Source organism: Aquabacterium sp. A7-Y, assembly GCF_026153205.1.
Lineage (GTDB): Bacteria > Pseudomonadota > Gammaproteobacteria > Burkholderiales > Burkholderiaceae_C > Caldimonas.
Map to the genome: position 1 here is coordinate 1 of NZ_JAPFBW010000026.1, position 56,863 is coordinate 56,863.

49 protein-coding genes and 6 tRNA genes (1 of these 55 cut by a window edge) are annotated in these 56,863 nt (G+C 67.5%); 37 read left to right on the forward strand and 18 right to left on the reverse strand.

The window, feature by feature from the left end:
• The coding region (locus OOT46_RS21385) for a hypothetical protein (RefSeq protein ID WP_265405661.1) at nt 1-200 on the reverse strand (200 nt) is incomplete at its 3' end.
• A gap of 156 nt (nt 201-356) precedes the next feature.
• Between OOT46_RS21385 and OOT46_RS21390 the strand changes: the two genes are divergently transcribed.
• The 5 genes from OOT46_RS21390 to OOT46_RS21410 all read left to right on the forward strand — a co-directional run bounded on the left by OOT46_RS21390 (nt 357) and on the right by OOT46_RS21410 (nt 6,517).
• Nucleotides 357-2,540, forward strand: a complete 2,184-nt coding sequence (locus OOT46_RS21390) for a patatin-like phospholipase family protein (protein WP_265405752.1) — start codon at nt 357-359, stop codon at nt 2,538-2,540.
• 660 nt (nt 2,541-3,200) lie between these two features.
• The gene (locus OOT46_RS21395; RefSeq protein WP_265405662.1) at nt 3,201-4,934 is read left to right on the forward strand and encodes a peroxidase family protein; all 1,734 of its coding nucleotides are present in this window, start codon (nt 3,201-3,203) and stop codon (nt 4,932-4,934) included.
• A gap of 258 nt (nt 4,935-5,192) precedes the next feature.
• Nucleotides 5,193-5,750 carry a Uma2 family endonuclease gene (locus OOT46_RS21400; protein ID WP_265405663.1) on the forward strand — a complete coding sequence of 186 codons (558 nt, stop codon included), beginning with the start codon at nt 5,193-5,195 and terminating at the stop codon, nt 5,748-5,750.
• On the forward strand, nt 5,747-5,980 hold the full coding sequence (locus tag OOT46_RS21405; RefSeq protein ID WP_265405664.1) for a hypothetical protein: 234 nt from the start codon (nt 5,747-5,749) through the stop codon (nt 5,978-5,980). Before OOT46_RS21400 ends, OOT46_RS21405 begins: the two co-directional genes overlap by 4 nt.
• 183 nt (nt 5,981-6,163) lie before the next feature.
• Nucleotides 6,164-6,517 (forward strand): DUF4180 domain-containing protein, encoded by a 354-nt coding sequence (locus OOT46_RS21410; protein WP_265405665.1) that lies wholly within the window; start codon nt 6,164-6,166, stop codon nt 6,515-6,517.
• Nucleotides 6,518-6,951: 434 nt separating this feature from the next.
• Here the strand turns inward: OOT46_RS21410 and OOT46_RS21415 are convergent, their stop codons facing one another.
• The 3 genes from OOT46_RS21415 to OOT46_RS21425 all read right to left on the reverse strand — a co-directional run bounded on the left by OOT46_RS21415 (nt 6,952) and on the right by OOT46_RS21425 (nt 9,404).
• A complete protein-coding gene (locus OOT46_RS21415; RefSeq protein WP_265405666.1) occupies nt 6,952-7,764 on the reverse strand; it encodes a hypothetical protein in 813 nt (270 codons plus the stop codon).
• A 284-nt stretch (nt 7,765-8,048) separates the two neighbouring features.
• The gene (locus OOT46_RS21420) at nt 8,049-8,687 is read right to left on the reverse strand and encodes an FMN-binding negative transcriptional regulator (RefSeq protein ID WP_265405667.1); all 639 of its coding nucleotides are present in this window, start codon (nt 8,685-8,687) and stop codon (nt 8,049-8,051) included.
• A gap of 78 nt (nt 8,688-8,765) precedes the next feature.
• A complete protein-coding gene (locus OOT46_RS21425) occupies nt 8,766-9,404 on the reverse strand; it encodes a helix-turn-helix domain-containing protein (protein WP_265405668.1) in 639 nt (212 codons plus the stop codon).
• Nucleotides 9,405-9,937: 533 nt separating this feature from the next.
• Here OOT46_RS21425 and OOT46_RS21430 point away from each other — a divergent pair.
• Nucleotides 9,938-10,288 carry a DUF1294 domain-containing protein gene (locus OOT46_RS21430; protein ID WP_265405669.1) on the forward strand — a complete coding sequence of 117 codons (351 nt, stop codon included), beginning with the start codon at nt 9,938-9,940 and terminating at the stop codon, nt 10,286-10,288.
• A 43-nt stretch (nt 10,289-10,331) separates the two neighbouring features.
• On the opposite strand, the gene OOT46_RS21435 is transcribed toward OOT46_RS21430, so the two are convergent.
• The 6 genes from OOT46_RS21435 to nosZ are packed head-to-tail and all read right to left on the reverse strand — an operon-like array spanning nt 10,332 to nt 18,496.
• On the reverse strand, nt 10,332-10,853 hold the full coding sequence (locus OOT46_RS21435; RefSeq protein WP_265405670.1) for a nitrous oxide reductase accessory protein NosL: 522 nt from the start codon (nt 10,851-10,853) through the stop codon (nt 10,332-10,334).
• On the reverse strand, nt 10,850-11,665 hold the full coding sequence (locus tag OOT46_RS21440; RefSeq protein ID WP_265405671.1) for an ABC transporter permease: 816 nt from the start codon (nt 11,663-11,665) through the stop codon (nt 10,850-10,852). Before OOT46_RS21440 ends, OOT46_RS21435 begins: the two co-directional genes overlap by 4 nt.
• Nucleotides 11,666-11,676: 11 nt before the next feature.
• Nucleotides 11,677-12,624: an ABC transporter ATP-binding protein gene (locus OOT46_RS21445; protein ID WP_265405672.1), complete on the reverse strand. Its 948-nt coding sequence runs from the start codon at nt 12,622-12,624 to the stop codon at nt 11,677-11,679.
• Nucleotides 12,608-13,885 carry a nitrous oxide reductase family maturation protein NosD gene (locus tag OOT46_RS21450; RefSeq protein WP_265405673.1) on the reverse strand — a complete coding sequence of 426 codons (1,278 nt, stop codon included), beginning with the start codon at nt 13,883-13,885 and terminating at the stop codon, nt 12,608-12,610. Before OOT46_RS21450 ends, OOT46_RS21445 begins: the two co-directional genes overlap by 17 nt.
• A gap of 10 nt (nt 13,886-13,895) precedes the next feature.
• Nucleotides 13,896-16,514 carry a NosR/NirI family protein gene (locus OOT46_RS21455; RefSeq protein ID WP_265405674.1) on the reverse strand — a complete coding sequence of 873 codons (2,619 nt, stop codon included), beginning with the start codon at nt 16,512-16,514 and terminating at the stop codon, nt 13,896-13,898.
• Nucleotides 16,515-16,573: 59 nt separating this feature from the next.
• Entirely contained in the window at nt 16,574-18,496 is a 1,923-nt protein-coding gene (nosZ, locus tag OOT46_RS21460) for a TAT-dependent nitrous-oxide reductase (protein WP_265405675.1), read from the reverse strand.
• Nucleotides 18,497-18,717: 221 nt separating this feature from the next.
• On the opposite strand from nosZ, the gene OOT46_RS21465 reads away from it, so the two are divergent.
• Nucleotides 18,718-19,113: a c-type cytochrome gene (locus OOT46_RS21465; protein WP_265405676.1), complete on the forward strand. Its 396-nt coding sequence runs from the start codon at nt 18,718-18,720 to the stop codon at nt 19,111-19,113.
• Nucleotides 19,114-19,131: 18 nt separating this feature from the next.
• Nucleotides 19,132-20,169 carry an FAD:protein FMN transferase gene (locus OOT46_RS21470; RefSeq protein WP_265405677.1) on the forward strand — a complete coding sequence of 346 codons (1,038 nt, stop codon included), beginning with the start codon at nt 19,132-19,134 and terminating at the stop codon, nt 20,167-20,169.
• Between the two features lie 26 nt (nt 20,170-20,195).
• Here OOT46_RS21470 and OOT46_RS21475 read toward each other — a convergent pair whose 3' ends face one another.
• The 4 genes from OOT46_RS21475 to OOT46_RS21490 all read right to left on the reverse strand — a co-directional run bounded on the left by OOT46_RS21475 (nt 20,196) and on the right by OOT46_RS21490 (nt 23,959).
• Nucleotides 20,196-21,158 carry a GlxA family transcriptional regulator gene (locus tag OOT46_RS21475; protein WP_265405678.1) on the reverse strand — a complete coding sequence of 321 codons (963 nt, stop codon included), beginning with the start codon at nt 21,156-21,158 and terminating at the stop codon, nt 20,196-20,198.
• Nucleotides 21,159-21,727: 569 nt separating this feature from the next.
• Entirely contained in the window at nt 21,728-22,258 is a 531-nt protein-coding gene (locus OOT46_RS21480; protein WP_416136238.1) for a GNAT family N-acetyltransferase, read from the reverse strand.
• Nucleotides 22,258-22,848 carry a helix-turn-helix domain-containing protein gene (locus OOT46_RS21485; protein ID WP_265405680.1) on the reverse strand — a complete coding sequence of 197 codons (591 nt, stop codon included), beginning with the start codon at nt 22,846-22,848 and terminating at the stop codon, nt 22,258-22,260. Before OOT46_RS21485 ends, OOT46_RS21480 begins: the two co-directional genes overlap by 1 nt.
• Before the next feature lie 97 nt (nt 22,849-22,945).
• Nucleotides 22,946-23,959: an NAD(P)H-binding protein gene (locus OOT46_RS21490; RefSeq protein WP_265405681.1), complete on the reverse strand. Its 1,014-nt coding sequence runs from the start codon at nt 23,957-23,959 to the stop codon at nt 22,946-22,948.
• A gap of 95 nt (nt 23,960-24,054) precedes the next feature.
• On the opposite strand from OOT46_RS21490, the gene OOT46_RS21495 reads away from it, so the two are divergent.
• The 22 genes from OOT46_RS21495 (at nt 24,055) to OOT46_RS21600 (ending at nt 43,877) form a co-directional block, all read left to right on the forward strand.
• The gene (locus OOT46_RS21495; RefSeq protein WP_265405682.1) at nt 24,055-24,930 is read left to right on the forward strand and encodes a LysR family transcriptional regulator; all 876 of its coding nucleotides are present in this window, start codon (nt 24,055-24,057) and stop codon (nt 24,928-24,930) included.
• Between the two features lie 440 nt (nt 24,931-25,370).
• The gene (locus tag OOT46_RS21500; protein WP_265405683.1) at nt 25,371-27,572 is read left to right on the forward strand and encodes a TonB-dependent receptor; all 2,202 of its coding nucleotides are present in this window, start codon (nt 25,371-25,373) and stop codon (nt 27,570-27,572) included.
• Nucleotides 27,573-27,770: 198 nt separating this feature from the next.
• A complete protein-coding gene (locus OOT46_RS21505; RefSeq protein WP_265405684.1) occupies nt 27,771-27,965 on the forward strand; it encodes a hypothetical protein in 195 nt (64 codons plus the stop codon).
• A gap of 231 nt (nt 27,966-28,196) precedes the next feature.
• Nucleotides 28,197-28,269 (forward strand) — tRNA-Gly (locus OOT46_RS21510).
• Between the two features lie 183 nt (nt 28,270-28,452).
• Nucleotides 28,453-28,528 (forward strand) — tRNA-Asp (locus OOT46_RS21515).
• 42 nt (nt 28,529-28,570) lie between these two features.
• Nucleotides 28,571-28,646 (forward strand) — tRNA-Pro (locus OOT46_RS21520).
• 51 nt (nt 28,647-28,697) lie between these two features.
• Nucleotides 28,698-28,768: transfer RNA gene (locus OOT46_RS21525), tRNA-His, on the forward strand.
• Between the two features lie 27 nt (nt 28,769-28,795).
• Nucleotides 28,796-28,880: transfer RNA gene (locus OOT46_RS21530), tRNA-Leu, on the forward strand.
• A gap of 22 nt (nt 28,881-28,902) precedes the next feature.
• Nucleotides 28,903-28,992, forward strand: a tRNA-Ser gene (locus tag OOT46_RS21535).
• A gap of 218 nt (nt 28,993-29,210) precedes the next feature.
• Nucleotides 29,211-30,353, forward strand: a complete 1,143-nt coding sequence (locus tag OOT46_RS21540) for an SDR family oxidoreductase (protein WP_265405685.1) — start codon at nt 29,211-29,213, stop codon at nt 30,351-30,353.
• A gap of 117 nt (nt 30,354-30,470) precedes the next feature.
• Nucleotides 30,471-30,788: a phosphopantetheine-binding protein gene (locus OOT46_RS21545; protein ID WP_265405686.1), complete on the forward strand. Its 318-nt coding sequence runs from the start codon at nt 30,471-30,473 to the stop codon at nt 30,786-30,788.
• The gene (locus OOT46_RS21550; protein ID WP_265405687.1) at nt 30,785-31,267 is read left to right on the forward strand and encodes a 3-hydroxyacyl-ACP dehydratase FabZ family protein; all 483 of its coding nucleotides are present in this window, start codon (nt 30,785-30,787) and stop codon (nt 31,265-31,267) included. Before OOT46_RS21545 ends, OOT46_RS21550 begins: the two co-directional genes overlap by 4 nt.
• Before the next feature lie 64 nt (nt 31,268-31,331).
• Entirely contained in the window at nt 31,332-32,573 is a 1,242-nt protein-coding gene (locus OOT46_RS21555) for a beta-ketoacyl-[acyl-carrier-protein] synthase family protein (protein ID WP_265405688.1), read from the forward strand.
• Between the two features lies 1 nt (nt 32,574).
• Entirely contained in the window at nt 32,575-33,771 is a 1,197-nt protein-coding gene (locus OOT46_RS21560) for a beta-ketoacyl synthase N-terminal-like domain-containing protein (RefSeq protein WP_265405689.1), read from the forward strand.
• 4 nt (nt 33,772-33,775) lie between these two features.
• Entirely contained in the window at nt 33,776-34,561 is a 786-nt protein-coding gene (gene fabG / locus OOT46_RS21565; protein ID WP_265405690.1) for a 3-oxoacyl-ACP reductase FabG, read from the forward strand.
• Nucleotides 34,554-36,632 (forward strand): FAD-dependent oxidoreductase, encoded by a 2,079-nt coding sequence (locus OOT46_RS21570; protein WP_265405691.1) that lies wholly within the window; start codon nt 34,554-34,556, stop codon nt 36,630-36,632. The genes fabG and OOT46_RS21570 overlap by 8 nt, the downstream gene beginning before the upstream one ends.
• Complete coding sequence (locus OOT46_RS21575) at nt 36,625-37,545, forward strand: acyl-CoA desaturase (RefSeq protein ID WP_265405692.1); 921 nt, start codon at nt 36,625-36,627, stop codon at nt 37,543-37,545. Before OOT46_RS21570 ends, OOT46_RS21575 begins: the two co-directional genes overlap by 8 nt.
• A gap of 11 nt (nt 37,546-37,556) precedes the next feature.
• Nucleotides 37,557-38,405, forward strand: coding sequence for a metal-dependent hydrolase (locus tag OOT46_RS21580; RefSeq protein ID WP_265405693.1), 849 nt, complete (start codon nt 37,557-37,559; stop codon nt 38,403-38,405).
• Entirely contained in the window at nt 38,383-39,009 is a 627-nt protein-coding gene (locus OOT46_RS21585; RefSeq protein WP_265405694.1) for a 4'-phosphopantetheinyl transferase family protein, read from the forward strand. Before OOT46_RS21580 ends, OOT46_RS21585 begins: the two co-directional genes overlap by 23 nt.
• 83 nt (nt 39,010-39,092) lie before the next feature.
• Nucleotides 39,093-40,181 (forward strand): alkane 1-monooxygenase, encoded by a 1,089-nt coding sequence (locus OOT46_RS21590; protein WP_265405695.1) that lies wholly within the window; start codon nt 39,093-39,095, stop codon nt 40,179-40,181.
• A 247-nt stretch (nt 40,182-40,428) separates the two neighbouring features.
• The gene (locus OOT46_RS21595) at nt 40,429-42,555 is read left to right on the forward strand and encodes a metal-dependent hydrolase (RefSeq protein WP_265405696.1); all 2,127 of its coding nucleotides are present in this window, start codon (nt 40,429-40,431) and stop codon (nt 42,553-42,555) included.
• Nucleotides 42,552-43,877: a WS/DGAT domain-containing protein gene (locus tag OOT46_RS21600; RefSeq protein WP_265405697.1), complete on the forward strand. Its 1,326-nt coding sequence runs from the start codon at nt 42,552-42,554 to the stop codon at nt 43,875-43,877. The genes OOT46_RS21595 and OOT46_RS21600 overlap by 4 nt, the downstream gene beginning before the upstream one ends.
• Nucleotides 43,878-44,069: 192 nt before the next feature.
• On the opposite strand, the gene OOT46_RS21605 is transcribed toward OOT46_RS21600, so the two are convergent.
• The gene (locus tag OOT46_RS21605) at nt 44,070-44,660 is read right to left on the reverse strand and encodes an FxDxF family PEP-CTERM protein (protein WP_265405698.1); all 591 of its coding nucleotides are present in this window, start codon (nt 44,658-44,660) and stop codon (nt 44,070-44,072) included.
• 282 nt (nt 44,661-44,942) lie between these two features.
• Here OOT46_RS21605 and OOT46_RS21610 point away from each other — a divergent pair, with 282 nt between their 5' ends.
• On the forward strand, nt 44,943-46,115 hold the full coding sequence (locus OOT46_RS21610; RefSeq protein ID WP_265405699.1) for an SDR family oxidoreductase: 1,173 nt from the start codon (nt 44,943-44,945) through the stop codon (nt 46,113-46,115).
• A gap of 45 nt (nt 46,116-46,160) precedes the next feature.
• Here OOT46_RS21610 and OOT46_RS21615 read toward each other — a convergent pair whose 3' ends face one another.
• Nucleotides 46,161-47,441: a tetratricopeptide repeat protein gene (locus OOT46_RS21615; protein ID WP_265405700.1), complete on the reverse strand. Its 1,281-nt coding sequence runs from the start codon at nt 47,439-47,441 to the stop codon at nt 46,161-46,163.
• A 111-nt stretch (nt 47,442-47,552) separates the two neighbouring features.
• Here OOT46_RS21615 and OOT46_RS21620 point away from each other — a divergent pair, with 111 nt between their 5' ends.
• Nucleotides 47,553-48,620 (forward strand): GlxA family transcriptional regulator, encoded by a 1,068-nt coding sequence (locus tag OOT46_RS21620; RefSeq protein ID WP_265405701.1) that lies wholly within the window; start codon nt 47,553-47,555, stop codon nt 48,618-48,620.
• 105 nt (nt 48,621-48,725) lie between these two features.
• The gene (locus OOT46_RS21625) at nt 48,726-49,061 is read left to right on the forward strand and encodes a hypothetical protein (protein WP_265405702.1); all 336 of its coding nucleotides are present in this window, start codon (nt 48,726-48,728) and stop codon (nt 49,059-49,061) included.
• A 42-nt stretch (nt 49,062-49,103) separates the two neighbouring features.
• Here OOT46_RS21625 and OOT46_RS21630 read toward each other — a convergent pair whose 3' ends face one another.
• The gene (locus OOT46_RS21630) at nt 49,104-50,891 is read right to left on the reverse strand and encodes a bifunctional protein-serine/threonine kinase/phosphatase (RefSeq protein WP_265405703.1); all 1,788 of its coding nucleotides are present in this window, start codon (nt 50,889-50,891) and stop codon (nt 49,104-49,106) included.
• Nucleotides 50,892-51,192: 301 nt separating this feature from the next.
• Here OOT46_RS21630 and OOT46_RS21635 point away from each other — a divergent pair, with 301 nt between their 5' ends.
• The 3 genes from OOT46_RS21635 (at nt 51,193) to OOT46_RS21645 (ending at nt 54,671) form a co-directional block, all read left to right on the forward strand.
• Nucleotides 51,193-51,456, forward strand: a complete 264-nt coding sequence (locus OOT46_RS21635; protein WP_265405704.1) for a hypothetical protein — start codon at nt 51,193-51,195, stop codon at nt 51,454-51,456.
• Nucleotides 51,453-52,232: a zeta toxin family protein gene (locus tag OOT46_RS21640; protein ID WP_265405705.1), complete on the forward strand. Its 780-nt coding sequence runs from the start codon at nt 51,453-51,455 to the stop codon at nt 52,230-52,232. The genes OOT46_RS21635 and OOT46_RS21640 overlap by 4 nt, the downstream gene beginning before the upstream one ends.
• A gap of 300 nt (nt 52,233-52,532) precedes the next feature.
• Nucleotides 52,533-54,671, forward strand: coding sequence for a PEP-CTERM sorting domain-containing protein (locus tag OOT46_RS21645; protein ID WP_265405706.1), 2,139 nt, complete (start codon nt 52,533-52,535; stop codon nt 54,669-54,671).
• Here OOT46_RS21645 and OOT46_RS21650 read toward each other — a convergent pair.
• Nucleotides 54,554-55,828: a hypothetical protein gene (locus OOT46_RS21650; protein ID WP_265405707.1), complete on the reverse strand. Its 1,275-nt coding sequence runs from the start codon at nt 55,826-55,828 to the stop codon at nt 54,554-54,556. The genes OOT46_RS21645 and OOT46_RS21650 overlap by 118 nt on opposite strands.
• A gap of 403 nt (nt 55,829-56,231) precedes the next feature.
• Between OOT46_RS21650 and OOT46_RS21655 the strand changes: the two genes are divergently transcribed.
• Nucleotides 56,232-56,863, forward strand: partial view of a hypothetical protein gene (locus OOT46_RS21655; protein ID WP_265405708.1) — the 5' portion only. It continues 277 nt past the right edge of the window; the window shows 632 of its 909 coding nt (coding positions 1-632); it begins with the start codon at nt 56,232-56,234; the stop codon falls past the right edge of the window.

Below are 56,863 nucleotides of genomic sequence, written 5' to 3' on the forward strand. Positions count from 1 at the left end.
ACGAGCTGACGGTCAGCCAGCGCGTAGATGAAGCGACTGACGGTCGGCAGTTTCAGCGCGGCATAGCCGGCTTCGGTGATTGCGTCGCTGCCGCGGCAGACGGCGTCAGCCCTTGAGGCAACGCGAAGCGCATCGACCAAGCCGGCAGGTGTGATCGCAAGGAAGACAAAGTTCGAACGATTCCGGTCGATCGGTCGCATTCGGTTCTCCGCCAGCGCATCCCGCCTCCGCGCAGTGCAGGTACATTCCCATGCGTGCCTGCGGACCACGATTTACAACTTCAAATGCCACCGCCGACGCTGACGCAACCCATTCCCAAAACAACGATCCTCCGCGCTGTCACACTGGCTGTTGCCATGTGGATCTCCTTCGTCCCGCTGCTATCGCAAGCCCAGCAGAGGCCGACCGTACCGGAGCGACACAGGCCTCGCATCGGCCTGGCACTGTCGGGCGGCGGCGCACGTGGGGCGGCCCACATCGGGGTCCTGAAGGTGCTCGAGGAACTGCGGGTCCCCGTGCACTGCGTGGCAGGAACCAGCATGGGCGCGGTCGTCGGTGGAGCGTATGCCGCGGGCAACACGGCGAAGGAGATGCAGCGGCTGATCCGGGAGACGGACTGGAGTGAGGTCTTCACCGACAGGCCGCCCCGGGGCGAGTTGTCGGCGCGACGCAAGGCCGATGACTACAAGGGCCTGTTCGCTCCCGAGTTCGGCCTGCGCGACCGCGAGATCCTGCTGCCGCGCGGGGTGGTGGCAGGCGTGAGCATCGAGAACTTTCTTCGCCATCTCGCCGCGCCCGCCGCGGGCATCGACGACTTCGATCGCCTCCCCATTCCGTACCGCGCCGTCGCTGCCGATATCGAATCCGGTCAGGAGGTGGTGCTCGGCAGCGGCAGCTTGCGACAGGCCATGCGCGCGAGCATGGCGATCCCAGGCGCCGTCTCGCCGGTCGAAATCGACGGCCGCCTGCTGGTCGATGGGGGCATCGCGAACAACCTGCCCATCGATCTGGTGCGGTCGACTTGTGCCGACGTGGTCATCGCGGTGAACATCTCCACGCCGCCGATGAAGCGCGAAGAGATCACCTCGGCGCTGAGTGTCGTCGGTCAGCTCGTGAACCTGCTCGGTAAAGAAAAGGTGGACCGCCAATTGGCCCAGCTCGGGGCAGGTGACGTGCTCGTGAAGCCCGAACTCGGCGACATCACGGCGGCCAGCTTCGAGCGGCAGCTCGAGGCCATCGCGATTGGCGAGCGCGCCGCGCGCGCCGTCGCCGGAGCCCTGGGACGCTACAGTCTGCCGGCCTCTGAATACGCAGCGCTGCGTGCCGCACAAGTGGCCCATCCGGAACCTCTGGGCAAAGTCGACGAGATCCAATTCGAAGGCATCGAACGCAGCAACCCCGAGGTGTTGTACGGCTTGATCCAGTCCCGCCCGGGGGAAGCGCTGGATGAAACGCAGCTGGCATCCGATCTGCGTCGCATCTATGGTCGCGGGGACTTCGAAGCGGTGGACTACCGCATCGACCAGCAGCCAGGGCGCCGCACGCTGGTGATTCCGGTGCGGGAGAAGTCCATCGGCCCCACTTACCTCCGTTTCGGCCTCGGGCTGGCCTCCGACTTGCACGACGGTGCGTCCTACAACGCACTCATCAGTTATCGCCGTACCTGGATGAATCGGGCCGGTGGCGAGTGGCTGGCCGAAGCGCAGATCGGCCGGGACAACTTTCTCTTCACCGAGTTCTACCAGCCGCTGGAGCGGCCTGGGCGGTACTTCATCGCGCCCTATACCAAGATTGGACAATCCATCTTCGGTGCCTTTGAAGGCGATCACCGCGTCGCCGAGTACCGAGTGCGGGACGCGCGTGTCGGCCTCGACCTGGGGCTCGTGCTCGGTACCTGGGGCGAGTTGCGCGCGGGACCCTTGTTGCGACAGGTGGACGCCAAGGTGTCTACCGGCAGCACGATCCTCCCCCGCATCGACGCACGCGTGCAGGGCTTCAGCGTTCAGTTGTTCGGCGACCGGCAAGACACTGCATGGATTCCGAGAACCGGACACCGGACGGCCGCGTCGCTATTCGTCGGGACCGAAATGGACGGCAGCCAGCACAGCTACCGTCGATTTGAAGGACTTTGGACAGGTGCCTACAGCCTGCAGCAGCACACGCTCGCAGCGACGCTCTCGGCAGGCGGTGCAGCAGGGGGCCGACTGCCGATCTACGAGGGCTTCACGCTGGGTGGCCCGCTGCGGCTGTCGGGCTACCGGATCGGCCAGTTTTTTGGCGAGCGTTTCGCCTTTGCCTCGCTGCGCTACTACAACCGGCTGGTGCAACTGCCGACACTGCTCGCGTCCGGTGTCTACATCGGCGGCTCGGCCGAGGCCGGGCGGGTCGACCGGCTCTACGCCAGCTCCGGGTCGACCGGCACGCTGTGGTCGGCCTCGGTCTATGCTGCGGCCGAAACCTTCCTCGGACCCGTCTACCTCGGGCTCGGCACGGGAGGTCGCGACCACTTTTCGCTGTACTTCCTGCTGGGACGGCCTTAATGGTCGGTTCGATCTCGGGCGCTGCAGGCAGATCGCGTCACGCGACGCCCGTGTTCAGGCGAAACAGCATGCCGTCGAGCACCCTGCGGTGATCCTGCCAGTGCCGCCCCGCCGTCTTCCGCGGCGACAACCGCGGGTCCAGCACCGTCCACGCCGCATCCGAACGTCATGCCGATGATCGGTCATCTCTCCCCTCCTCCGCTTCGTCGTCCATCCCCTGCTGCAGGGTAGACGCAGATGGCAGGTCTATCAAACGGACACTAGCGTTCGGCACGGTCCCGCTCGGCTCGGCAATCGAGTACGGGCCGAGGGTGCGGCGTTTTGCCGGGGCCCATGGCGCCTGCCCTCTTCCAATGCGAACGCCCTCCGCGAATACCGTGCCCGCTCGCCACAGTTTTGTGACACCGGGTGTCTGCCGGGCAGGTCTTCATTCCCTTCCCGAAGCTGCTGCCCTGCGTGGGCACATTGCGCATGTTCCGCACCGCATGACGGCCATGTGAAAGTCGGTCGATCAAGGACTCCAAAACCGTTGCATGCAGTTCCACAAGTCGCATTCGACGTCATTAACGAAGCGCCGATCCGAAATGCCGTTTCTACATTGCCTCGGGATGGAGTCGCTGTTGGGGAGGCTCCACAACACCCATGGAGGAGGAACCGTACATGGATTGGAAACACTCGTCCCTGCTTTCCATCGCGCTGGCGGCGATGGCCTGTCACTCGGCATTCGGCGAAACCGTCAATGCCCGCTTTCCGCGCCAGGCGGCGGATAGCAACAATCAGTTCATGCGCATGTTTCCCGATCTGCCACCTTTCGCGCGGCGAACCGACCGGGTGCGAGCCGCAGTGCAAGCCCTCGGCGCGAAGAATGGCCTGCTCGATGCGCAGGACAACCTGTCAGATCCGGTCCAGTCGATCACCAATCAACCGGTATTCAGCCCGCTGAACTTGGACAACCCGACGATGACGGCCGGCGTGACCTTTTTCGGACAGTTTCTGGACCACGACCTGACGCTGGACCTGCGATCCGAGTTGACGGAAAGGTCCGCTCCTCGCCGTACGGTGAACTTCCGCAGCCCCGCCTTCGATCTCGACTCGCTCTACGGCGAGGGCCCGGAGCGATCCTCCCACCTGTATGTGCAGTCCGACGTCGACATCAAGTTCAAGATCGACGCGATTCCCGGATCGGAATCGGTTTCGCGCAAGGGTGTGCAGCGCTTCGACCTGCCGCGTGACTCGCGTGGCGACGCCCTCATCGGCGACAGCCGCAACGACGAGAACGTCATCATCTCCCAGTTCCATGTGGCGATGCTGCGGTTTCACAATGCCGTCACCGACCACTTGCGAGCTCAGGAGTCGAACCAGGGCCTGTCGCCGCGGAAGTTGTTTTCTCGGGCACGCCGGATGGTCAGGTGGCACTACCAGTGGTGCATCCTGCACGAGTTCCTACCAGCCACGATAGGTCAGGAGCGCGTGGACCGGATCATGCGCGAGGGGCTCAGGTTCTATGACATCAACCGGGCGCGCCACCGGGACGACCGGGACGACAAGGACGACAAGGACGGAAGGGACGGAAGGGACGGCAGGGATGACAGAGACGACGAGGACGACGAGGTCACCCGGGACGACAGAGACCAGAGGAACCACAGGAACCACAGAAACCGCGGGAAGCACAGAGACCGCGACCCGCTGATCCCGATCGAGTTTTCCGTTGCGGCATACCGCTTCGGCCATTCCCAGATTCGGCCGAGCTATCGGGCGAACTTCGGGCGCGACGACACTCAGCAGTTCTTCGCGTTCATCTTCGACGAGAGGCTGGATCCGAACTCGGCCGATCCCCCCGATCTGCGCGGCGGCAAGCGTGCGGCCAGAAAATTCATCGACTGGCAAACCTTCTTCGATTTCGGCGACGGCAATTCGCGCAAGAACAAGCGCATCGACACGAAGATCTCGAGCGTGGTGATGGAACTGCCGGGCGCGCGTGCACCGGTTCCCGGCCTGCCTTCCGACGGCGTGCAGTCGCTGCCCTCTCGCAACATGATGCGCCACGTCAACTTCGGTCTGCCCTCGGGCCAGGCGATCGCACGCCACATGAATGTACCTGTGCTGTCGCCCGAGCAGCTGAAGGACCTCGCGCCGTATGACATGACCGAAAGCACGCCGCTGTGGTTCTACATCCTCAGGGAAGCGGACGTGATGGAAGATGGCCAACGCCTCGGTCCGGTCGGGGGGCTCATCGTGGGTGAAGTGTTCATCGGGCTGCTGAAGGCGGACGAGTCTTCGTTCCTGGCCAAGTCCCCCGATTGGAAACCAAACCTGCCATCGGCGGGCGGGCCGGGCACGTTCAAGATCACCGATCTGCTCAAGTTCGCCGGGGTGGTGCCGCCCTTGCAGTAATGGGTCTCGCTGTACCTGCAGGCCTCCGCCAGTGTGCCGAATCGGGAGTTCGTTGGAGCGGCATCGGCGGAGGCTGCAGTGCAGGTGAATCGTGCCGAGAACGGCCGCAGCCTGGGCGTGGCGCTCAGCCGGGTCGTGCGACCCGGCGAGCACCGCAACGACGGCGGCGGCCTTGAGCCATCCTGCGAACCGCAAGGAGACAGGACCATGCGCGCCATGCATGGTACTCAATGAGTCCATCATCAATGAGGGAGTCCCATGGGCATGCCGCTGGCAAGGAAGACCCTGGCTGAGTTCTTGGCCTGCGAAGAGCATCAGACTGAGAGACACGAATTCTTCCGAGGTGAAATCTTCGCCATAGTGGGCGGCACCGCCCGCCACAACCGCGTGGTCATGAACCTCGGCAGTCGCATCGCTGATCACCTGGACGGCAGCGGGTGCCAAGCGTTCACCGAGAGCATGAAGGTGCAAATCGCCGAGGGCATCCTCTATCCCGACGTGGTGGTGACGTGTGGCAAGGCTCTGGCTGGCGACGAGCAAATCATCGCCGACCCGAAGCTCATCATCGAGGTGCTGTCGCCGTCCACCAAGGGCTACGACAAGCGCGACAAGTTCATCCTCTACCGCTCGCTTCCATCGTTGCGCGAGTACGTTCTGATCGACCCTGCGGAGCAGCGTGTCGAGGTGTTCACCTTGGCCGATGCCGATGCGTGGACGCTGGTGGACCAGACCAAGGCCAACGATCTGACCCTGAGCAGCATCGACCTCAAGCTACCGATGGCATCGGCGTTCAAAGGCGTGGAGCAAGCGGCGTGACGACCAAGCCGGAGCAGAGCCAGCAGGCGTTCTTGCACGAGGCGAAGGCCACGTTGGGGCTGACCTGGGATGAGTTGGCCGAGCAGGCCGGCATTGCGCCGCGTGCGCTGAAGAACTACCGCATGCCCGATCGCTCCCAGAACCATCGGGGCATGCCCAGCCTGGCGCGACGTGCCGTTCAGCAGTTGCTCGATGCACACGCTCAGAAGAATCGCAGAAAGGCCGCTTGAAATGCGCGAGCGGCCGATCCTTGCATCGAAGACGAAACCGCGTCCCTAACGCTGAACCGGCGCCCTCCTGCCTGACACAGCTCGCTCGACCCAGCCGGAGAAAACAAGGCTCAGCGCACAGTTACACCGAGGCCGCGCCGGTATCCGAGAATTTCGCTTCAAACCATACAACAGGGATCCCCTATGGAATACTGGGTCGTGCCACACACCTCCCCCCCGGTGGTCGAGTGCCGCACCGGCGTGAACGAGCCTGCGAACGCGCTGGATCTGATCGCCGCCTGCGCTCAGCACGACACCGACCGTCTGCTCCTGCTGTCGACCGCCCTCCCGCCCGCCTTCTTCGAGCTTCGCACACGCTTCGCGGGCGACTTCATCCAGAAACTGATCAACTATCGTTTGCGGGTTGGCGGTGTTTTCGAATCGGACGATGCCTATCCCGAGAGGTTTCGGGAGTACCTTCTGGAGGCCCGTCACGGCCCGCAGTTCCGCGCGTTCTCCTCGCGGGAGGACGCACTGCAGTGGCTCTGTGCGAGGTGAGAGTCCGGTCTGCGGCCTGTCATCCCGGGACAACAGGCGCACGCTCTTCACGTCCTGCGCCCGCGCACAGCGCACGACCGCACTGAGCGCGGGCCCGGTTCTTCGCGCTCCACGGAGCCGCTGGTGTCGATGCTGACGCCGCAGGTTCGGCTCCGTGCTTGAATTGGCGGGCAAGACCGGTATGCCGGCCAGCGGCGATACGAATAGGCGGGCCCATCGGCCGGCCTCCCACACACGATGGGCTTGCCCACCTTGTATGTCGGCACGGCAGGCGTGTCTTTAAATGAGGGAAAACACCCGAGGGCCTGGGTTCGGGCCTGAGGCAGCATGGGCCCATGCCATCACGCTGGGCCCGGGTGGTCTTCAAGGAGGCGCCCCCTGACCGACGCACCCTAGGAAGATCGCCTGAATAAGCGCCTCCTCGCCGGCCCGGCTCAACCTTTATCGCCGAGCAGGTTCAGAACGACGATGGGCACGCGGGGCTGGGGCGGACGCTGCTCCAACGCGCCCCGCCGCCCCTGGGATTCATCACTTGTATAAAGCGGGCGGTGCTCCCGCAGGCGCAGCCCGAGGTGCTCGTCGAAACTGCCAGACGGACTGAGGTCGAGTAGTGATGAGCCTGGAGGCAGCAGATGCCTCCCAAGGTGCGCGAAGTGGTCTCTGTGCCCGATCGTCATGGCGCCCTCCACCACCAGACCGACGTTGTGAATGGAGCCGAGCGAGACAACATGACAGATCCAGCATTGACGGATATCGGGCTGCATGGAGCAGTAGCGGTGAACCTCGGTGCAGAAAGCTCGTATGTCCGGCAGCCCGATGCGCTGGTCCGCTGTGTTTGCCCTGGCATTCTGCGACGCCAGCAGCAAGGAGCTTCGTATCAGGTGAAGGGTCTCATACGAGAGCGCCGTGCCGTGACGGCCGTCCGTCACCGATAAGTCGAACTTTCGACAACGAGTCAAACCGAGCAAGACGGCTCCCGCGCAAGAAACAAATGAGTTTGCCGCGGTGGCGGACGCGTTTTCGGCGGCCTCTGCGGTGACATAGACCCGGAGCTTCGGAAAACCGTCCGGCTGGGTCTCGGCGTGCAGACTCAGGGTGTCCGTTCCGCGAACACCGACGCGTTGGTGCCCAGCCACCCAAAAGCGCTGAGCCGCGAAGCGGATCGGAAAATCAAAACCTAGGTGCCAACCCAAACGCTCTGCCTCCAGCCAGGCATGAGTAGCGATCAACAACGGATGAGGTGACATCGGCGTCCTCCTTGGCAGGAACAGAAGGATGGCTGTGCCCTCGCCCGCAAGGTGGCGAGTACCGGCGCGTCAGAGCCAGGCCCGTCAGACTACCCAGCCTTGCGTTCCGACGGCACCCGCCGTTTCGAGGGGGCAAGGAGAATCAAGCACTTGGCATTCGGGTCCACCTGTGGGGTGGACTATCGACTCAGCAAGTCCTTCACATGTGCGCGCAGATCTTCGACGATGAGGTCATCGGCTTAGCAAAGAATGCAAGACTGGCCAGGCTGCTCCTCAGGACGCGCTCATTCCCCAGAATGCCCCACCCAGGCCGACAGTTCCCTTGCAAGCGGGTTCACTTCCATCGAAAGGTGTTTCGCCACCGAGACACGATCCGCCGCCGTTCGTTGCTGCGACAAGAACCAATTGCCCTTCAGCGATCGGACCTCGATCTCGAATCCCACCAGCCTCTCGATCGAGGCGCTGATGAAATGCGGGTCGGCTTCCTCCAGCGACCAGGGGTGGACTCTGGAGGATTCTTGCTGCTTCACCAGCGCCTCGAGGTGGCGACGCAAAAAGCTGGCGTCGTCGACGATGTGAACCGGCCCTCGTGCTTCTGCCGCGACATAGTTCCAACCGGGCGCCACCGACCTGCTGCGCTGACCGTTCACGTACCACCTCGGCGAGATGTAGGCGTTGGGCCCCTGGAACAGCGCCACCACTTCGGGTGCTAGACGTGCACATTCCAGAAAGGGGTGACCGACGGGACAATGGCCTCTCAAGCGGTCCGGCTCGCCCTCGGCGCCCGGGACCAGATCGAGCGGGAACAAATGGACTTCCGGATGCGATCCCTGGGCTGTGATCAAGGCAGCGAGGGGCCATGCCTGCAGGAATCCACGCAAGGTGTCCTGGTCCTGCTGTGCGAACAAATCTCGAATGTGCATGCAGTGCAATCGTGCAAGTCGGTCACCACAGTATCTGCACCGGCTGCCACCGGGTCTTGAACGATTTGGCCACTGAACTCAGTGCTGCCAGGTCGGCGGCACGGCCTGCAGGCGTCGCGGCGTGAAGCCGCCGAACCGCCGGAACTCCCGGCAGAGGTGGGCCTGGTCGGCGTAGCCAACGATGCAGGCAAGGTCGGCGAGCGCTTGCTCGGGCCGGCGCTCCAGAAGCCGCATGGCGTGCTGGAACCGCAGCAGCCGCCCGAGCGTGACGAGCGGCATGCCGGCCAGCGCGAGGGCATGCCGACGACCGGACCGCGACCCGTCGGCCCGGTACGTCCCGAAAGCCACGTGCAGGGATTCGATGCGCTCAAGCGCCTGACGCTGCCAGGCCTGCAAAACAATGCCCTCGGCGAGTTGAACCGCCAGCCTCTGCAGCGCGATGACGGCGTCTTCAACCCGCGTCGCGGCGAGCAGTTCAGCCGTCCTCGGGCCGAGCCGCTGGCGAGCCGGCGCGTCCGGCACCCACCTGTTGCGCAGGGATCCGGCTTCCAGCCCCAGGCAGATCGCGCCCCACCCGAGCCGAAACCGCACACCTGCAAGAAAGTCGCCCGGGCGCACGGGACTGCGTGCCGCTCGATCGGTGGGTCCCACGATACGAAGACTTGAACCGCTGAGTGTCCCGTCGCTGCCCAGGTGCGCCCGCAGGAGCAGATCCATGCGGCCATCCGCCGGCACCAATTGCTCGCCCTCCCCTTGCACGGTATAGGTCCAGCAGGCCTCCACCGGCGGACACGACCACGTCGCAGCCTGGTGCTCCTGATAGTGGCCCAGAGCAGATCGAAGGAGCAGTGACATTCTTTGATACCCGAACAGCTGTGCCCATGCGCGGACTGGCAAGAGGAAACACCCGCAAGTATGGAACAACGCGTGCCGGTCGCTCACGCTGCGGGAGGCCGGCGGCGGGCCGAGGCGCCCACGTTCCCCGAAGAAGTGTGCCTTTGAGGCCACGCGGTCAACCGCCCGGCCTGCCCAGTCGCCGCGGCTGTGGGGTGGTCGCACCGCCGCTGCTAGGATCCGCGCAGCCGTGCCCTGCGACCGCCGCGGCGCGCCAGCCCCCTCCTCTGCCCGAAGCCGGAACCTTGAGCCGCACTCCAACCACGACAGCACGCCCGAAAGCCGCACAGCCGCCCCGTCGCTCAGGATCCCGAAAAGCACGGGACACCGCCCACCCCTCGCGACAAGCCGCCCGCATGAGCGGCATTGCGATGCTGGTCTTCCTCGGCATCTACCTCGCGGTGGCGCTGATGTGGTCGGTCCCGACCTGGCTGACGGCCGCCTACCTGGCCGCGAGCCTGGTCTGTTTCGTCACCTACGCACTGGACAAGCGCGCGGCCCAGGCCGGCTGCCGGAGGGTCCCCGAACGGACGCTGCACGTGATGGGCCTGGCCGGGGGCTGGCCCGGCGCCCTGCTGGCGCAGCAGTGGCTGCGGCACAAGTCGAGCAAGGTGTCCTTCCGCACGCGGTTCTGGGCCACGGTCGTCCTCAATGTCTCGGCTTTTGTGCTGCTGAACTCACCGTGGATGGCGGGTCTGGCGGGCTAGCACGCGCCTCGCCTTGAAGGCGATCGCCGGCCCGCAGGACGTCTCACATGCCGCCGTGCTGCTGGGCCCCGCCGCCCAGATCCACCATGGCGGGCGTCACCTCGGCAAAGCGCACCACCTTGCCACCATGGTCCGCGACAAAACGCCGCGCGTCGGCCTCGGCTAGAAAACTCGCGATGGTGGGCCCCATGGAGCCATGGCGCTTGCTGCCCGCGACATACCATGCGGCCTTTGCGTCGATCCAGTGGCCGCGAGGCTGGGCCCAGTCGGCGCGGCCCATGTCCTGGACGAAGACCGCCCGCACCGTGCGTACCTGCTCGGGCACCAGCAAGGTGCTGAACATCTCGACGGTGTCGCAGCAGAACACCGGTTTTGCCTGGCCGGCGTAATGGATCTGCGCCTTGGGGCCGGGATAGTCGGCCAGCAGCATGCCGTCCAGATCGCAGGTGGTGGCCGGGTCGATCTCGTGCGGCGTGACGGCGGCCGAGGCGACCTCGCGGTCGCAGCCGGCGAGCACGGTGGCGCTCAGGGCCGCGAGGAGCCAGGTTCGGCGGTTCATGTTCATGAGCGGAATCTCCAGGTCGCGAGGCCGAGCGGGGCGACGATCCAGGCGAGCATCGCCGCGCCGAGCAGCCAGGGGCTGGCGAGCGCGGGCGGCACGATGCTGCCCAGACCGTACTGCGTGCGCACGTCCTCGAGCGAAAACACGTTGAGGATGCGGAAAACGTCGGCGGGGTTCAGCAGCAGCAGGTAGGGAAATGCTTCGCCGCCCCAGCGCCCCCCGCCCAGCACCAGGGTCCCCAGCAGCAGCAGGTCGAACACCAGCACGAAAAAGAACCACAGCGCGATCGCCAGCCCGGAGGCGCGCGTGCGGTCGCGCGCCAGCACCGACACAGTCACCGCGAGGCTGAGGAAGGCCAGGCCCAGCAGCACCGAGCTGAGGACAAAACCGCCGTAGTGGTAGAGGCCGGCCCAGCCGAGCGGCTTGAACATCAGGGCGCCGACCAGGGCGAACCCCGCGAGCGTCGACAGCGTCAGCGCGGCCGCGAGCCCGAGATACTTGCCCAGCAGCAGCTCGAAGCGCGTGATCGGCAAGGCCAGCAGCAGGTCGAGCGAGCCGCGCTCGCGCTCGCCGACGATGGCGTCGAAACCCAGCAGCAGCGCGATCAGCGGGATCAGGTAGATCACCAGGCTGACCAGGCTGGCAATCGTGAACTCGATCGAACGGAAACCCACCGCGCCTTGCTGGGCACCGCCCAGGGTGGCGATCACGACCGAGAACGCCGTGAACACCAGCGCCACCGCGAGCACCCAGCGGTTGCGCATGCGGTCGCGGAACTCCTTGGCCGCCACCGTGGCGATCGGTTGCCATTCCATGCGTCGTCTCCTCAATGCGCCAGGCCAAAAAACACGTCTTCGAGCGAGGGCTCGGCGATGTGCACGTCCAGCACCCGGGCACCGAAGGCCGCCAGCGCCTGCAGCAAGGCCATCTTGGCGCCGCGTGGGCAGCGCAGGAGCAGGCCGTCGGAGGTGGGCTCGGGCCGGGCCGCGTCCGCCAGCAGGGGCAGCGCGCCGAGCGCCTGCGCGATGCCGGGCACATCGGCCGGCTCCAGCCGCAGGTGCACCATCAGCGGCATGGCCGCCTGCTCGCGCAGCGCCTGGACGCTGCCCAGGGCCAGCACGCGGCCGGCGGACAGGATGGCGAGCCGGTCGACGCGGTCCTGCAGCTCCGCCAGGATGTGCGAGGTCAGGATCATCGTCACGCCCTCGTCGCGCAAGCCGCGCAGCGTGGCATAGAAGTCGCGGATCGCCAGCGGGTCCAGTCCGGTGGTCGGCTCGTCGAGGAACAGCACGCGTGGCTTGCCGAGCAGCGCCTGCGCAAAACCGAGCCGCTGGCGCATGCCCTTGGAGTACTCGCGCACGGGCCGCGCGGCGGCCTGTGACAGGCCGACACGCTCCAGCGTGCTTTCGCACTCGCTCACAGGCACCCCCTTGAGCCGGGCGAAGAACCGCATCGTTTCGAGGCCGCTCAGGTTGTCGTAGAGCACCACGTTTTCCGGCAGGTAGCCCATGTGCCGGCGCGCGGCGCGGAAGCCGCGCCCGCTCACCGCCGCCCCGCCGACGTGGATCTCGCCCGCGGTGGGGGTGATGAGGCCCAGCATCATCTTGAACAGGGTGCTCTTGCCGGCGCCGTTGTGGCCGATCAGTCCGAACACCTCGCCACGCCGCACGCTGAGGTCCACGCCGTCGACGGCACGCACGGCCGGGTAGTGTTTGCTGACGCCGCGCAGCCGGATGGCGGGTGTGTCGTCGTCGGTCTCAATGCTGCTTGCCACGCCACTTGCTCCACGTCTTGTCACCCGGCTGCATGCGCGGGTTGGGATCCACCACACTGGGCACGCGCAGCACCGGGAACTGCTGGCCGACCAGCCGCAAGGCCTGCACGGCAGGGCTGGACAGCAGCAGCTTCAGGGTCGGGTGCTGCCAGCTCAGCCGGTCCACCAGGTCGTTCGCTTCATACGGCACGTCACCGCGGCCGTCGTCGCCACGGTCCCAGCCGAGATAGTTGCTCCAGTAGTTGCCGCGCTCGGTGCCCCAGTGCTCGTCACGCGCGCCCACGTAGCGCACCTGCTCGCGGTTGTCGATGAAGTCGTTGCCCTCGACCCGGTTGCGGGTCGAGCCGGCCGACAGGTGCACGCCGACCTCGTTGTCCAGCACCAGGTTGCCCTGCAAGGTGGTGTATTCGACGTCGTAGATGAAAAAGCCGCGTGCGTTGCCGGCCACGACGTTGTTCTCTATCGTGGCGTCCTGCAGGGTGCGCAGCATGATGCCGTGGTCCGAGTTGGCCCAGGCGCGGTTGTTGCGCACGATCTGATCGCGCACTTCCATCAGCGCCAGGCCGCCGCGGTTCCTCCAGCTGTCGTTGTCTTCCCACACGTTGTGGTACGAGTTCATGTAGTGGGTGCCGTAGCGGCTGTGGTGCAGCCTGTTGCCGCGGAACAGCGCATGGTGCGAGACGTCCACGTACAGCGCGTCGCGCACGAAGGCGATGCGGTTGCCGATGATGCGCGCGCCCCGGGTGTTGTAGAGCTGCACGCCGTTGCCGCGCTGGGAGGTGGCGTACTCGCGCTTGCCGGTGATGAGGTTGTGCTCCACACGCACGTCGTCGGCCTTCTCGATCCACAGGCCGAACAGGTTGTAGGTGAGGTCGCAGTGCCGCACCACGGCGCGATGGGCGCCCGGGCGGATGTAGATGCCGGCGTTCTGGTCCAGCAGGCTGTCGCCCGAGTCGCGCACGATCAGGCCTTCGATCACCACGTCGGGCGCGCTCACCCGGACCGTATCGCCACGCAGGCCGCCGCTGAGGGTGGGCCGTCCGACACCGCGCAAGGTCAGCGGCTTGGCGATCGTCAGGTTGCCGACGTAGAGGCCGCGCATCACCTCGACCACGTCGCCGGGCGCGGCGCGGTCGATCGCCGCCTGCACGGGGTCGCCCGGCTTGACGGTCCATGTCGCGGCACGCAGGCCCGCGGGCAAGGCGACCGCGGCACACAGCACCAGCCCCCCCAACAGGCGTCTTGCAGCGAAGGCTCGCATCACGCTCACCTCACACCGAAAGCAGCCCGAGGGCCTGGAGCGCCAGGAACAGCGCGGCGCCGATCAGCAGGTTCTTGAAACCCACATAGCTCAGCATGTCCATCACGCTCGCCTCGCGCCAGCGGTGCCCCCACCAGGGACCGTCCTTCACCAGGCGCTTGCCGTCCAGGCGGATCAGCACCTCATAGACACTCCACCCGAACCACCAGCCGATCAGGGCGCCCGGCGACAGGCGGCCCGCGGCCGCCAGCAGCCAGGCCTGGCTCGCCGCCAGTGCGAGGGTCAGGCCGGCCGTGTGCAGCACGCGGTGGCGCGTGAAACCCGCGAGGCTCCACGGCCAGAGGTGGTGCAGCAGCTCGGCACAGAGCCAGGCCGCCGTGCCGGACGGACGGGCATACGGCGGCGCGACCGGCGGGGTCGGCAGGCGTGGATCCACACCGGTGACGGCAGCTGGCGGAGGGGCGCGGTCCGCCGGCACCGGATGGATGGGGATGAAGTAGCCGTCGCGCCCGATGCGCGTCAGCGGCAGACCGGCACGCTCGCGCTGCTTGCGTTCCTTGGCCAGTGGCGGGCAGGCCGTGCTGTCGGTGTAGAGCACCATGCAGTCCAGGCAGTGCAGGCACTCCCGGTGGTCGATGCGGCCGTGCAGGTCGATGGCCTGGGCGCCGCAGCCGACCGCGCAGGCCTTGCAACGGTTGCAGTCCGGCTTGCGGCTCAGCCCGAACCAGCGGAAGGTGCTGGGCATCGCGAGGGCACCGCCCAGCGGGCACAGGTATTTGCAGAACGGCCGCTCGATGAAAAGGGACAGGCCCAGCAGCGTCGCGGTGAACAAGGTATAGGGCCAGGCGCGGTTGAACAGGCCGACCAGGAAGGTGGTCTTGAACGGCTCCACCTCGGCGAGCATCTCCGCCAGTCCCATCGAGAACATCGACACGGTCAGCAAGCCGAAAAACACGCCGTACTTGACCCACTTCAGCCGGTCGTGCCAGCGCTGCGGCAGCTTGAACTGCCAGCGCTTGAGGCCGATGGCGCGGGCCACCTTGTGGAGGATCTCCTGCAGCGAGCCGAAGGGGCACATCCAGCCGCAGAACAGCCCGCGGCCCCAGACGAAGACCGTGATGACGATGAAGATCCAGAACAGGAAGATGAAAGGATCGCTCAGGAACAGCGACCACCGCCACTGGAACAGCAGGGCGTGGAACCACGTCAGCACCTGGGTGATGGAGGGCTGCGCCATCGCGCCGAAGCCCACGAACACCACGCTCAGGACCCAGGCGGTGTACTTGAAGCCGTTGACCGGCCACTTGTTCTTGTGCGTGGCACGGCGGGTCAGCTTGTCGCGCAGCGCATAGACCACCGCCACCGCGACCAGGAGGGCGGCAAACAGCGCGATCTCGACGGCGCGCGCCTTCCACACCCGCATCCAGGGCGCGTCCACGGTCAGCGCCTCGGGGCGTCCGCCTTCCAGTGCGGCCTCAGGCAACCAGTAGGCGGCGTCGAAGTTGGCGAAGCTGCGCGTGCCGGTGGCCGGGTCCACGCGGTTGCCGAGGAAGCTGAGTTTCCACGGATAGGCCGGCGAGAACGCTGCCGAGCGCACGATGAAGATGGCCGACTCGGTGAACCTCGGCGCCCCCGCGGCCTCCAGGCCGTACAGGTTCAGATAGTCCAGGTCGCGGAAGGTGAAGGCGTCGGACTCCTGGCGCAGCTGGATGCGGTCGTAGATGCCGCCTCGCACGAATCCCGAGCCCTTGAACGATTCCGCACCCGCGGTCCGGATCACGAACAGCGCGTGTTCCTTGTCCTTGAGTTGCGAACGCAGGTTCGCGAAGCCGCTGTCGCCCAGCAGGCTGCGGCCGATGTCCGGGTGGTTGAGGTCCCCGAACCAGAGTTCGATGAAGGGCGTGTCGCCGCGTGGCAGGCCGACCTGCTCCGGCTGCACCACGAGGCGCTGCACGGCGCCTTGCTCGACCAGCGTGGCCCAGTCGCTGCGCTGGCCGGTGACACGAAAGCGCGCCGGCTCGCGTTGCGTCGGGGCGAGGATGCCGACCTGGCGCGCCACCGCGGCGCCCGACATCGTCAGCACCTGGTTCTGCGCGATCACCGTGACGGTCGCGCCCGAGATCGCGTCCACTCCGAGCACACCTTCGTCCGGGCGCGACTGGCCGACCTCGATCTTGTCCGCCACCGACTTGCCGAGGTACTGGTCGTTGAAGCGGACCAGCGCCTCCTCCGGGATGCCCAGCAGCAGGATAGGTTCGGAATGCTTGAGCACCTTGACGCCGACAAAACGGCCCGCCGTGTCCATGCCGATCAGCGTCACCACCGGTTTGCCGGAATAGGCCGGCGTGTCGGTGATGTCGGTGGACAGCATCACGTAGCCCAACAGCTTGCGCGTGCCGCTCCTGTCGGCCTCGGCATAGGCTTCGACATAGGGGGGCTGGCCCTTGCGCGCCGAGAAGGCCTTGGCGCCGGGGAACACCTCGGCACAGGACACCAGCGCGCACAGGTCTTGGGCCGCGTTCAGATCGGCCGGCAGCTTGGCTTCGTAGGCGGTCGCATGCGCGGGAAGGCTGGCGAGCAGGCACAGCACGACCCAGCAGGCGGCAAGGACTCGGAACAGGGGTGTCATGGTTTGATCCAGCCCGTGCGGCGACGCTGCCGCCGCACGGGGCACGGCCCGGGAAGGCTTCAGGCCTCGACGATCATCCGCGTGCGCATCTCCAGGTGGAGCGCATGGCAGAAGTGGGTGCAGTAGCACCAGAACACGCCGGGCTGGTCGGCGACGAAGGTCACCGAGGCCGTCTCCAGCGGATTGACGATGAAGTTCACGTTGTACTTGGGGATCGCGAAGCCGTGTGTCAGGTCCTCGACCTTGTCCAGGTTGGTGAGGATCAGCGTCACCTCGTCGCCCTTCTTCACGGTGAACTCGCGCAGGCTGAAGGCCGGTGCCTGCGAGGTCATCTTGACGGTCACCTTCCTGCCGTTGCGGACCACACCCGACTCCTTCGGGTCCTTCACGGCCAGCGGGAAGTCGTCCAGCGCGTAGACCTGCTTCGGGCGCAGCAGCTCACGCTTGAAGATGATGAAGTCGTGCGGTTCGCCGCGCACCGGGTGGTCGCCGGCCAGGGCCATCTTCTCGCCGGAGATGTCGATGAGCTGCTCGTTCTCGGGATGCAAGGGGCCCACCGGGAGGAAGCGGTCCTTCGAGAACTTGCAACCCACGGCGAGCCACTTGCCGTCGGCCGCCACGGTTTCGGACTGGGAGGCGTTGACGTGGCCCGGCTGGTACTGCACGTCGATGCGGTCCAGCACGTACTTGGCGGTCTTGTCGCCGGCATGGAACTTGATGGCCGCCTCGATGTTCCACTTCACCACCTGGCTGTCCAGGAACAGCGTCGTGTAGCCATTGCCGCGGCCGTCGAAGGCGGTATGCAGCGGGCCGAGCCCGAGTTCCACCTCGGCCACGATGGCCTGGTCGACCTTCTCCAGCTTGCCGTCGAACCAGTCCAGCACCTTGGCCAGCTCGATCACGGTGCCGGTGGGCGACAGCTTGCCGGCGCAGATGAAGTACTTGCCGTCGGGGCTGGCGTTGACCCCGTGCGGATTTTTGGGAACGCTGACATAAGCGGTCAGCGCCGTCTTCGGATCGGCATTGGCTGCGCGCGTGCCGTCCACCACCGGCACCTTGGAGCTGCCGATGGTGCGGAACTTGCCGTCCTTCACCGCCTGCTCGATGCGGGCGATGTTGAAGAACAGGCAGGCGTCGCGCTCGGCGGACATCATGTCCTCGAAGTGCACGCCGCTTTCGACGTTGTACTGGTTGGTGGCTGCCAGCTTGCCGTCATAGGAGGTGGCAGTGAGGTCGCAGTTGCCGTCGATCAGCACCTGCCAGCGGACCTCCATGGTTTCCGCATCCACGCAGGTGAACATCGAGCGGTACTGTTCCGCCTTGTCCGTGGCCTGGCCCTGGTTGGGCAGCGGGATCTGGAACTCGGCGCCGCAGAAGACCCGCGTCGTGTAGTTGATGGCCGGGTCGACCGGGTCACGCTTGTCGGGGAAGATGCCGTGAAAGCCCTGCACGTTGGGCAGCTCGGTGATCTTGTCGCAGACGAAGTAGTCGAGCCGGATGCGCGCCAGGCGGCTGTTGATCTTGTCGTTGATCCAGGCGTACCGGCCGTCGTAGTTGCCGTCCTTGTAGGAGGCATGCACGTGGTGGCTGTCGCCGACGGTATAGCGCAGGCTGCCGTCGGGCTTGGTGCCCATGATCTTCTTGGACTCGTTGGTGATGCCCCAGCCCACCAGCGCATCCGGCACGAAGCAGGGAATGCGCAGGATCTCACGGCCCGACGGCAGGCCCAGCACGCGCATGTCGCCGGTGTGGCCGCCGCTCCAGAGGCCGTAATAGGTGTCCAGCTCGCCGGGCTTCAGGTGGGTGGCGCTCGCCTCCCCGGACGCTGCGTGGGGGGCCGCTGCGGCGGCCGGCGAGGCGGCCTTGGTCTTGTCGGTGCAGGCGGCGATACCCGCGAGGCTGGCCAGCGCAGCGGTATTCAGGAAGCGGCGGCGACCAGCGACCGGCGCGGTGTCATTCGGCGATTGTTTGCCTTGGCTCATGTTGCGATCCTCAGGACGGTTCCGGCAGCCTTGAAAGGCGGGCTCCGGTTTTGCTTGGATAGTCATCCGGGCTGAATGGTCGGCAATCTCGCCCTCCCGCGGCTTGACGCCAATCAACTTCTTCTGAAAAGTGCAGCCTCTCTGCACCTTTTGATTTACGTCATGCCACGGGCTGAGGGGCACTCCTAGACTTCGCCAGCCATTAGTCCTGGAGTTGCACGATGAACAAACGATTGCTGGTCTCGGTGCTTGCCCTTGCGGCGCTTGCCGCCTGCGGCCAGAAGGAATCCGAAGCGCCTGCACCTGCGGCGGCGCCGGCTGCGACTGCAGCCCCCGCAGCGGCGGTCCCCGCGGTCGCCGAGAACGCGGTGGGCAAGAAGATCTACGGCAATGTCTGCGCGATGTGCCACGCGGCCGGCGTTGCCGGCGCCCCCAAGCCGGGCGACCAGGCCGACTGGAGCGCCCGCGTCGGCCAGGGCAAGGACCTGGTGTACAAACACGCCATCGAAGGGTTCACCGGCGCGAAGGGCATGATGCCCGCTCGCGGCGGCAGCGCGTCGTTGACCGATGAGGAGGTCAAGGCCGCGGTCGACTACATGATCGCGTTCACGCGCTGAGCCGCGGAGTCGACGCTCATGTCCACCCGATCCGACATCCCGGTGAACACGCGTCGCCGCAGCCTGGTGGCGGGTCTGCCGCTGCTGGTCTGCGGGCTCGGACTCGGCGACGCGGCGGCAGCGCGGCCCGCCCTGCTGCGCGACTCGCGCGCGCTGATGGGCACCCGGGTCGACATCACCGTGGCCGCAGCGGACCCGGCACTGCGGCGCCACGCCGTCGAGCTGGCCTGGCGCGAGATGGAACGCCTGGTGGAGATGATGAGCCACTGGCGCCCGACCAGCGTCGTCAGTGCCGTCAACCTGGCCGCCGGCCTGCAGCCCGTACCGGTCCCGCCGGAGCTGATGCGCGTCCTGAAGATGGCGCAGCGGGAGTCGCAGCGAAGCGGCGGTGCCTTCGACATCACGGTGGGCTCGGTGCGAGGCTGGTCCTTCGATCCCCATCAGCCGGCGCTGCCGTCGCGAGAGGCCATCGTCAAGCAGCTGCCGCTGGTCGATTTCCGCCGCTTGCATCTGGACGAGAAGGCCGGAACCGCTTTTCTGGCGACGCGTGGCATGCGCATCGACGTCGGTGGCATCGCCAAGCTGCCGATCCTCGAAGCCGGTATGGAGACGCTGAAGCGCCACGGCATCGCCAGCGCGATGATCAACGGCGGCGGCGACGTGGTCGTGGCCGGCCCGCTCGACGGCCGTCCGTGGCGCATCGGCGTGCGTGATCCGCGCGCGCCGCAGCGCCTGCTCGGCATACTGCCGGTCAGCCAGGGTTTTGTGGTCTCCTCGGGAGACTACGAACGTTTTTTCATGCGCGACGGCCGGCGTCTGCACCATGTCCTCGACCCGGCCACAGGGTGTCCGACACAAGGGCTGCGCGGGGTGACACTGGTGGCCCGCGACCTGGAATCGGTCAACGGACTGGGAGCGACCCTGATGGTGCGCGGCGCGGCGGCCGGGCACGAACGGATGCGCCGGCATGCGGGGCTGGAGGGGCTGTGGGTCGAGGCCGACGGAAGGACCTGGATCTCACCCGGGCTCGCCGGGCGCATGGTCGCGGCGGGCTGACCTCGCGGGTCCGCCGGATCGGCGGGTCACGCGGCGCCCGGCCCTCCACGGCCGCGGATCTCGCGCACCCCTCGCCCGAGCTTGCGCCGCAGCAGCGTGCGCAAGGTCACGCCGTCGGCATACCCCACCTCGGCCGCGATCGCGTCGACGCTGTCGCGGCTGGTCTGCAGGCGGTGCACGGCGCGCTCGATGCGCAGGTCCTGGAAGTAGGACAGAGGGGTCTTGCCCAGCACGCGATGGAGCCGGCGCGCCAGCGTGCGTTCACTGGTGCCGATGGCCCGGGCAGCATCCGACAGCGAAAAACCCAAGGCCATGCGGCCACGTGCCCAGTGCTCGAAACGCTCGATCAGCGGGTCGGCATGCGCAAGGTGGTCGGCAATGATGTAGGGGCCTTGCGAGGGTCGCGCGTCGATCATCAGGTAGCGGGCCACCAGGGCAGCGGCCGCCGGACTGGCTTGCCGCAGCAGCCAGAGCGCGAGATCCGCGTGAGCGAAGGCGGCGCCCGCCGTCACGACGGCGCCCGAAGGAACCAGCATGCGCGACTCGTCCAGCTCGACCTGCGGATGCAGGCGGCGGAACAGCGGCGCCAGCCACCAGGTGGTGGTCGCCTTGTGCCCGTCGAGTGCGCCGGACGCTGCGAGCAGGAAGGTGCCGGTGCACGCGGCCGCCAGACGGGCTCCCGTCGCACCACGCTGGGCGAGCAGTTGCACGGCGTCGCGGACATCGCGGCGATCGAGCGCCGCGCCCAGGGTCTCGGGGGTCTTGCTGCCCAGCGCGGGCGCGATCAGCACGTCGGGCGAGCCGCTGTCGGCCGGCTCGACCGGCACGACAAAGCCACGGTCGGTGCGCACGCGCCGCCTCACCCCGACCACACGGACCCGCAGCGGCAGCTCGCCCGGCTGCAGCTCGTTGGCGGTGCCGAACACGTCGAGCACCGCGCTCAGGCCGGTATCGAAGACGCCGTCCAGCGCCAGAACGTCAATTTGCATGATGGCAGGAACCGTACCATAAATGTCGATCCTGCCAACAGGTCCGTCACGGCTGCGAATCTACTTCGCTCTGCCCACTTTCGGGTGTCACAGCAAGGAGCAAGTCATGACGGTTCACAAGGCCCTGTTGGGGCGAACCGCTGCTGCTGGCGCCTCACCATGGCCTGCGGGTCTCGCGCACGTGTTCGAGACGGGTGTCGCCGATGCCGCGAAAGACGACGGCTTTCATGCTGGATGTCCCCGGGGTTGCCATGACAAGGCAGCGGGCACGCGAGGGGCCGGGCGCTGCCGGCCCCTCGGACAGGCTCAGTGGAGCTGCTTGTTCGGTTGCAAGATGTCGTCGTGCGCGTCACCGCGGCACCCGGCTCCAGGCCTTTCGCCGCGCGCCTTCGCGCCGGCCGACTGCTTCGTTCGACCTCCTTCTCTGAGTCGGGGCCTCCGGGGACGCACATTGCTTAGCGTCGCCAGCATTGGCAGCATCGACACAAGGACGTGCAATGACGGCCATCCCCAAATGGCAGCCGCGAGAATGAGCCGGACAAGCAGGGAAGTCGCGTCGCCGACCTCGCTCAGAGGTGCTTGTAAAAGAAGGTCGTGCCGCAAAACGCGCCGTCGGGCATCAGCGCGTACTTCGGCACCACACCCACCCGCTGCCAGCCGGCCCGCTGATACAGGCGCTCCGCGTCGCCGCCGGTCACGGTGTCCAGCACCAGCACCGACTTGCCCTCCTCGCGCGCCGCATCATCGAGCGCTGCCATGAGCCGCTCGGCAATGCCCCGGCGGCGTGCCCTGCGGTGCACCAGCATCTTCGCGACGTCGGCGCGGTGCGGCTGGTTGTCCGGCAGCGACGTGATCATCTGCACGGTACCGACGATCTGGCCTTCACCGTCCTCGGCGACAAGGAGCACCCGTTCGCCCCGTGCCACGCCCTCGGCCACACCACGCCAGAAGCTCAGCGCCTTCTCGCGCGGCAGCGGCAGCATGAAGCTCACCGAGGCTCCCCCCTCCACGCAGTCGATCAGCAGGTCCGCCAGCGCCTCGACACAGGCAGCGGCTTCGTTGGGGCCGACTCTTCGCATCCTTACATCCTCCACGAGCATCAGTTCCTCCGGCTGTTGACAAACAAAGGCAGGGTCGCCAGCGCCACGAGGTAGCGCGCCGGCGAACGGGTGGGGTTGCGGTAGACGATGGGACGGTCCAGTCGCATCGTGAGGCAGTCGCCGGTTTCCAGTCGCCAATGCGTGTCGCCGACCGTCATCTCCATCACACCTTCAATCATCCAGACCTGCTGGTGGATCTCGACCTCGCGCGCCGCGCTGTCGAGGGCGACCCGCTTCCCGGCGGGGAAGATCACATCGACCAGCTGGATGGGCGAGCGCGCGGCCGGCGACAGGTTGCGCCGGATATAGCCGGAGGCAGGGTCGGTCCACACCGGCTGCTCCGCGGCGCGCGCCATCGGCGACGGCTCGGCAGCCGGAGCCCCGCTGTCCTCGAACAGGGAGGCCACCGTGACCCCCAGGCCGGCGGCCAGCTTGTCGAGCACCACGGCCGTGGGGCTGCTCTGGGCCCGCTCGATGAGCGAGATGTTGGACCGGCTCACGCCGCTGCGTTCGGCCAGCGCGTCGAGCGAGAAACCCTGTGCGTCGCGGAGTTCGCGCACACGGCGGGCGATGCGGGTGTTGATGTCCATGCATCCACTTTACTGGAATTTCTTGTCCAGCGGAATGGCATCGCCTTGCTTCGAGGACGGACGCGCTCGTCGGAACAGTCGCCGACGAAACCGCCCCTCAGCCCCCTTCCTGGGCGTTCAGTCGGGCGGCGCCGATGCGCGGCGCGTCGAAGCAGCCCAGGCCTTCCAGCGTCGCCTCCACCGCGACGTCGAGCGGCGTGTGCGGCTCGTGGCCCAGGGTCGCGAGCAAGCGATCGTTGCTCATGCGGACCGACCGGCGCCAGAGGTAGCGCATTTCGAGCAGTTCACGCAGCGTCGCGACGAAGGGCGAGGCCAGCATCACCAGCCACCACGGGAAGGCGCGTGTCTTCGGCGGCTTGCCGCCGCGCCGGGCGACGGCGCGGCGAATGGCCTCGGCCATCTCGGTCCCGTCCTTGTCCCAGTGGCCTGCCATGTGGAAGCAGGCAAACGGCTCCAGCGCCTGCTGGCGCCCAAGCAGGGCCACCATGGTGCGCGCGACGTCGGGCAGGTAGGACCACTGATGGCCCACCCGGGGCTCGCCGGGAAGATGGATCGTGGTGACCGGGCGGCCCGGCTTCACCAGCCCTTGTGAAAACCAGCTGTTGCCCGGCTTCGGCCCGAAGAAGTCGCCGGCCCGGACGATGAGGACACGCGCGCCACGTTCCGACGCTACCCGCAGCCGCGCCTCGAGCTCGGCGCGGATGACACCCTTGCGCGTCGGCGGACGCTGCGGCGCATCCTCACTCAGCACCGGAAAGGCATCCGGCCCATAGTTGTAGACCGTGCCGGGCAGCACGAGGGTGGCGCGCTCCTCGATGGCGGCAGCGATGCTGTTGTCGAGCATGGGCAGGACCAGTTCCGCCCAGCGGCGGTAGCCCGGCGGGTTGACCGCGTGCACGATCACCGAGCAGCCGCGTGCGGCCCCGGCCACGTCTTCCCGGCTCATCGCATCGCCGCGCAGCCAGGTGATGCCGTCCTGCACCTCGACGGCGTGGGCGGCACCTCGCTTGAGCGCGCGCACCGCGTAGCCGGCGTCGCGCAGTTGCCGGGCCACTTCTCCACCAATACCCCCGGTCGCGCCGAGCACCAGGGCCACAAGGCTGACGGACATGTCGATCTCCAGATCGAGTTGCGATGAAGAAATTCTGGGTGGCGGCGGGCTGCAATGGAATTACCGAACATGCTCCCGCTGCCATACACTTTTGCATGAGCAAAGAGATCAGCTGGGAGCTCTATCGCTCCTTCCTCGCGGTGCTGCACGAGGGCTCCCTGTCCGGCGCAGCGCGCTCCATCGGGGTGGCCCAGCCGACCGTCGGGCGCCACGTGTCCGCACTGGAAAAGTCGCTGGGACTCACGCTCTTCACGCGCTCGCAGATCGGCTTCACGCCCACCGAAGCGGCGCTGGCCTTGCGCGCCCATGCCGAAGCCATGCACAGCACGGCAGCCGCCCTCAAGCGGGCCGCGGACAGCCAGGGCGACGGGGTGAAAGGCACGGTGCGGATCTCTGCCAGCGAGGTGATGGGGATCGAGGTGCTGCCGCCCATCGTCGCGCGGCTGCACCAACAACACCCGGAGCTCAGGATCGAGCTCGTGGTGACGAACCGCGTGCAGGACCTGCTCCGGCGCGAGGCCGACATCGCCGTGCGCATGACAGCACCGAAGCAGGACCTGCTCATCGCCCGCCGTGTCGGCGCGGTCGAGCTGGGCCTTCATGCCCATCGGGACTATCTGGACCGCCGCGGCACGCCGAAAAGCCCCACCGAGCTGGCCCGGCATTCACTCATCGGTTTCGACCAGGAGACGCCCTTCCTGCGCTCGGCCGGCAAGGCTTTTCCGATGTGGCGCCGGGAGGCGTTTGCACTGAGGGCGGACAGCGACGCGGCCCAGCTGGCCCTGCTGCGCGCGGGAGCCGGCATCGGGGTGTGCCAGGTGAAGCTGGCGAAACGTGACCCGGCCCTGGTCCGCGTGCTGCCCAAACAGGTGGCGCTCAAGCTGGACACCTGGATCACGATGCACCAGGACCTGCGCAGCAGTCCGCGTTGCCGGGTGAGCTTCGATGCGCTGGTGGAGGGCTTGCAGTGAGGGTCGCGCTGGAGCGATGGCGTCATAGCGCACCAGAAAGTCGGTCTCCTGACGCAACTCGACTTCGAGGGCCTGCTCCGGCATCTGGTACCCGAACTCGACGCACTTGGTCGCATCCCAGTGAATGCACTTAGCGCGAGCGCCTGCCTCAGGTATTCATAGCCCAGCGCTGCCATGTTTTTCTTCCCGCCTCGAAGTTTTTCTGAACTCTAGTCAAAAAACTAAATTTTTTCTTTCCGGCGCTCCTCACATCGTCGGCCAGGAGCCTGCTCCCCGCCGGGCGACGTTGCATCCGTCCGACTCGGGCGGTGAACCGTTGTCGAGGCGAGCGCAAAACACCGCACTTCACATAGAATGCGAATAGTTCGCATTTGCAACATAAGGCAAGGCAAGCCGGCACCTGCCTGCCACCCCTTTCCCGATCTTCCCCGGAGATGATGATGAGAGCTTTGACGCCGGTGGCCCTGGCCGCCGCCCTGCTGTGCGTTGCCCTGGCCGCCAAAGGGCAGACCAGCACCCCTGCCGCCGAGACCCCCGTCACGGCCCTGCCCAGCGTGACCGTCCGGGCCAGCGCCGACGCGTCGGCCGAGGGGCTGTCCCCGGCCTATCCGGGCGGCCAGGTCGCGCGCGGCGGTCGTGCCGGCATCCTCGGCAGCCGCGACCAGATGGACACGCCCTTCAGCATCGTCAGCTACACCAACGAGCTGATCCAGGACCGCCACGCCAAGAGCGTCGGCGACGTGCTGCAGAACGACCCGACGGTGCGCACGGCGCGCGGTTTCGGCAACTTCCAGGAGTCCTACTTCATCCGCGGCTTCCTCCTCGGCTCGGACGATGTCGCCTTCAACGGCTTGTACAGCCTGCTGCCGCGGCAGTACATCGCGACCGAGCTGTTCGAGCGCGTGGAAGTGCTGCGCGGCGCGTCGACCTTTCTGAACGGGGCGAACCCGAACGACGGCGGCATCGGCGGCGCGATCAACCTCGTGCCGAAGCGCGCCCCCAACGAACCGCTCACGCGCGCCACCGTGACAGCCGGCAGCGGGTCGCAGGTCAACGTCAGCACCGACATCGCCCGCCGTTTCGGCCCAGACCAGAGCACCGGCGTGCGCTTCAACGCCGCGCTGCGCGACGGCGGCAGCGCCGTCGAGGACGAGAAGGCCAAGCTGGCGCTGCTGGCGCTCGGGCTGGACTGGCGCAGCAGCGACGTCCGGCTGTCGGCCGACCTCGGCTGGCAGGACAACAAGCTGAAGCGCACCCGGCCGAACGTGACGCTGACCAACGCCGTCACCGAGGTGCCGGACGCGCCGGACGGCTCGTCCAACTTCGCGCAGCCGTGGTCGTATTCGAACGAACGCGACCTGTTCGGCACGCTGCGCGGCGAGGTCGACCTCAGCTCGAGCGTGACCGCCTGGGGCGCCTATGGCCTGCGCCGCAGCGACGAGGCGAACTCGCTGGCCAACCTTGACGTCAGCGACGGCCGCACCGGCGCGGCCACCACCTACCGCTTTGACAACACGCGCGAGGACAAGGTGGACACCGGAGAAATCGGCGTGCGCGGCAAGCTGCGCACCGGGCCGGTGGGGCACGAGTGGGTGGTGTCGGCGTCGTACTTCGAGGGAGAACAGAAAAACGCGTTTGTGTGGGGCGGCGGCAACATCCTGGCGACCAACCTGTACACGCCCAGGGCATGGGCAAGGCCGGACTTCACTGCAGGGACTGTCACCGGCAACGACCTGCACGCTCCCGCCCTCACCCTGCGCACGCGTTTGACGAGCGTCGCGGTCGGCGACACGCTGGCCTTCGCCGATGACCGCGTGCTGCTGACGCTGGGACTACGCCACCAGAAGCTGGACATCACCAACTACGCCTACGACACCGGCGCCGAGAGCGACCGCTATCGGAAGAGCCGCACCAGCCCGATGGCCGGCCTCGTCTACAAGGCCAGCAAGCAGTTGTCGTTTTATGGAAACTACATCGAAGGGCTGACGCAGGGCGATACCGAACCCAACAATGACGACGACCCCACTGACCAGCCGAAGGTGCTGTCGCCCTATGTATCGAAGCAGAAGGAGCTGGGGCTCAAGTACGACAGCGGCCGTCTCGGCGGCGGGCTGGCGCTGTTCTCCACCAGCAAGCCGCGCTCGCTGACCAACGCCGACGGCGTCTTCACCGCCGAAGGCGAGGACCGCCACCGAGGCGTCGAAGTCACCGTGTACGGCAAGGCAAGCAGCCGCCTGCGCCTGCTGGGTGGCATGACGTGGCTGGATGCCAAACAAAGGACCACCGGTGTGGCCGACACGGAAGGCAAGCGCGTGATCGGCGTGCCGAAGTTCCAGGCCAACCTCGGCGCCGAGTGGGACGTGGCGGGCATCACCGGCCTGGCCGTCGACGGCCGCGTGGTGCACACCGGCGCCAGCTACGCCAAGTCCGACAACACCTTGCGGGTGCCGGGCTGGACGCGGCTGGACGTCGGGGCGCGCTACATGACGGACGTGCAAGGCAAGCTTGTCACGCTGCGCGCGCGCATCGACAACCTGACGGACCGCTCGTACTGGGCGTCGGTCGGCGGCTATCCCGAGGCCGGCTACCTGGTGGTCGGAGCGCCGCGCACCTTCTCCCTGAGCGCGAGCGTCGACTTCTGACCGGCAGGCGGCTGGGCGGCATGCCGGCACTGGCCGGGGTGCCGCCCGACACCGCCTGTGGCGCGCATGAAACGCTCGCCAGAAGAAACTTGATCTTCCCCGCTTGACGCTGGAGTGAAGAGTCTTTACAGTTCGCTCATTCGCTGCAGAAGACGTTGCAGTGTCTGTTTCAACCCAACATCCATTCAAGAGTTCATCGTGAAAACCCAAGGCCCTATCGCCAAGCGCTCGCTGCCCCTGCTGGGCCAGTGTGCGTTCGTGCGGCTCGCCTTGGGGCATGAGTCTCAGGCCGTCGTCGCGATGAACTACCGGCATTCCATCGAAAGCCTGCGACCGTTCGTGTCGCTCGGTCAGGAGGATTGGATGCATCCGGGCGAGGGGGGCGTTTTTTAGACGCGCCCCCTCCCACTCGATCACAGGTCGAGGCCCGGATTCCGCAAAGGATCCGGGCCTTTTTGTTTTGGTTGCCGCCGGCCCCCGGGCCGGCCACCGACCGGCAGGCAACCGGTCACCACGTGCCCCAGCGGGGCACGCCGAAACGCTCGGTGTCTCGGAACGCTCTTTAACAGCTTGCCGCGAGATCGTCTGCACGCAAAACTGGGTGCATGGCGGGCTCGCATTCAAGCGGATATAGCTCAGCTGGCAGAGCGCGACCACGCCATGGTCGAGGCCCCCGGTTCAACTCCGGGTATCCGCTTTAGACATCTCATTGCGGGTGTGCTTTGGCACAAGGGCCAAGCATGTGCTCCATCAGCGTTGGAGCGGCCGGGATGTGCGCTGCGGGGACGCCCGCATCGTGCAGCGAGAGCGCTGAGCGGAATACCGCGCTCGCGTTAGAGCACAACCGCAATGAGAGAGCAGGACGTTCGAGCTCCATCACGCCTCGTTAACTCAGTGGCCAGAGTGCCGGCCTGTCTAGCCGGAAGCCGCGGGTTCAACTCCCGCACGAGGCGCCAGTTCATTGCCACGGTACCCGCGAGGACCATTTTTAACAACCGCTCGGTGTGGCGCAGCAGGTAGCGCACGTGCTTTGGGAGCATGGGGTCGTCCGTTCGAGTCGGACCACCGAGACCAGTCGTTTCGGGACGCAGCACGCGTCCCGAACATCACAAGGTGCGCTGAGGTGTGGCCGTAGCTCAACGGCAGAGCCGCGGGTTGTGGTCCCGCTGACGTCGGTTCGACTCCGACCGGTCACCCCTGAGCGCATCGATTCAACCGGACACCCCCTCGTGGCGGAAATGGCAGACGCAGCGGTCTTAGAAACCGTCGCCGCAAGGCATGCCCGTTCAACCCGGGCCGAGGGGACCATCTTCAATCCAGGCGATCTCCCGGAGAGCTGCCCGAGCGGCAAGGGGTTGGCTTGCTAAGCCAAAGCCGGTGTGAAAGCGCCGCACAGGTTCGAATCCTGTGCTCTCCGCCAAGCTCAACTTTGTCTCGTTCGTCCAGGGAACCGCTGATCAACGAGCACCGTGAGGTGAACTGCGTCGGAGCTTCAGCCGTGTCGCGGCATCGGGCACTTGATGCTAGGATTGCCCGAGCTGGATGAACACGGCTTTGTCCGGCGTCTAAGTCAATTGCTCAACGATCCTTTCGTGATAAAGTTGGGACTATAAAAATAAAAGTTTCGGAGGTGGAGGGGTGTCAGACTATTTCTTGACCGGGGCAACGGGCTCATTGGGGCTTTCGTTCGTCCGAATCTTGCTGGAATCGTCGCCAGAGGCTCGGGTTTATTGCTTGGTGCGAAACCCTGAGCGATCTCCTCTTGCGAGCGAGGCGCTAGGTCGGCTTTTCCCTGATGAGCGCGCGCGTCTGGACGCTCAGAGCCGCATTCAACTCGTCAAGGGAGACGTCACAGAGCCAGGGCTGGGTATTGAGCAGCCCGTCTGGGATCACCTTGTTGGGCGCATTGGCCGAGTGGTCCATATGGCGGCTAGCGTTGATTTCCTCTCATCCTTGGATGAGGCGCGCGCCCTCAACGTTACTGGTACTCGGAATGTCATCGACTTCGCGCGCGCCTGCCTGAAGCGTGACGCACCAGATTTCCGTGTCTGCCACGTATCTACAGCCTATGTCTGTGGCAAGGGACGCGGGCTGCTCAGAGAAGATGCTCTGGATCCCAACGCTGAGTTTTGGAACCACTATGAGCGCACCAAGGCAGAGTCCGAGAAGTTGCTTCGGGACTCGGTCTCAGAGCTGCCAATCACTATCGTCCGACCGAGTCAAATAATAGGTGATGCTCAAAGCGGCGAGGTCCACAAGTACTTCGGCTTCTACGAGTTCGTCGGCCTGGCCGTGCGCGGCCGCTCCAATGTGCTGGTCGCCGACCGCGAGGCCCGGCCGGACATGATCCCGGTGGACTATGTCGCGCGGGGCATGCTGCACCTGATGCAGCGGCCCGATGCCGTCGGCCGCACCTACCACCTTGCCGCGGGCCTGCAGGCCAGCCTGCCGGTGGCCTCCGTCGTTGACCTGGTGCTGGAGCTGATGAGCGACATGCCCGAGCTGAAGGCGCGCGTGGGTTTGCCGCGCGTGTTGCGGGCCGACGAGCTCGATGCGCAGCTCAGCCCCGCGGAACGCAAGGCCTTCGAGTTCAGCCCGCAGAAGCTGCTGCTGCGCAGCTACGCGCCCTACCTGGACTACGAGCGCGACTTCGACGTCGCCGCCACGCAATCCCTGCTCGCCGCCGCCGGCGTCGCGCTGCCGGACATGGCCGAGACCATCCGCCGGACCACCCGCTACGCCCTGGCGCAGCGGCACCGCCAGGCGCTGCCGGCAGGCTGAGCCTCAGCCCGGCCGACCGCCGACTTCACTCCTGACGCCTCGCATCCGGGCCAGCCTGAGGTGGTGCATCGCCCCTGCCCCTTCCGTTACCGTCCACCGACACACAGAGGAACCCCCATGAACACCGCACTCGAGACCAAGCTGACCGCCATCCTGCGCCACATCCTGCTGATCGAAGACGACGTGGCCCTGGCCGCGGACGCCGAGCTGGTCCAGCAGATCGGCCTGGACTCCATCGAGGCCTTCGACGCCGTGGCCACGATGCACGAGATCATCGGCCAGCCTATCCCCAGCGACTTCAACCCCAAGGTCAGCAACTCCATCCGCCGCCTGGCCCAGTACATCGAGCAGCAGTTCGGCGACGTGGGCGTGCAGCGCATCCTGGAGGTGGACGTCAGCACCATCGCCCAGGCCGCCGCGGACGACGCGCTGTGAGCAACCCGGCCAGCCCCTGCGCGGCGCTGGACCTGCCGCTGGAGGACTGCCTGCCGCACCGGGGCGCCGCCCTGTTCGTGCAGCAGGCGGCCGTGGAGGGTGCCAGCATCCGCGGCGAGGCCTGCTGGTCCGCCGAGCACCCGGTGCTGCAGGGGCACTTCCCCGGCCAGGCCATCGTGCCGGGCGTCTTCCTCATCGAGGCGGCGGCGCAGCTGGGCGGCGTCTGGATCGCGCGCACCCATGCGGGCCAGCAGGGCCTGGGCGTGCTGGCCTCGGTCCGCAAGGCGCTGGTGCACCGGCTGGTGATGCCGCAGGAGCGCGTGCGCTACGAGCTGCAGGTCACGGCCGCGGGCGATCGCTTCTTCTCGGTGCGGGGGCATGCCTTTGGCGCGGCCACCACGCCGGAGGGCGGCGACGCAGGGGACGGCAAGGTCCTCACCATCGACCTGCTGATCGCGGTCCGCACCGGGCCGGGCTGAGCCGCGCCCGGGTGCCCGGCGGACAGGCCCGTCGGCTTTATCAGGACAAACTGGGAGTAGGCATATGAGTCACAAGCGCCGCGTCGTCGTGACGGGCATGGGTGTGGTCTCGCCCTTCGGCGAAGGGGTGGACACTTTCTGGGACGGCTTGCTGGCGGCGCAGAGCCGCATCCAGCCCGTCGAGCGGCTCAGCCATGGCGGCTACCGCAGCGTGCTGGGCGCGGAGGTCCCGCCCGCGCTGGCGGAGTCCCTGTGCAAGTCCGAGGGCGACCGGGCCACGGCCTTCGTGATGCGGGCCGCCGAGGAGGCCCTGCGCATGGCGGGCTTCGGTCCCCGCTTCGCCAGCCGCGACCGCGTGGCCTGCGTGCTGGGCTCGCTGTGCGCCGGCATCGAGAACCTCATCGACGTGGCCACGAGCTACCACCGCCAAGAGGACTGGCCGGCCGACCGCGCCACCGACGTGTCCCTGGTCAACCACCAGCTGCTGCGCCTCAGCGAGAAGTACAACCTCACGGGGCCGACCAGCATGGTCTCGACCGCCTGTGCCTCGACCACCGATGCCATTGGCTATGCAGCCGACCTGATCCGCCAGGGCGAGTGCGACATCGCGCTGGCCGGCGGCGGCGACACCCTGACGGAGCTGATCCACGCGGGCTTCAATGCCCTGTTCTCCATCACCCAGAACCGGCCGCGCCCATTCGATGCCTCGCGGGATGGCTTCGCCATCGGCGAGGGCGGCGGCATGCTGGTGCTGGAAAGCCTGCAGTCCGCCCTGGCACGCGGCGCACGGCCGCTGGTGGAGCTGCGAGGCTACGGCCTCAGCAACACCGCCTACCACCTGACGGCCACCTCGGACGACGGCCGCGGCGAAGCCCTGGCCATCAGCCGCGCGCTGGCAGACGCGCAGCTGGACGCCGGGCTGGTCGACTACATCAACACCCATGGCACGGCCACGCGCCACAACGACCAGTCCGAGATGCAGGCCATCACGCATGCCTTCGGCGCGCATGCCTCGCGCATCCTGGCCAACAGCATCAAGCCGCTGATCGGGCACTGCATGGGAGCGGCCGGGATCATGGAGGCCATCTGCACCGTGCTGACCCTGCAGAAGCAGATCGTCACGCCGACCGCCTTCACGCAGGGCAACGAGGAGGCCCTGGGCTTCGACCTGGTCTGGGGCCAGCCCCGGCCAGCGACGCTGGCGCACGGCATCTCCCAATCCTTCGGCTTCGGGGGCGCCTGCTCCTGCGTGGTGATGAGCCGTTGGGACGCCTCGCAGCAGGCAGCAAGCGCAGGAGGACATTGAGATGGAACGCGTGGTGATCACCGGGCTCGGCGTCGTCGGCCCTCATGGGGTCGGCCTGGCCCCCCTGCTCGATGCCGAGCGGGTGCAGGGCACCAGCTTCAGCGCCTGGCCGGCCAATGTGGCCCGGCCGCATGACGAGGCCCTCGTGGCCCAGGTGTCGGACCTGCAGGCGCGGCGCTACTTCACCGAGCGCCAGATGCGCCTGGCGGACCGCGCCATGCTGCTGGCCTCCTCGGCCGCCGGCCTGGCCATCGAGGACGCCGGCCTGCACGGGCAGGAGGCCCTGCTGCGCGAGGCCTGCACCTTCCTGGGCACGGCGCGCGCCGAGCTGCCCTCCTGCTACCAGTTCCTGCGCCCGCAGCTCAACGAGCCGCGCGAGCAGCTCAACGCGGCCGACTTCCCCAGGATCGCGCGCAACATCGCCTGCGGCCAGGTGGCCATCCGCTTCGGCCTGCAGGGTCCCAGCACGGTGCTGGCCTCCGGGCCGCTGTCCTCGCTGGAGGCGGCCACCCGGGCCGCGCGCTACATCCGCACCGGCCGTGCCACGCATGCCCTGGTGGGCGGCTTCGAGGCCCTGTCACGCTTCGCGCTGTACCACTTCAGCCAGCACCAGCGCGCCCACCTGCAGGCGCGGCATCCCGCCTTCTTCGGCACGGACCCGGGCCTGCTGGTGCCCTCCGAGGGTGCCTGCATGCTGATGCTGGAGTCGCTCAGCTCGGCGCGGGCCCGTGGCGCGCGCATCCATGCCGAGATCGAGGGCTGGTGCGCCGGCCGGGTCGGTGATGACGAGAACGCGGCCGAGGTCCTGGCCGAGCGCTGGCAGGCCCTGTCGGCCGGGCAGGAGCCGCGGGTGCTCGCGCTGTCCTCCGGCGGCGCGACCCGCGCGCATGAGCGGGCCGAGAGCGCAGCGCTGCCGGCCTGGTGCCAGCGCCATCCGCAGGCCGCCGTGATGGCGCCGCGGGCGCTGGTGGGCGAGGGCGATGCCTGGGCCTCGGCCCTGCAGCTGGCCCTGGCCGCGAACCTGCTGGGCCAGCGCGAGTCGCTGCCCCTGCATTCGCTGGCCCCCTCGGCCGACGCCTCGGTGCAGCGTGCCGCGAGCGCCCGGCCCCTGCACGGCGACCTGGCTGTGGTCAGCGCGATGAACGAAACCCTGCACTACAGCATGCTGTCCCTGCGGCGCCCCCCCTCGGAGGCCTGAAGCCATGACGAATTCAGCATCCACTCCCGCCGCCCCGGCGGAGCGCGCGGTCCTGGTGACCGGCGGCAGCCGCGGCATCGGCCGGGCGGCCTGCGTGGCGCTCGCCGACCTGGGGCAGGTCATCTACGTCAACTATGCGCGCGACCGTGCCGCGGCCGACGCCACCTGCGCGCTGGTGGAGCAGGCGGGCGGACGCGCCCGTCCGCTGCAGGGCGCGGTCGAGGACCCGGCCGCCGTGCAGGCCATGTTCGAGCAGATCCGTGCCGACGGCCACTGGGTCCACACTCTGGTGAACAACGCCGGCATCGTGGCGGACAACATGGCCGCAATGATGACCCTGGAGCAGTGGCGCTCGGTGCTGTCCACCAACCTGGACGGCGCCTTCCACTGCACGCGGGCAGCGCTGTCGACCATGTCGGTGCGCAAAGCCGGCAGCATCGTCAATGTGGCGTCGGTCAGCGGCCTGCGCGCCCAGCCAGGGCAGATCAACTACGCGGCCTCCAAGGCCGGCCTGATGGCCATGACCCGCGGCCTGGCCCGCGAGATGGGCCGCTACGGCGTGCGCGTCAACGCGGTGGCGCCGGGCTTCATCGAGACCGACATGCTGGAGAGCGTCAAGAGCAGCGAGCGCGGCCAGGCCATGCTCGACGAGGCCCTGAAACAGCAGGCCGCCCTGCGCCGCGCCGGCAAGCCCAAGGAGGTGGCCTCGGTCATCCGCTTCCTGTGCTCCCCCGCATCCAGCTACGTCACCGGCCAGACGATCGTGGTCGATGGAGGTCTCAGTGTCTGATCTGCGCGATTTGCCCCTCGATATGCGGCCCCTGCTGCACCGGCTCTTCCAGCCCATCCGCATCAACCGCCTGGAGCTGCGCAACCGCAGCATGATGAGCTCCATCCACCTCAACCTGGAGGAGTTTCCGGACCAGTTCGAGCGCATGGCGCATTTCTACCGGCTGCGCGCCCGCCATGGCGCCGGCCTGATCGTGACCTCGGGTTGCGCGCCCGACGTGGCCGGCGCCTTCGCCAAGGACGGCTTCTCGCTGAAGTCCGATGCCGAGCTGCCGGCGCACCGCCTGCTGACCGAGGCCGTGCATGCCGAGGGCGGCCACATCGCGCTGCAGATCATGCACTTCGGCCGCGAGGCCGTGCACGGGCACCTGGTCTCGGCCTCGCCGCTGAAGCTGGCCTCCAGCATCTTCTCGCCGCGCCAGATGGAGGAGGAGGAAATCCTGACCCTGATCGGCGCCTATGCCGACTGCGCACAGCGCGCCATCGAGGCGGGCTACGACGCCATCGAGCTGATCTACTCGCAGGGCTTCCTGATCCACCAGTTCCTGGCGCGCGGCACCAACCAGCGCGAGGACCGCTGGGGCGGCTCTCTGGAGAACCGCATGCGCCTGGCGATCGAGGTGGCCAAGGCCGTGCGGGAGCGGGTGGGGCCGGACTATCCGGTGATCTTCCGCATCCCCTGCATGGACCTGTTCGAGGGCGGCCTGGACACCGAGGAGGCCTTGGCCCTGATCGAGGCCCTGCTGCCCTACGGCATCGACCTGCTCAGCGTCAGCATCGGCTGGCACGACTCCTACGTGCCCACGATCGCGATGACCGCGCCGCGGGCCGCCTTCGCCACCGCCACGCGTCTGGTGCGCCAGCGCTTCCCGGCGCTGAAGCTGTGCGCCAGCAACCGCATCAACGACCCGCGCGTGGCCGAGTCCCTGCTGCTGGACGGCAGCGCCGACATGGTGGCCATGGCACGCCCCTTCCTGGCGGATGCGGCCTTCATGGACAAGGCCCTGCGCAACGACTTCGACGGCATCAACCCCTGCATCGCCTGCAACCAGAACTGCCTGGACTACGTCTTCGCGGGCCAGCCGGTGGGCTGCAGCACCAATCCGCAGTCGGTGCGTCCGGAGGAGGGCCACTACGCCCCCCTGGCGCAGGCGGTGGACGTGGCCGTGGTGGGCGGCGGCATCGGGGGCATGGCGGCCGCGCTGTTCCTGCGCCGCCGCGGGGCGCGCGTGACCCTGTTCGAGTCCTCGCAGGCCCTGGGCGGCCAGCTGCTGATGGCGGGCGAGATCCCGGACAAGCGCGAGTTCGCCGGCACCGTGCGCTACTACGGCCAGGCACTGCGGCGCGAGGGCGTGGAGGTGCTGCTGGGACGCGCCTTCCAGCCCGCCGACGCCCAGCGCTTCGGCCACGTGGTGGTGGCCACCGGCTGCGCGCCGCGCCTGCCCCAGGACCTGCCGGGCACCGACCTGCCTCATGTGCGCCAGTACAGCGATGTGCTGGCCCAGCAGCTGCCGGTGCTGCCGCCGGTGGTCATCATCGGCGGCGGCGGCGTGGCCTGCGACATGGCCAAGTACGTCAAGAAGCGCCACGACGAGCGCGAGCACGAGGCCTGGCAGTACCTGAGCAGCCGGGCCGAGCCCGGGAGCCTGCAGGCCTTCGCCGCCCCCGAGGCGTCCAGTGCCGCGCCGGTGACCCTGGTGCAGCGCAGCAGCCGCAAGTTCGCCATGCGCCTGGGCCGCACCACGCGCTGGATCCAGATCAAGGACCTGCAGCGTCTGGGCGTCGTGATGCGCAACCGGCTGGAGATCCAGGAGATCACCGCCGAGGGCGTGCGCATCCTGGACAAGAAGACCCAAGCCGTCGAGCTGCTGCCGGCCCGCACCGTGATCCTGGCCGCCGGCCACCAGCCGCGCAGCGAGCTGGTGCAGGCCCTGGTCGAGCGCGAGGTGCCGCACAGCGTGATCGGCTCGACGGCGCTGGAGGCCGACGAGCGGGCAGTGACCAACATCAGCTCGGTCATCGCCTCCGCCTACGAGTTCGCGATGGCCTTCGGGAACGCCGCGCATGGATGAGACCCTGCCGCAGGGCCTGTGGCGCCTGCCATGGCCCCGCCTGCGCCGCGCGCTGACCGTGGCCGCCCTGCACCTGCACCAGTTCCTGTGGCTGGGGGTCTTCCTCGTCCCCTTCCAGCTGGGGCTGCTGCTGGCAGCCCTGGTGCTGGGCATGGTGCTGGTGATCGGCGTGGAGATGGGCCACCACCGCTACTTCTCGCACCGCAGCTTCCGCGTCGGGCGCGGCTTCCAGTGCGTGATCGCGCTGTGGGCCTCGGCCTCCTTCGAGCGCGGCATCCTGTGGTGGGCCAGCATGCACCGCCTGCACCACCGCCATTCGGACACGCCCCTGGACCCGCACACGCCCCTGCGCCGCGCGGGCGGCGGCTTCCTGCATGCCTACCTGCGCTGGGCTGTGCACCCGCGCAATGCCGAGCCGGACTACCGCCTCGTCAAGGACCTGCTGGCCTATCCCGAGCTGCGCTTCATCGGCCAGTTCCCCTATCTGGTCAGCGCCGCCTATGCGGGTCTGGCCTGGGGCCTGGGCGCCGCGGGCTGGGTGGGCAGCTCGGGCCTGCAGACCTGGGTTTGGCTCTATGCCATGCCGGTCACGCTGTGCCAGCAGATCATCTCCGCCCAGGCCACGCTGGCCCACGGCGTGCCGCGGCTGCCGGGGTCCTACCAGCCCCTGCCCTGCAAGGACGCCTCGCTCAACCACCGCTGGCTGGGCCTGATCTCCACCGGCGGCGGCTTCCATAACAACCACCACCACTTTCCCAGCTCGGCACGGCTGGGTCTGCGGCCCGGCGAGTGGGACATCAGCTACGGCGCCATCCTGCTGTTCAAGCGCCTGGGCCTGGTGCACTCGATCAACGTGCCACAACGGGCGCTCGACTACGGCCGCACCGGCCGCATCGGCACCGACCGATCTTGAGGAGCAGACAGATGTACGAAGAAGGCCGCGCCTACCCGGTTCGCAAGCTGTCCCTGGATCTGCATGCGCCCGCCCGGCGCCTGTGGTTCGGCGGCGATGCGTTCCGGACCCACTGGTTCAACTCCCTCTCCCAGGGCCTGCCGCTGGCGGAACGTTATGCCTCGGACTGTGTCAAGGCAGCCATGGCCCATGTCGACGATCCCGAGCTGCTGGAGCGCAGCCGCGACTTCGTCGGCCAGGAGGCCACGCACAGCTTCCTGCACCGCCAGTGCAACGAGCAGCTGGAGGCCATGGGCCTGCACTACTGGCTCGACGGCTACACGGCCTGGCGCATGAGCAAGGCCCACTGGCTCAGCTGGCGCAGCGGCCTGGCCCTGACGGTGGCCTGGGAGCACTTCACCACCATCCTGTGCGAGCACACCCTGGCGCATTCCGGCATCGAGTCCGAGGCCGACGAGCCCTACCGGTCCCTGTGGATGTGGCACTGCGCCGAAGAACTGGAGCATTCGGCCCTCTCGCACGACCTCTACCTCGCCTGCCGAGGGTCCTATCTGCGCATGCTGCTGATCTACCTGTATGGATCCATGCTCTTCGTGACGGACTTCCTCACCCAGGCCTTCTTCAACATCTACCAGGACGGGCAGCTGTTCAAGCTGGCGACCTGGCGTGACGTCGCGCGCTACTTCCTGGGCCGCAAGGGCCTGTTCTGGTATGCGCTGCCGCGCTGGCTGGGATTCCTGCGCCCGGGCTTCCGGACGCCGCGCGGCCAGCATGCCGCCCTGATCGATGCGGCGCTGGGCGCGCTCAAGGAGCGCCTGCGCATCATCCCCAAGGCCCATGCACAGCGCAGCGCCGCTTGAGCCGGGCTGCCTGGCCGTGCATGTGCTGCCGCGCGGGGCCGAGCCCCGGCGCCGGCCAGCCGGCAGCGGGCGCGCCGACCCGCGGGTGAGGGCGCTGCTCGCGGCCTATGGCGGCCCGCACCACAACCTCTCGCACAGCGGCGGCTGGCTCTACCTGGCGGTCTCCGGCAGTCCGGTGGGCGTGGACCTGGAAGGCTTTGCCCGCCGTCGGCATGGCGAGGCCTTCCGCCGCTTCCTGCTGGAGCGGGAGGACCCGCGGGCGGAGCGCGCGCCGGTCGCGCCGGGCTCCCTGGACGAGCAGGCGCTGGCGGTGCGAGTGTGGTCCCGGCTGGAGGCCCTGACCAAGTGCGAGGGCCAGGGCCTCGACGGCGCGCTGGACCACCTGCGCGTGCCCGCCGGGCCGCTGCCAGAGCCCTGGTGCGTCGACACCGCACAGGGCCCGCGCTGGCTGCTGGACCTGCCCAGCCCTGCGGGCATGGTGGCCAGCCTGGCCAGCCCGGTCCGCCCCCGGCATGTCCGCCTGCATGGCCCCGACGACGCGGCGGGCGACACGCCGGGACTGGCCCCCTTTCCTGCCAATGGCATTGATGACTTTCAACAGTGAAAACGATGCAAGCTGAGCGTGATTCCGCAGCCGGCCACTGGCCGCCTCCCGCCCTGCTATGGATGAGCGGGCTGACTGTACCCATGACCGTGGTGGCGTCCTTCCTCTGGGCGGCCCATGCGCGCCAGCCCGGCTGGGTCTGGCTGGTGCCGGCGCTGATCTACATCGTCATCCCGCTGGGCGACTGGCTGGTGGGCGTGAACCGGCGCAATCCGACGGCGGCGCAGAAGCAGTCGCGGAGCGCCGAGCGCTGGAGCCGCTGGGCGGTCGAGCTCTTCGTGCCCCTGCAGCTGGCCAGCGTGCTGGCCGGGGCCTGGCTGGTCTCCGTGCTGGAGCTGCCGCTCTGGGCGCTGCTGGGCGCCGGCCTGGCCGTGGGCAGCGTCAATGGCGTGGGCTTCATCGCCTCGCACGAGCTGCTGCATCGCCGCTCGCGCTGGGCGCAGTGGGGCGCGCGCTGGGCGCTGGCACCCACCTTGTACGGCCACTTCATGGCCGAGCATGTGCGCGGCCACCACAAGGCCGTGTGCACCCCGCCCGATCCCACCAGCTCGCGCATGGGCGAGAACTATTGGCGTTATCTCGTGCGCGCCCTGGTCACGGGCTTCCAGTCGGCCTGGCACATCGAGGCGCAGCGCCTGGGCAAGAAGGGCAAGCCGGTGTGGTCGCTGGAGAACGAGAACTTCCTGGCCTGGTCCGCCTCGCTGCTGCTGTTCGGAGGCCTGCTCCTGGCCTTCGGCTGGAGCATCCTGCCCTTCCTGCTGCTGCAGGCCGCCTATGGCGTCGTGCTGCTGGAGGTCACCAACTACATCGAGCACTACGGCATGCTGCGCAAGAAGCTGCCCAACGGCGAGTACGAGCGCTTCACCCACGCCCATGCCTGGGACAGCAACCACCTGGTCTGCTCGCTCTTCATCTACCAGCTGCAGCGCCATGCGGACCACCATGTGAATCCCAACCGGCCCTACCACCTGCTGCAGTCCGAGGCCCAGACCCCGCAGCTGCCGGCCAGCTACGTCACCCTGATGCTGGTGGCCTATGTGCCGCCGCTGTGGTTCCGCCTGATGAACCCCATGGTCATCCGTCACCATGGCGGCGACCTCAGCCTCGCCAATGTGGACCCGCGCAAGCGCGAGCAGATGATGGCCCTGGCGGCCCGCTGGGAGCAGGCATGAGACCCGCCAGGCCGCCCCGAAGGCGCTCGCACCGCAGTGCGCAGCACGGAGGTTACCCAATGAGCCCCGCCCGGCCGCCCCGAAGGGGCTCGCACCGCAGTGCGCAGCACGGAGGTTACCCAATGAGCCCCGCCCGGCCGCCCCGAAGGGGCTCGCACCGCAGTGCGCAGCACGGAGGTTACCCAATGAGCCCCGCCCGGCCGCCCGAAGGGGCTCGCATCGCAGTGCGAAGCACGGAGGTTACCCAATGAGCCGCGCCACCCTCAGCCAGCAGTGCCGCGATGCCGGCGACGCCTACTTTATGGCCATGGAGGCCCTGGGGCATGACGTGGGCATCGAGCTGCGCTGCACCCTGCGCCAGCCCGTGGATCTGGACCTGGCGCTGGCGGCCTTCGAGGCGCTGCTGCGCCGCTATCCGGCGCTGCGCGTGCGGCGCCAGCCCGACGCGCACGGCGAGGGCTGGTCCTGGCAGGCCCTGGACGAGGCCGGCGCGCTGGCGCTGTGGGAGCGCCAGGCCCGTGCCCTGCGCGATGGCCAGGCCGGTCCGGCCCTGGGCGAGGGCCTACCCTTGCTGCTGGTGGACCTGCAGGAGCGCACCCTGGTGTTCCGGTCCGACCACACCTTTGCCAATGGCCGCGCGGCCTTTGCCTGGATCGCCCGCTTCCTCGAACTGCTGCATGGCGAGCAGCCGGCAGCCCTGGCCGGCGCGCCGGCGGCCCGCGGGCCCGTGGCCTCGCTGCCGCGGGCGCTGGCGCAGTTCATGCGCCAGTCCTGGGCCCGGCGCAGCCTGGGGGCCCATCGGCGCGACCCCGGTGCGCGGCTGCGTCCGGCCGGGCCGCAGGAGGCCGGCTGGGTGAGCCGCGAATGGACCGTGCCCCTGGCCTCGCTGGAGGCCCTGCTGCAGGGTCATGGCCTGGGCAAGGGCGCGGGCTGGACGCAGGCGCTCAGCGAGGCGCTGTCCCAGCACCTGCTGGCCAGCCTGCCCGAGCTGCCGGGGCTGCCGCTGCAATGGGCCATCGATCTGCACGAGGCCTGCGGAGAACCCGTGACAGCCCAGGGCAACTACACGGCCCTGGTCAGCGCCTATGTGGGACGCGAGCACAGCCAGGCACAGCTGGAGCGCCTGATGCAGGACGTGCGCCAGGGCCTGGGGCCCGCGCAGGCGCGGCTGATCCAGTTGCAGGCCGCCCGGCGGCCGGCCATGATCCGCTGGTTCTGCCAGAACCTGTGGCCGCGGCCGGACGGCGCGCCCCGGGCCGCGGCCATGGATCCCGTGCTGACCCTGTCCAATGTGGGCCAGCTGCAGGAGCCGGCCTTCGAGCAGTGGGTGGACAAGGCCTCGTTGTGGACCCGCACGCCCTCCGTCTACCTCTCCTGCACGACGGTGGGCGCCCAGGCGACGCTGGCCCTGAGCTTCCCGCGCCAGCTCTTTGACGAGGCCCGCCTCTGTGCCAGCCTGGAGGCCTGGGTGGCCCTTGTGCAGCAGCGCAGGGGAGCTGACGAGCATCCGGCCACGGCCCTTGCCGAGGAGCATCCGCTGATGCCCCGCCACTTCCAGCTGGACCTGCAGCGCGGCCTGCCGCTGCACTGGAACGGCAGCCCCTTCCGCAGCCAGTTCTTCAATTCCGTGTCCCTGCTGCTGCCGGCCGGGGAGCGCTGGATCATCGACACGGTACGGCGCACCATCGAGACCCTGCCCGAGCCCCTGCGCAGCGAATGGAGCAGCTACGGGCGCGACTTTATCGCCCAGGAGTCCATCCACCGGGCCCTGCACCGCAAGTACAACGAGCAGACCACGGCCCAGGGGCTGCAGGACTGGATAGGCGGCAAGGTGGAGGAGCGCATCACCTGGGGCGAGAAGGGCACGCCCATCAACCAGCTGGCCTCCTCGGTGACCTTCGAGTACATCACGACGCTGTTCTGCACCCGCGTGATCCGCGACCCGTCCTGGCTGGACGGGGCCGACCCGCAGATGGCCCGCCTGTGGCTGTGGCATGTCTGCGAGGAGCTGGAGCACAAGCATTTCGTGCTGGACCTGTTCCGGGCCGCGGGCGGCGGCGAGTTGCGCCGTATCGCCTGGTTCATCTGGTTCTCCAGCTCCTTCATGAAGGACCTGCACTACCAGCTCTACCTGTCCCTGCGCGGCAGCGGCCTGCTGTGGCGCTGGCGCACCTGGCGCGATGCCGCGGTCTTCTACTTCGGCCGGCGCGGCATGACCTGGCTCTTCATAGGCGGCAGCCTGCGATTCCTCAGTCCCTGGTTCCGCCATCCCGAGGGTCCCGAGGACAGGCTGGCGCGGCAGTGGTTCCAGAGCAATCCGACGGCCTTCGTGGAAGGGCGCGCGGTCCCCTCGGCCGCAGGCAGCCGGGCATGAGCGAGGCCGCGCACTGGCAGGCGCCGCCGCACGCCCCGCAGGCCATGGGCTGGCGGGACGTGACCTGGCTGCGCATGGACGCGCCCTGCAACCGCATGGTCATCCACTGGGTGGCCTTCCTGGAGCAGTCCCCCAGCCTGGCCCAGTTGCACGAGCTGGTGGGCCGGCGCCTGCTGGCCTATCCCCGCTTCGCGCAGCGGGTCCGGCGCGGCCTGCTGGGCTACCGCTGGGAGCCCGTGGCGAGCCTGGATCCCGCCTACCACCTGCAGGAGCGCGTGCTGCCGCAGGCCGTGGATGCCGCGGCGGTGGAGGCCAGCCTCGCCGACTGGGTGCCGGAGGCGTTGGACCCGCAGCGGCCACTGTGGCAGTGGCGGCTGCTCCGATCCAGTACGGACGGGACGGCGGCACTGATCGTCCGACACCACCACTGCATGACGGACGGCGACGGCCTGGTGCATATGCTGCGCCACCTCAGTGACGGCGCCCGGCAGGCCGTGGGCCACCCGCGCCTGGAGGACCCCGTCCGCGGTCGCTGCCGCCATGTACCGCCGCCATCGGCCCTGGGTTCGGCCCTGTCGCGCTGGCTGGGCACGGCCTGGCAGGTGCTGCGCCTGAGTCTGCTGCGACGGGACTCCAGGATGCACTACAGAGGTCGACCCGGGCGACAGAAGTGCCTGATGAGCAGCCCTTCGTTGCCTTTGGACCAGTTCAGGCAGGTGGCCCGTCGTCACGGCGTTACCATCAACGACGTTTGGCTGGGCGTGGTGGCCGGCGCGCTGCGTCGGCACGCGCAAACGCTTGGCTGGAGTGTCGACGACACGCAGCTGCGCGCTGCCGTCACCTACAACCTGAGGCAGCGCGAAGATGCCGCCATGATGGGCAACCACTTCACGCTGACGGCCCTCGCCCTGCCGACACACTTGGCAGAGGCCGGGCAGCGGCTGAGAGCGGTGAGTCAGGGCATGCAGGCAATCAAGACGTCCTGTCACCCCTATGCCACTCTGGCGCTCATGACGTGCATGGGCTGTTTGCCGCGCTTTCTGCAGAGCCTGGCAATGGGACTCTTCACGAGCAAGGGCTCCCTGGTGTCGACGAACTTGCAGGGGCCAGCCGAGCACCGCTACCTAGCGGGCGCTCGGATCCGCGAGTTTCACTGTTGGGTTCCTCAGACTGGGCACACGGCGCTGGGTCTGATGCTGAGCACCTATGCCGGTCAGGCAGTGATGAGCGTGTCCTGCGACGCGAAGCTGGTGCCTCAGCCAGGACTGCTGCTGTCGGCGCTCCAGGAAGAGCTACGGTTGCTGCTGGTCGCGGCGACATAAGTTGCGCAGCCTGGTATACGTCCTTGCGGAAAGCGTCCAAGCGGCCCACGTTGCCCGGCATCGCGTCGTCGTTGAAGCAGCCCTGGACCACGGGCCGCAGCCAGCGGCCAACCAAAGGGATCGGCCCGTGCATGCGAGACAGCAGCGCCTGTCGAATCGCCTCGAGGCTGGCGCGCCGTTGCGAGTCTGTCCTCAGCGCACGCGCTGCCGGCGGCGGGCCGCGAGGCCGACGCCCGCCAGGCCGGCCAGCATCAGCGCATAGGTCTCGGGCTCCGGCACGGCAGCCGTGACCTTGATCGACGAATAGTCGCCCAGTTCTGTCACACCCTGCAGGTGCAGCATCATGGTGCCGTCGAAGGACGCGGCGGTCACGCCCGAGCCGGTGATGGTCCACACCGCCTGGTCTGTCGACAGGAAGCGGTCGGAACCCGGCTTGTTGCTGGTCGGAAAGGCGATTTCCCAGTCGAAGTCATAGGACGCGTTGACATGCGCGCCATAGACCGGGGCTTTCTTCACCGCGTTGCCGCTGACGGCGCCGACGCTACCTTGCGGACCGTTGAATTCGATCCGGCTCAGAAAACTGGCGTTGCCCAGGCTGGCGAAGTCGCCCTGCAAGGTGAACCGAGCGCCGCCGGCGACGTCTTCAACCGTCAGGGTCGCGAGCGGCTGGACCTGCTCGCCGCCCACCAGTTGGGTAAAGCTATAGGTGTAGCTGGCGGCCTGGGAAGTACCGGCCGCGGTGAGGGCCAAAGCCGAAACCGCAGCGTAAAGCATTGCCTTCATCGGGGATCCTTCCTGAGGAAACATGGGAAATGGTCCCGACAATTATCGGGGCGAGCAACACGCCCTCATCGTAAGAATCCGTGGCGAACCGCAACTGTTGGCAGGAGCCGACAGCGTGGGGCAGGCCCGTACTCCCTCGATCTGCACTCCTAGGGATGGCTTCGCCTCAAGGCCCTCCGGCATGCTGCGGCCTTGCACGTGCAGCTTCGATGTTTCCCGAGCGCCGGCTTCGGCGCCGGCGTGGCTCCTTCATTTCGACACTTTCCTTTTCAAGAAGTCATGATGAGAAATCATTACCAGGGAAAAACGATTCTGATCACCGGCGCGACCGGCTTTATCGGTTCGGTGCTGCTGCAGACCCTGCTGACGAAGCTGCCGGGGCTCAGGAAGGTGTACTGCCTCTACCGAAACGCTCCGAGTCTTCAGGACCCGCGCGTCACCTGGATCCGGGGCAACACCTCGGAGCCTGCGTGGGGCCTCGGCGAAGACACGCTGAACCGCCTTCGTGAAGAGGTGCACTTCATCTTTCATCTTGCGGCCCACACGCGCTGGGACCTCGGGCTGCGCGACCAGGTGCTTGCGAACACCCTCCCCAGCCTGTACGCGGCCGAGCTTGCCGCCAGCTGCAAGCAGCTGGAAAGCTGCGTGATCACGTCGAGCTATTGGGCCGCCTGCCACATCAAGGGCAGCTCGCAGATCGCCGAGACGGTGTTCCAGGACTATCGCGGCGAAGCGGAACTGGCCGAGATCCTGTCCAGCCCGTCCAAGGCCCGCCTCGCGGAATGGCCCAATGCCTACTCCTATGCGAAGAACCTCGCGGAGCGGCTGGTCCATCAGCGCTATCCGCAGCTGCCGGTCGTCATGGCGCGCGTCACGTCGGCCTGCGGAGCGTGGCAGTTCCCGTTCCGTGGCGCGTGCCGCTACGACAATGCCTTGCCGGCCTTCTTGCGGTCGATCGCGCTGGGCGGGGTGCGCGCCTTCCCCGAAAGCATGCGCTTGGCGATCAATGACGCCATTCCGGTCGACCTGTGCGTCAATCTTCTACTGGCGAACGCCATCGAGCATGCCGGCGGCAGTTTCACGGTCATCCACTGCTCGTCCGCCAAGCAGAACCTGCCGCGCCTGGGTGCCATCGCGGAGATGGCCGGGCCGATCGACTATCACCCGACTTATGACGACCTCTATGCCGCCTTGTCGGAACTGGACAACCCGCGGGTGGCCAAGCTCAACCGGCTGATCGTGGACACCTACCGGTTGGCGCTGGAGGAAAAGTACGTCTTTCTCGACAGCCATGCCAGGCGCCCCTTGCGCTGGATGAGCGCCGAGGACCAGGCGCTCTTCCCGATCGACGTGAACGGCGTGGACTGGTCCGAGCTGATCGTCAGCATGATCGATCGCATGAAAGCCGCGACCCGGGAGGTCCCGACCGGCCCGCGGCAAGGTATCGCCGCCTGAAGCGGGGATGGCGCCGCAGTACCGGGCCACGCCGGCGCCCCCCGGTCAACGGGCCGGCCGCCGCTGCTCGGCGAGCAGCGCCCGCTCCGTCTCCAGCGCCCGGGCCAGGGCGGCCTGTCCGCTGGACCGGGCAGCGGCGATCAGTGTCTGGTCGAGCAGGTCGCGCTGCGCATGGCTGCCGCCGAAGCGGTGCGCGCGGTGGCGAATCGGGCGCAGCAGCTCCACCGTGCGCGCGGGCTGTCCCGCCACGAACGCGAGGACGGCCTGCGTCGCCGGCGCACCGACCTCGCGAAGGAAACCCGCATTGTCGTCGTCCCGCTGCAGCGCTTCGGCTTGCGTCCGCAGCAACGTGTTCACCGCGTCTTCGCGGCCAGCGCAGGCGAAGGCCATCGCTGCATGCAGGTCGTTGAAGGCGTAGTTGCCGCTCGCCGCTGCCGGCGCCCAGCGCTCGGCCAGCGATTGCCAGCGAGTGCCGACGTCCACACCGCGCAGCTGCAGCCGCCAAAGCAGTGCACAGCCGTCGAGCAGCTCCATCACCAGTGTCGGCTGGTGCCCGTCGATGGGGCCATCGAAGATCTCCAGCACCGCATCGTGGTCGCCCTGCTCCAGGTGGTACAGCGCGAGGTGCCACCAGTTGTGGACGGCGAGAAAGCTGTCTCGCTGCCAGGCCGGGTTGCCGCGCATCCACGCGATGCCTTCGTCGCGCCGGCCCTGCATCTCCATCACGTGCGCCACCGCATGCTGCGCCCAGGCGTCCGCCGCCTCGAGCGCTACCGCCTCGCGACCCAGGCGCTCGGCACGCGGGTAGTCGCCGGTTTCCTCCAGGCCGAAGGCGTACATGCCGAGCACCGCGTGGTAGCCCGGCAAGCTCGGGCTCCACTCGGGGAAGGCCCGGGCGATGCGGTCGCGCAGCATGCGCGAGTCGCCGGTGAAGAAGTCCAGCTGCTGGCCCACCTGCAGCGCGAGCGCGTCGCGCGGACAGTCGACGCTCAGGTCCTCCAGCGTGCGCGCGGCGCCGCGCCACTGCCCGTTACAAAGCAGCTCGATGGCGCGCAGGTGGTACGCCTCGCGCTCGTTGTGCGGCAAGGCCAGGGCCGTCGCACAGGCGTCGCGGGCTACGGGCAGCGCAGCGGCCTCGGTGCCCAGCAGGTGCAGCCAGGCACGCAGCACATGTCCCATGACCAGCTCGGGGGACGCCGCAAGGGCGGCATCGACCGTCGCGACAGGATCGCCGGAAAAGCAGCGCAGTTCGTGCTGCCCGCGTTCGAGCAGGTCCAGTGCCTTGGTGTTGCAGCCGGACAGTTCATGGTCGGTGGCGTCTTTCATGTCTCTTGCCCTCCAAGGTTCAAGCGCGGGTCGCGCCCAGACAGTGACATGATGCGGAGGGCGCAGCGATGCACTAAAGTCATCTCGGCAAGAAACCGGACATTTCCGCCAATGCCGACCCCATCTGCCCTCGTTTCGGACGCCCCCCTCACGGTGGCGCTGCTCGCGGTACCGGATAGCACCGCGTCGACCTTGTTCGGCCTGTATGACCTCTTGATCAGCGCGCGGCGCGACTGGCAGATGCTGATGCACCGCGTCGAGGCCGCGGCGCCGCTGCGGCCGCTGATCGTGAGCCGCGACGGACAGCCGCTGCAGGCGGCGAACGGCGTCAACATCCATCCGCATGCCGGCTTCGATGACGGCATCCAGCCCGAGGTGGTCGTCATCACGGACCTGATGGTCCCGCCCTGGCAAACACTGGGCGACCGGTACGAGGTGGAGGCGCAGTGGATGCGCCGCCAGCACGCACGCGGCGCGACGCTCGCCTCGGCCTGTTCGGGTGCCGTGCTGCTGGCGCGCACGGGCCTGCTGGCCGGACAGGAGGCGACCTCACACTGGGGCTACTGCGATGCCCTCGCGCGCGAACATCCCGACACCCGCTGGCTGCCCGACAAGGCGCTGGTGACGAGCGGTGTCGGCCAGCGCCTGGTGATGGCGGGCAGCGGCACCAGCTGGCATGCCTTGGCGCTGTTCCTGATCGCGCGCTACGTCGGCGCCGAAGAAGCGATGCAGGTGGCCCGCCTCAACCTGCTGGACTGGGACACGACAAGCCCGCTCGCTTATGCCGCCATGGCGCGCACGACCCAGTTGGCCGACCCGGCCATCGGCCGCTGCCAGGAATGGGCGGCGCAGCACTACGACAGCGAGGCGCCAGTGGCAGCCATGGTGCAGATGAGCGGACTGCCGGAGCGGACCTTCCAGCGGCGTTTCGTGCAGGCCACCGGGCTGACGCCGCTCGACTATGTGCACACCTTGCGGCTCGAAGAGGCCAAGCAGATGCTGGAAGCCGGGGACTTGGCCATCGAGTCGATCGCGCTGGAGGTGGGCTACCAGGATGCGAGCTTTTTCGGCCGGCTGTTCCGGCGCAAGCTCGGTCTGACGCCGGCGCAGTACCGGCGGCGTTTCGGAGCGCTGGCGCGCCGGCTGGCGAGGGCGGCGCGGGCACAAGGCCCGGGTTGAAAAGCCTGGATGGTCCGCAGCGGTTCCGCCAGTGGGCACTGGTTGCGTCAGAATGATGGCCCCGCGCTCTACGCACGGGACTGAAAAACTCGCGGTAGTGAAAACATGAAGTACTTCGGACACAACGCCCTCACGGCGGTCCTTGTCACCGTCCTGGCCGGCTGCGCAAGCGCGCCCCCGTTGAGTGAGGCCGGCGCGAGGGTCCGCGCCGTCACCGCCGAACAAGCGAAACAATGCAAGTTCGTGAAAACCGTCCAGTACACCGATCGGATTCTGGGCATGGGCAAGGACCCGACCGTGATGCGAGCCATCGGCGAGACCAACCTTCGCAACGAAGTCGGTTTGACGGGCGCCAACGCCTTCGTGGTCACCAAAAACGACAGCAACTGGTTCCTTGGGAACGTCGACTATCAGGCCGAAGCCTTCACCTGTCCTTCCTGAGTCTGCTCGTGCCGCGCCTGTTCGAGGGCGAAATCGGCGCGCTCACGGCATGCCGAACCCGACCAGCAAGCTGACGAAGAGCGCGATCGCCAGGATGGCGGACAGGCTCTTCCAGAACAGCACAGGGTGCCGCTCGATCAAGGGCGGACGCGCCCTGCTGAAGAAGGTCTTGTTGGGATGGCGCAGGTCGTAAACAAACTCCGACAAGGCCTCGTAGCGCCTGAGCGGGTCGGGGTGCACGGCTTTTCTGAGGACGGCGTCGATCCAGACCGGGATCTCGCGGTTTTCGTCCAGCACCGACTCGTAGTGCAGTTTCCTCTGCGCGGACAGTGTCCGGGCCTTCGCGACCTCGACGCCGTACGGCAGCCGGCCCGACAGCATCTGGTAGGTCATCACGCCCAGTGAGAACAGGTCGGAACGGGCGCTCCCGGCTTCTCCCAGGAAGTACTCGGGCGCCGTGTATTGGGCGGTCCCGAGGATCTGGGTCCGCTCGAGCGGACTGGCCATCTCGGTGATGCCCGCCACGCTGGTCGCGCCGAAGTCGATGATCTTCACCGTGCCGGTCTTGTCGATCACGATGTTCTCCGGCCTCAGGTCTTGGTGCAGCATCTCGAGGCGATGGAAGGCCTGCAGCCCTTTGGCGATCTGCTCCACGATCCCGCGCACGGTTTCGAGGTCGGGCCGGGGGTTGTCGATCATCCACTGCGCCAAGGTCTGGCCATCGATGAACTCGGTCGCGACATACAGACAGCTGCGTTCCCGCGTGGGCCGGCACGGCTTCAACACATGCGCGCTGTTGATGCGCCGCGCGACCCACTCCTCCATCAGGAAACGCTCGAGGTAGGCCGGGTCGGCCTGGAGATCCACCGAGGGGGTCTTGAGGATGACCAGCCCATCGGTCTCGATGTCGACCGCGAGATAGATGTGGCTGCGGCTGCTGCCATGCACCTCTCTGACGATCCGGTACCCGTCGACGACCGTCCGCGCCTCCAGGATCGGCGGAAGGGGCAGTTCCGACAATTGACGATGGATCTCCCTGGCATCCTGGCTGCTGGGCAACTCGTCGATGACGACAATCTGGACGGTCAGGTTGTCGGCGCTGCCTCGCTGATAGGCCTCCTCGACGAGGCTGCGGGCAGCCCGGTCGAGGTCGCCTCGCCCGCCTTGCACCGCAGCGGCCAGGAAGGCCGCGTCGAGATGTTCGTACACGCCGTCTGAGGCGAGCAGGAACACGTCGCCCTTCTCGACCTGCAGCGCCTGGTAGTCGATCTCGATCTGCGGCTTGAAGCCCACCGCGCGGCTCAGGTAGCTTCGCCCCTCGGCAACACGCACCCGGTGATCCTGCGTGAGCTGTTCGAGCGCGCCGCCGTGCAGGCGGTAGATGCGCGTGTCGCCCACATGGAACACATGGGCGGTGGTGGACTTGAGGACCAGCGCGCTCAGGGCACAGACATAGCCCCTGTCCTGGTCGTAGCGGTAAGGGCTTTGCTGAGTCCGCGAATGCAGCCAGGAATTGGTCGCGGTCAGTACACGCTCGACCGCCTTCTTGACCGACCAGGCGTCCGAGGTGCAGTAGTAGTCGTCCAGAAAACCCATGACCGCGAACTCGCTGGCGATCTGGCTGACCGAGCTGCTGCCGATGCCGTCGGCCAGCGCGATGGCGATGCCTTTGGAGCTCAGCAGCGGCTCCTTCGGCACCGAGACGCCATAAAAGTCCTGGTTGACCTCCTTGCGGCCCTTGTCGGAATGTTGACCGACCGAGATCCTCAGCTTGTTGCTCATGTCGCTATCGAAAAAAAAAGGCCGTGCGGCCTCGCGGAGTGTCAGCATGCCGGGCGCCTTATCGCGCGTGTCCATTTACAGTAAATAGGATATTCGTCAGGAAGCCCCGGACAGAGTTTTGTTCTGCATTTATTCAAATGCAAACCAGCCCGCCTCTGTTGCAGGCGCGCTGAGCGGGTTCCCTACCGGGCCGCGGAAGGCACGCTTCGGCGGGCTCCGCCGGCTTGTGTTGATTCGGTCACGATATATTGGCGCGCGGCAAAACGGTTCCCGGCGGAAGGCGGCGCCGTCCCCAGCGACGTTTCAGGATTCGTAGCAGAATAGAGCCCGTGTCCCCACGGAGCGCACGATGAGCAGCATCCCTCCCATCAGCGAAGCGAGCATGCAGGCGGTCGAGGACCGGTTTCCCGAGCTGGCGGCCATGGCCGGCCGAGCAGCGCATGAGCGCGCGTTGACCCAGACCGGTCGTGTGGTGATGAAGTCGGCCAACGGCATGCTGGTGGAAGCACGTGCGAACGGCGCGATCCGGGTCATCAAGCCGCTGCCTGCCACCACGCCGGTGGCGCGAGGGCTGGTCCTGACGCGCAAGAAGGCCGGTCACGGCGCCCGGTGACCCAGGCCCAAGCCAGGTTGCGGGTTTTCGCCGGGCCCAACGGCTCCGGCAAGAGCACGATCCACAGTGTGCTGCGCAAGGAGTGGATCGGCATTTACGTCAACGCCGACGACATCGAGAGGACCCTCAAACGGCAAGGTCGGCTCGACCTCGGTGAGTTCGATCTCGAGACCCAGGCATCCGACCTGATGCTGCCACTGCAGGCCTACCTTCGAACCTCGGCCCTGCTGACCCAACACGGACTCGACGGCATCGCGGAGCGGCTTCATCTCGAAGGATCGGCGCTGCATCTGCCAGCGGGAGAAATGAATTCCTATGTCGCCGCGGTGCTGGCCGACTTCATCCGGCGCGAACTGCTGCGGCAGGGCCTGTCCTTCACCTTTGAAACGGTGATGTCCTCGCCGGACAAGATCGACTTCATGCACGAGGCGCAGGCGCACGGCTACCGCACCTATCTGTACTTTGTCGCCACCGACGACCCCGCCATCAACATCGAGCGAGTGCGCCTGAGGGTGAGCCAGGGTGGACACGCCGTGCCGGACGACAAGGTGCTCCAGCGATACCAGCGCTCCATCGGCCTCCTCGACCGAGCCTGCAGCGCCGCCAACAGGGCCTACATCTTCGACAACTCCGGCGAGGCGCATGAGCTGATCGCCGAAGTGACCGACGGCGAGACCTTGACGGTACACGTGGACGCCCTGCCCGCCTGGTTCACCCGCACCACCTTGTGGCAGTCGTTCGAGCCGACCAGCGACACCCGGTCCGAGGCCGGCTGATCTCGCGCAAACCTGAGCTGTGGGTCGGGCCAGTTCCTCAAGCAGAAAGTCGATGAAGACGCGCACCCGGTGCGGCTTGCCCGCGCACGGGTCGCGCGCACGCCCGAGGACCCGGCATACCCCGCAGTCGCGGGGGGCGGGAACGCAGGCACACACCTAGATTGGAACGGTACGAGGTGCAGGGCTGCAAGAAGCCCGTACCACGCTCTTCTCCGCGTCGAATAGCGGCCGGCGAATGATAGCTCTGCACCTCAACAGGACGTCGCACTCGCCTCCGTGTCGACCGAGAGAGGAACCGACATGCCATCGCCGAAGCACTTCCTGCACCGGTTTGCATGGACCGGCTGCGCACACCCCGCGTCGAGCGCCTGCGCCTGTCTGCTGCTGGCAGCCACCCCCAGCTGGGCCCAGGATGTCTACATCGGCCCCGGCGAGCAGTACATCGACGAGGTTCCCGAAGGCAGCACCATTTTCCAGAGCCTCTATCTCTTCGAGAACGACGGCCGCTACCTCAAGCAGGGCGGCGGCACGATGGAGTACCAGGGCGTCGGCGGAACGCAGTTCATCAACCGTGGCCACTTGCGAGTGGCTCAGGGCACGCTCGGCTTCTTGCTCAATACCGGCAGCGCGACCTGGGACAACCGCGGCCTGGTCGAACTGGCGCCCGGCAGCCAACTCGACATCCAGGTCGAACGCTACAACCATGTGTACCAGCGCGGCACCGTACGTATCGGCCCGAACGCCCGGTTCTCGATCTCGATGTTCGCCTCTCCGCTGGAAAGCAGCGGCACCTGGGAGATCGCACGCGGCGGCCGGCTCGATATCACCGGCTGGAGCGACTACTACCACAGCCCCTACCCCGGAGACAGCTACACCGGCACGCTGCACAACCAGGGCCGGGTGTCCTTCCTGAGGGGCACGGCGACGTTTTCAGCCGGCGCGACCATAGCTGGCGGTGAGGTGCAGGTGCTGCATGGGTCCAAGCTGTTGGTGGAGGCGGACCTTCGCCTGGGCGCCCTGCGCGTCGATGAAGCGATGCCCCACGAGTACGCACCGCCCATTGCCAGCGTCGTCCAGGCGGGCGGCGCGGTCCACGTGGGCGAGCTGAGGTGGGGCCAGGGCCTGCTGTCGGCCAGCGGCCCCATCACCGTGAGCGGCCTCGCCCATCTTTCGGCCGGCGCCTACCGTCCCGGCCCCAACGGCAGCGACCTCTACGACAAACGCCTGGACACGGAGCTGCGCATGGACGGCGGCGGCCGCTGGGACGGCGATGCCGACATCACCGGCACCGGCAGCATGCACGTGGCCGCCGGCGCGGTGTTCGAAGACCTGCACACAGCGGACGGACGCGACGACGGCGGCGGGCCGGTGCCGCTGCGTGTCGCCCTCGGCAGCTTCGACAACCGCGGCACCTTCCTCAAGACGGGCGCGGCGGCGACCCGCATGGCCACCCCGTTCTCCAACACCGGCACGGTGCGGGTGCAAGACGCCGGCACCCTCACCTTCACCCGCCAGCTCGACAACCCCGGAACGCTGGAGGCCGTGCGCTCGCGTATCGTGGTATGGGGCGGCTTGGTGCAATTGCGCCACACCGCCTTCGAGGGAGGCGTGTCCACCGAGTTGACCGGCGGACGCCTGAGGGCCGACGGCGGCACCATCCTGCTGAATGTCGGCGAGGCGTCCAACGACCCCGACTGGCGTCCGCGACTCGGGTACAACGCCGGTGCACTGGTCTACAAAGGCGCGGCCAGCCGGATCACCACCTCCTGGCTGGGCGACGAAGTCGACTTGCTGTTTCGCTCGCTGCACAACGACGGCCAGCTGAGCGTTCTCGATGACGCCCGACTGCCGGAGGGCTTGCATTTGAGGAATACCGGGCGGGTCGAGATCGATGAGCGCAGCCACGTGCACGTCAGCTCCTACGATCAGGGCAGCTACATCAACCAGCACGACATCCGCACCCTGGTGGCCGGCACGCTGGCCGCCACCTACAGCATGAGCTTCAGCCAAGGCACGCTGGGTGCCGGACTGGGCGAGGACATCGGCATCGCCCGCCTGCTCGGCGCCGACGTCTGGCTGTCTGCCAGCTCCGTGCTGGATCTCGACATCGCCTCGGCCGTCAGCTTCGACCGCTTCCTGCTGGACCATGCACTGCGCCTCTCGGAGGAAGCCAGCCTGTTTGCCGAGTTCGACCTCACTGGCCCGGTCGTCGGCCGATACCGCATCGTCGAAGCGGCGGGAGGTGTGATCGGCAGTTTTGCCTCGCTGCGGACCAATCTGGACGCGAGCGTCTATCACTGGAGCGTGGTCTATGGCGACGACTACGTCGAGCTGGCGGTGTCCACCGCGCCTGAGCCCGGCACCTCTGCCTTGCTGGCGGTAGGCCTGCTCGGCGTGGCCGCGCTCAGCCGCCGGCGAACGCCTTTGGTAAAGCGCTGAAAGGGTTGAACAAGGCGATGCATCCGCGCGGTCCGCAAGCACAACAGCGCGGCAAGCGCGACCGCCGCAAGCAACTCGGCCGAGGGCCAATCGGCGTAGGACGGATAGGCCGCGCGGTGGGCCAGTTGGTACAGCCCAATGAACCCGGGGATGCTGAGTGCGAACCCGCACACCCGCCACCCCGTTTTGCCGTCTCGTCGTCTGGCGGGCGGGGAAACCAGGGGCTGCGGCGCGACGGCGAGGATCAAAAGCCCGACCACCAGGGGCAAGTGCCCGATCGCGTCCAGGGGGCCGGCAAGCGGAATGGCGCCGAGCAACAAGGCCAGCAGGACGATCGACGAAACCTGCGACGACACGCGACCGAAGACGACGAGGAAGGCCAGACAGAACTCGACGAAACCGGCGGCCATCACGAAAAAGCGATGGTCGATACCGACGGCAATTTGCCTCAGCTCGTGATTGAGGACGTCATAGGACCAGGCTGGATAGACCCATTTCTCGACGCCGACCCACATCAGGCTGAAGCCGACGGACAGCCGAAGGACCGCGGGTGCGACCGTGCTTCGCCGAGACGAGCCGAACGCATGCAGTGCAAGATGGACCGAGATGCCCAGGAAGTAGAGGTAGTCGAGCAGGTGGAACCATCCATAGATCCACGCCGAGTAGGCATAAAGCAGGAGCAGGCCGGACAGTCCGATGCACACGGTGCGGCCCCACAACACGGTCAGCGCTATCACGAGCTGGACAGCGGGCACCCAGGGCGCCCCACTGAAGAGCTCCGGAGTCAGGATGAAGGGACGGTACGCCGCATACCAGGCAACAGACGCAAAGTAGACCGCGACACCCCCGCGCAGGAAAAGCGCCGCCCCCGACGCGTCGGCCAGCGCAAGCGGCCCCCTGCCCCGAAAGTCGTAACGCGCCACCGCGCGATCGATCCAGAAGACCCCGGCCATGACGACCAGCGCTGACAGGTACAAGCCCATGAACAGGGGCATCGCAAGGACATCGGACATCTCCAGCGGCGTCGTGACGCAATTGACGACCTTGGAGAACCACTTGACGTGCGCCTCCGCTCCAAGAGGCACCGCTGCGAGAGCACCAGCCGCTCCCCATGGCAGAACGCGCGGGACCCGGCGCAAGCTGGATTCGCTCTGCATTCGAACACTCCTTTGCGCGAGGCCGAGCGGCGCCACCGACCCGAGACGAGCCGCTTCTTTTCACCCAGTTCCAGTTGGCTCTCGTCGCTGCCCCTGTACCGAGAGCGGCACACCGGCAGTTGCTCAGGAAGATCTGCAGCCGGTCCTTGCGAAGTGACTGAAGCATGAACCTGAGGAGACCCAGTGACAATGATCCCTGTCGGAAGCGGTTCAAGGCACCAGACGCGTAAATCACCGCGCCACGGACACCAGGGCGGGATGGCGGCGCTGTGGAGCAGCGCGGGCGCGGAAACTGCCGGAGCGCATGGTGTGACTTCGGATCGCTGTACGAAGATGCGCCTCACGGCGACCGCGCCAGGCCGGCCGCGGTGATCCTGCAAGGCATTTTGGACAAGCGCAGCGCATGAAGATCCAACTCCAGGTCCGAAGCGGCCCGACCACCGGTACAGGGGAACCGGCGACCGGCACGTTCACGTCCCGCCCCTATGGCTCTGCCCCACCACGCCCGTCGGCGGCGCAGCAGGAGATGCCGACGCGCACCTCGTCCTCGGCCCAACTCGCGCCACGCGGGGCGCTGCCGGCGGCATCGTCCCGGGACGCCGGTGCTGCTGCTGAGCGCTCCGCGACCTCGCCGTCGGCACTCATCGATCAGGAGTCGAAGCTGGAAAAAAAGCAGCGCGAGAAAGTGGCGACCACGGCCAATGACATCGCGTTGTGGCAGGCGGGTGACTGGTCGCCCAACGGTTGCGTTCCCGTCGGTGCATGGCTCAGCCAACGCAAGGTGGCGAAGGCTGATGAAGAGCTGAGGACGGATGCCCTCGACTGCAAGCAGTCCACGCGCAACATCGCGGTGGCTGGCGGCCTGTTGAGCCGCGACGAGCTCAGGGCCTACGAAGGGCTGGCTGGCGAACGCGATCTCAGGAGAACCGGGCGCGACCTGGTGCCCGAAAACAGTCCGCAGATCAAGGGCCCCGAGGCGTTCAGGAACTTGCCGCCAGGCTTTGCCATCAGTTTCGAGCCGCCCAGGGGGGTAGA

Coding starts and splice junctions, on each gene's coding strand:
- OOT46_RS21555 (WP_265405688.1), top strand. CDS start 31,332: ATGAGTCACAAGCGCCGCGTCGTCGTGACGGGCATGGGTGTGGTCTCG.
- OOT46_RS21490 (WP_265405681.1), bottom strand. CDS start 23,959: ATGTCCGTCAGCCTTGTGGCCCTGGTGCTCGGCGCGACCGGGGGTATT.
- OOT46_RS21600 (WP_265405697.1), top strand. CDS start 42,552: ATGAGCGAGGCCGCGCACTGGCAGGCGCCGCCGCACGCCCCGCAGGCC.
- OOT46_RS21435 (WP_265405670.1), bottom strand. CDS start 10,853: ATGAACATGAACCGCCGAACCTGGCTCCTCGCGGCCCTGAGCGCCACC.
- OOT46_RS21470 (WP_265405677.1), top strand. CDS start 19,132: ATGTCCACCCGATCCGACATCCCGGTGAACACGCGTCGCCGCAGCCTG.
- OOT46_RS21595 (WP_265405696.1), top strand. CDS start 40,429: ATGAGCCGCGCCACCCTCAGCCAGCAGTGCCGCGATGCCGGCGACGCC.
- OOT46_RS21620 (WP_265405701.1), top strand. CDS start 47,553: ATGCCGACCCCATCTGCCCTCGTTTCGGACGCCCCCCTCACGGTGGCG.
- OOT46_RS21455 (WP_265405674.1), bottom strand. CDS start 16,514: ATGACACCCCTGTTCCGAGTCCTTGCCGCCTGCTGGGTCGTGCTGTGC.
- OOT46_RS21630 (WP_265405703.1), bottom strand. CDS start 50,891: ATGCTGACACTCCGCGAGGCCGCACGGCCTTTTTTTTTCGATAGCGAC.
- OOT46_RS21650 (WP_265405707.1), bottom strand. CDS start 55,828: ATGCAGAGCGAATCCAGCTTGCGCCGGGTCCCGCGCGTTCTGCCATGG.
- OOT46_RS21615 (WP_265405700.1), bottom strand. CDS start 47,441: ATGAAAGACGCCACCGACCATGAACTGTCCGGCTGCAACACCAAGGCA.
- OOT46_RS21480 (WP_416136238.1), bottom strand. CDS start 22,258: ATGCTCGTGGAGGATGTAAGGATGCGAAGAGTCGGCCCCAACGAAGCC.
- nosZ (WP_265405675.1), bottom strand. CDS start 18,496: ATGAGCCAAGGCAAACAATCGCCGAATGACACCGCGCCGGTCGCTGGT.
- OOT46_RS21645 (WP_265405706.1), top strand. CDS start 52,533: ATGCCATCGCCGAAGCACTTCCTGCACCGGTTTGCATGGACCGGCTGC.
- OOT46_RS21415 (WP_265405666.1), bottom strand. CDS start 7,764: ATGTCACCTCATCCGTTGTTGATCGCTACTCATGCCTGGCTGGAGGCA.
- OOT46_RS21400 (WP_265405663.1), top strand. CDS start 5,193: ATGGGCATGCCGCTGGCAAGGAAGACCCTGGCTGAGTTCTTGGCCTGC.
- OOT46_RS21425 (WP_265405668.1), bottom strand. CDS start 9,404: ATGGATCTGCTCCTGCGGGCGCACCTGGGCAGCGACGGGACACTCAGC.
- OOT46_RS21420 (WP_265405667.1), bottom strand. CDS start 8,687: ATGCACATTCGAGATTTGTTCGCACAGCAGGACCAGGACACCTTGCGT.
- OOT46_RS21390 (WP_265405752.1), top strand. CDS start 357: ATGTGGATCTCCTTCGTCCCGCTGCTATCGCAAGCCCAGCAGAGGCCG.
- OOT46_RS21560 (WP_265405689.1), top strand. CDS start 32,575: ATGGAACGCGTGGTGATCACCGGGCTCGGCGTCGTCGGCCCTCATGGG.
- OOT46_RS21450 (WP_265405673.1), bottom strand. CDS start 13,885: ATGCGAGCCTTCGCTGCAAGACGCCTGTTGGGGGGGCTGGTGCTGTGT.
- OOT46_RS21485 (WP_265405680.1), bottom strand. CDS start 22,848: ATGGACATCAACACCCGCATCGCCCGCCGTGTGCGCGAACTCCGCGAC.
- OOT46_RS21410 (WP_265405665.1), top strand. CDS start 6,164: ATGGAATACTGGGTCGTGCCACACACCTCCCCCCCGGTGGTCGAGTGC.
- OOT46_RS21395 (WP_265405662.1), top strand. CDS start 3,201: ATGGATTGGAAACACTCGTCCCTGCTTTCCATCGCGCTGGCGGCGATG.
- OOT46_RS21475 (WP_265405678.1), bottom strand. CDS start 21,158: ATGCAAATTGACGTTCTGGCGCTGGACGGCGTCTTCGATACCGGCCTG.
- OOT46_RS21545 (WP_265405686.1), top strand. CDS start 30,471: ATGAACACCGCACTCGAGACCAAGCTGACCGCCATCCTGCGCCACATC.
- OOT46_RS21495 (WP_265405682.1), top strand. CDS start 24,055: ATGAGCAAAGAGATCAGCTGGGAGCTCTATCGCTCCTTCCTCGCGGTG.
- OOT46_RS21575 (WP_265405692.1), top strand. CDS start 36,625: ATGGATGAGACCCTGCCGCAGGGCCTGTGGCGCCTGCCATGGCCCCGC.
- OOT46_RS21465 (WP_265405676.1), top strand. CDS start 18,718: ATGAACAAACGATTGCTGGTCTCGGTGCTTGCCCTTGCGGCGCTTGCC.
- OOT46_RS21590 (WP_265405695.1), top strand. CDS start 39,093: ATGACCGTGGTGGCGTCCTTCCTCTGGGCGGCCCATGCGCGCCAGCCC.
- OOT46_RS21625 (WP_265405702.1), top strand. CDS start 48,726: ATGAAGTACTTCGGACACAACGCCCTCACGGCGGTCCTTGTCACCGTC.
- OOT46_RS21585 (WP_265405694.1), top strand. CDS start 38,383: ATGCACAGCGCAGCGCCGCTTGAGCCGGGCTGCCTGGCCGTGCATGTG.
- OOT46_RS21430 (WP_265405669.1), top strand. CDS start 9,938: ATGAGCGGCATTGCGATGCTGGTCTTCCTCGGCATCTACCTCGCGGTG.
- fabG (WP_265405690.1), top strand. CDS start 33,776: ATGACGAATTCAGCATCCACTCCCGCCGCCCCGGCGGAGCGCGCGGTC.
- OOT46_RS21605 (WP_265405698.1), bottom strand. CDS start 44,660: ATGAAGGCAATGCTTTACGCTGCGGTTTCGGCTTTGGCCCTCACCGCG.
- OOT46_RS21500 (WP_265405683.1), top strand. CDS start 25,371: ATGAGAGCTTTGACGCCGGTGGCCCTGGCCGCCGCCCTGCTGTGCGTT.
- OOT46_RS21610 (WP_265405699.1), top strand. CDS start 44,943: ATGAGAAATCATTACCAGGGAAAAACGATTCTGATCACCGGCGCGACC.
- OOT46_RS21580 (WP_265405693.1), top strand. CDS start 37,557: ATGTACGAAGAAGGCCGCGCCTACCCGGTTCGCAAGCTGTCCCTGGAT.
- OOT46_RS21635 (WP_265405704.1), top strand. CDS start 51,193: ATGAGCAGCATCCCTCCCATCAGCGAAGCGAGCATGCAGGCGGTCGAG.
- OOT46_RS21440 (WP_265405671.1), bottom strand. CDS start 11,665: ATGGAATGGCAACCGATCGCCACGGTGGCGGCCAAGGAGTTCCGCGAC.